This is a genomic window from Paenibacillus rhizoryzae, assembly GCF_059686995.1.
The window spans coordinates 115,344-173,014 of record NZ_JCAALT010000010.1; the positions used below are offsets into that span (position 1 = coordinate 115,344).

Below are 57,671 nucleotides of genomic sequence, written 5' to 3' on the forward strand. Positions count from 1 at the left end.
GAAATGCACAACGCGGAGCGTTCCTCCCGCTGAACGATTTGCTGGAGAAATACGCACCGCAAACCTTCTCTGAAATTCCGCAAGAGGATTGGGATCAAAGTAAACTGAAGGATGATATCATCCTAATTCCGGAAGATCACTACACGCAATGGGTTAACCATGGTATGTTCTACCGCGGCGACTGGGCCAAAGAATTTGGCATCACGGAGCCGATTAAAGACTTCGAAACACTCGGCAAGTACTTCCAAGGCGTGAAAGACAAGAAAGAAGGCGTTGTCCCTTACGATGTAAACGGCGGCACAAGCACGTTCTATAACGGTTTTGCTACAACATACACAGATAATATTGAGCTGCCGATTTCCACCGGTTATGCGAACGTTTACTATGCGAAATCCTACGACGATCGCTACACAGTTGACAGCCCGATCTTCAACGATGATTTCATTACATTCGCAGGCATGATGAAAGACTGGGCAGATAAAGGCTACTGGCGTGAAGATGTTCTTAACTATAAAGGGGATACTCGTGCAGCGCTCAAGGCTGGTCTGAGCGGCGCTGATTCCCACCATACGAATACGTACAAAGGTCTTCGTGTTGAAATGGATAAAGCACAGCCGGGCTCGGAACTGCAAATGTTCTCGTACTCCGATACGCGCAATAACTTGATCTCCATGCCAATTACGCATGGCGGTACGTCGGTTGGCGCGCACAGCAAACACCCAGAGCGTGCGCTGATGGCGTATGAACTGATCCGTCAAGACAAAGAAGTGTACCAACTGATCAACTACGGCCTTGAAGGCGTGCAGTATGAAATCAAAGACGGCAAACGCTACCGTCCAGCTGCTTACGACGAAGCGAAAGACGGCTTCTACACAGACTTCTGGGGCGGCCGCGTCGACAAATTCGAAATTCCTTCCGACACAGATTGGAGCGGTATTGGCGATGTGTATGCGAAATACGATGCCATCAAAAAACCATTCCCTTACGGCAAATTCGTATTCGACAAAACAAGCGTAGATCCTGAGATGACTGCGATCTCCCAAGTAATCGGCGAGCAGCTTCCGGCGATTCTGTTCGGTAAAGCAGGCGACCCTGCTGCTGCAGTTAACGCACTTCGCGACAAACTGAAAGCTGCCGGCTATGACAAAGTGAAAGATGAAATCCAAAAACAACTGGATGCTTACAAAACACTAATTGAAGGTTAATGCTTAATGAGAATCAGCCTGCAGAGTTCGCTCTGCTCGGCTGATTTTTTTTCGTTCTCAGCCGTGTTAAGACAGCGTGGAATTACGGTTGTTAGCTTTTTTTATAGGGTGTGCTATATTTGGGCTAATTGCGTCGTCTTAACAGATGAAGGAGGCGAATACATGGTAAACCACAATAGACCGGAACGGTTTCAAGCGTTGTTCCGGGAACATTATCCCGCCGTGCTGCGGAAAATTATTTCTCTAATCGGAGATCGCGCAGCGGCGGAGGATTTGACCCAGGAAGTGTTCCTGCGTCTTTACCGAAATCCACCGGAAGATCTTGACCGCACCGGAGCATGGCTGCACCGGGTGTTAACCCGTATCGTATATGACCATTACCGCAAGTCCGGCAGACAACAGAATCTGACGGAGAAACAAATGAACGAAGCGTTAACGGAGGAGCAGAACCACCCTTCTAATGATGCGGCTGTTATTCAGAACTGGGAACGCGATGTCGTCCGAAATGTGCTGAATAAATTATCCGAGCGGGACCGGCAGGCGCTGCTGCTCAAAGAAAAAGGCTACACGCATGCTGAAATCGCAGAGGCGCTGCAGGTGAATCCCAAGATTGTCGGGACGCTGCTCATGCGCGCTGCCAGTCGGTTTAAGAAGAATATGAGTGCCGAGGAGGTTATGGAGCAATGAAAAATAAGCGATTGAGTCATACAGATACGCAAGAGCTCAGCATTAGCGATGCTGAAATCGAGAACGCGCTCGACCGGTTGTTTGAGGTAGTAAAGGACGAAGAGGTACCTGCGGTCTGGATGCAGGAAGCGCAGGAAACTAAACCGGCGGCGCAAGCCGAACAACAGGCTAGCGAGCAGCAGCCGATTGAGGGGATTGCCCTGGTGTCGGAACAGAAGCCGCAAACACCTCTGCGTTTGGCTGCTATTAATGAAGGAACACGTAAGAAGAAGTCGCTTTGGCTGAAGAAAAGATGGATCTCCGGCGCTACGGCCGCGGTGCTCGCGAGCATGCTGCTGTTCACTTCTTGGGGGCAAGGCGTGATGGCGGCAATGCTCAGCACATTCCGCGTCCAGCACTTTGAAACCATTGAGATCAGCCAATCCGATTTGAATGCTTTCCAGAGAGCGCTGCAGGACGGAACAGTCGGCTCACGGGAGCTGGATTTGAATCGGTATGGTGACATTCAGCAGCAAGGCGGCGGTCAGCAGCGCGAGGTTGATCAGGCAGAAGCAGCCAAGCTGGCGGGGAGCCATTCGCTGAAACAGCTCTCCGGTGAGGGGAATATCGTTATGAGATATATGCCGGAGCAGCAAATCACCTTCAATTTGCATCCGAAGGAGATCAATAAACTACTCGCCATGTTCGGCGGAAAAACCGAATTCCCGGACTCCGTCGAGAACTCCCCGATCGTGCTTAAGATGCCGGGTACTTTTATGACGAAACAGGTCACGCAGGAGGGGCAGACGGCCAAACAGCTGATTCAGATGCCGGCACCTTCCCTTGAGGTATCCGATGATATCGATGTGGAGCAAATTCGGCAGGCTGTGCTTGATTTGCCTGTCATTCCCGAAGACATGCGGGCGAAGCTGGCTGGTATCGGAGATTGGCGTCATACGCTTCCAATCCCGTCGACCTCTACAGACAACATCCATACGACAAAGGTGGATGGCAATGATGCGATTGTATCGGTATCGGTCAACGGGCGTTCGATCATTTGGCTGCAGAATGACTGGGTTTATCAGCTGAGCGGCTCGATGCAAGAGTTCCCAACGGAAGAGGCCATTTTGGATGAAGCAAGAGGAATTATGAAATGACCATATTGCAAACGAATGGGCTGACTAAGACTTATGCATCCGGTGCGGGCTGTACCGATATTTCCCTGGAAATAGAGCGGGGACAAATATTCGGCCTGCTTGGGCCAAACGGAGCAGGCAAGAGCACTTTTGTGAAGATGGTTGTCGGCTTGCTTCGTCCGGATTCCGGCAGCGGAACCCTCTTCGGCATGCCGATCGGCCATCCGGAGTCGAGGCGCAAGGTTGGTTATTTGCCTGAGCTGTTTCGCTTCCAAGAGTGGTTAACGGGGGAGGAAGTGCTGCGTTATCATGCCGGATTAAGCGGCATTTCTCGCTCGGAGTCGAAGACGGTCGATTTTACGGCACGTATCAAGGAAGTGCTGCGCATCAGCGGTCTCCATGAGCGCGGTTTGAATCGTGTGCGGCACTACTCGAAGGGGATGCAGCAGCGCCTCGGCATTGCATGCGCGCTGTTAATGGACCCGGAATTGATTATTTTGGATGAGCCTTCTTCGGCACTTGATCCCATTGGACGTTATGAGGTTCGAGTGCTGCTGGAGCGGCTTCGTTCGGAAGGAAAGACCGTGTTCCTGAATACGCATTTACTTGAAGATGTCGAAGCCGTGTGTGATGAGGTAGCTTTCCTTCATCATGGGAAGCTGCGTGCGGTTGGGCCGATGCGTGAGCTTCTTCGGAGCGGTTTGAGCTGGCGGATTATCGTTTCCGGCTGGCTGCCGGAGCTTCAGCAGGTACTCACGGGACAACTGCTGCCAGGGATGTCCTTTGCAATTGCAAAACAAGAAAACGATGGAAGTGCTGTTCTTCAGGTGACTGCAAGGGGCCATGAGCAGATTGGCTACATGAACCGTTTGTTGATGGAAGAGGGCGTAACCGTCTATGAGATCCGGCCTGTTCAAGAGAAGCTGGAGGATTGGTTTCTCGCGATGTCGGGAGAGAATCGCGGCAGCGGCACTGGCACCGGTGAAGGAGGCGCACGTCTATGATTTGGGTCTCTTATGCGGGTAAGGAACTGTTTCGCAAGAAAATATGGATGGTCAGCTTTGTGCTTACCGCGTTGTTTGTCGGTTTGTTCTGTTATGGGTTATCCCAGATCGCAGCGCATACCCAAGGGGAGCTCGTTCCGGCACAGGCGTTAATGAACGGGTTGTCGTTTCTTACGCTGGGACTGATCTTCTCGCAGATGATTATCGCGTTCCTTGTCTTGTTCTCCACGATGGGGGTCATCTCGGGGGAAGTGGAAAGCGGATTAATGCTGGCCGTCTTAGCACGTCCTATTCCCAGGTGGAAGGTGTATCTCGGCAGATATGCAGGCATTGCAAGCTGGCTCGTTGCGTACAGCGCCATTTTATTTGTAGCCATATTGCTTCCTGTTCATTATTGGCTCGACTATCCGCTTGATCCGCCGTCTGTCATGAAAGCACTGCTGTTCTTCATTTGGGCGCCGCTGCTGCTGCTTGCCGTTACGTTGATCGGCTCGATTTATTTACCGATGCTCGGCAATGGGGTAGCGTGCGCGATGCTGTATGGCCTAGCTTTATTCAGCGGCTTCGCTGAGAACTTGTATGCCATCGGAGGCACCGGCGGCAACGAAACGGCCAGCCAGCTGTCGCTGTTTATCTCGCTGCTGATGCCTTCCAACGCGATGCTGCGGCGAGTGACCTATGAGCTGTTCAATGGACTGGATCTACCGGTGACCACGGATATGATCCAGTCGCTCGGACCTTTCTCTGCCATCAATGTGCCGAGTGCAGCTTTTATCGGCTATACCGTCATTTATTTAATCGTCTTGCTCGGACTGGGCTGTGCGGCTTTCCGGCGCAAGGACATTGCTTAAACAATAAAAGGAGTGTTACTTGAAATGAATCAGCCAATCCTGCAGGTCCGCGGACTCTGCAAACATTATAAAGGGGTTAAAGCCGTGAACGGCATTGATATGACGTTAATGCCCGGCGATATCTACGGCTTCCTCGGACAGAACGGGGCTGGTAAAACGACGGCGATCCGTATGATGATGGGACTCATTCAGCCGACGGCGGGATCTGTAGAGCTGCTTGGGGAACGAATCGGGAAGGGCCGCAATGCTGTACTCCGCAAAGTAGGCTCCGTTATTGAATATCCTGGCTTTTATCCGAACTTAACGGCGATTCAGAACCTGGACATTCATCGCAAAATGATGGGGGTTCGCGGACAAGATTCGATGGAGGACGCGCTCCGTACAACAGGTTTATGGGAAGCCAGAAACCGCAGGGCGGCAGACTTCTCCTTGGGTATGAAGCAGCGTCTGGGCATTGCGAGAGCGATTCTTCACAGCCCGGAGATGCTCATACTGGATGAACCGACCAATGGACTTGATCCGATGGGAATCAAGGAAATTCGGTTGTTGATCCAGGAGCTCGCGCAGAAACGGAAAATTACGATTCTCGTCTCCAGCCATATTCTAAGCGAGGTGGAGCAGCTGGCGACGAAGGTCGGCATCATCCATCGCGGCGTCATGCTGGAAGAAACGACGATGCACGCTCTTAAGGAGCGCAATCGCCACTATATTAGTCTGCAGGTGGATCAACAGGCAAAATCAAGGGAGCTGTTAGTTTCGGAGATGGGCATTCGCGATTGCCGAGTCGATGAGGACGGCTGGCTGCGTGTTTATGATGAAGGATTGATGCCGGGCGAGATGAATCGGCTACTTGTGAAAGAAGGCATTCTTGTGAACAGCCTTTCCGCCATGAAGGATTCGCTCGAAGACTACTTCGTGCGACTTGTGGAAGGAGGTGCCGCCCGTGCTTAATCTCATTGCCTGTGAATGGCTCAAATGGCGTAATTCCCGCATGCTTTGGCTGATTTTGCTTGGCGCGCTGCTTCCCGGGGCTCTTGTGTTCTTCATTCAATTGAACAACTCGGAATCCTTTGATTGGGCGCATTTGTTTGATTATAATTTAGTGATTTTGACGATGCTGATGTGCCCGGCCTTATTTGCTTTGTTAGCTGGTTATTTATTCGCAAGGGAGTTCCAAGAGCGCACCGTGAATAATCTATTGACTGGGCCTCATTCGCGCAATCAAGTGCTTGCCGCGAAATTTATCATTGCCATTCCGGTACTGTTGTCGGTAATCCTGTTAGCTTTCCTGATTACTTTCGGTACAGGCTTCTTGTTTACAAGCGAAATGCCGACTTTAGCTGTATTTGGTAAAGTAGCCGGGAAATATGGACTGCTCTTCATCTTGCAATACGCCCTAGTGCCAATTGCGGCAGCAGTAGCTCTTATGTGGCGCAGTTATATTCCGGCGATGGGCCTTGGCGTGTTTGCCGTCGTTTCGGAGCTCACCATCATGCAGTCCAGATTCATTATGTATTATCCATGGAGCGTACCGCTGAATCTGGTTACCAACATGTCGCCTGCTCATAACACGGCTTCAATCGGAGTGACGACGATGCTGATCGCCTTCTTCGTTCCGCTCCTCTTCATTGGTTTGTATTTCCGTAGAGCGGATGTGCACAGCGGATAGATACGGATCGAAATGTGATTGTTATACCCTTAAGCCTGGCAGTGACTACACTGCCAGGCTATTTGTTGTAGAGTGGAATTTTGTTTGAAGTCTCGTATTCGCGATAAGCCTGGGGAGACATGCCGGCATATTTGCTGAACATTCGGGAGAAGTAGTGAACGGAATTGAAATGGTATTTGTCCGCGATCTGCATAACGCTCAAATTGGAGGAGCGCAGATCTTCCCTGGCTCTGTTGATGCGGAATTGATTGATGTACTGAATCGGTGATAACCCCGTTGTTTTCTTGAACAGCTCGAAGAAATAACCGCGGCTTACGCCAAGCGATTCCGAATAGTTGTCCAAATCAATTTCATGGCCATTGATTAAATCCACCTCAATGCGTTCAAGCAGTCTGCCGATCCGGGGGTCCGGGATATGTCTCTCTTGAAGCGAGTAGGTTAAGAAATGATTGATAAATACAGCAAAATGGCTTTGGGCAGCCATGCTCCGCAGAAAGGTTCGCTCCGTCGTATGCTCGCTCGAAATAAAACTTCTCTGCAGCAGGTCAGTCCAGTTGAGCAGTGAAGTACTGATCGTAGAGATTTCGGGCAACGGGTAAGGAAAAGGTTCACCTACCAGCTCGGTTCGAAGTTGGGCGTAGTCGTAGCATAGCGGGGCGGCGTGATGCTTGAACACTTCGGTTCTGTCTACATAGTACCAATCGAAATAGCAGCACACATGCACCAGAGGGTCGGAGGCGTCAGCGATCCAATCATGCGGCTGTCCGGCCTCCATGTAGACCATCATGCCCGGCAGCGCTTCGTGTTGCTCGCCGCGCAAGCCGAAGATGCCCTTCCCTTCGGTCACGATATAGATGGAGCTTGAATAGACATAACGGTTATAGCTGGTCTGTCCGCGATAGAAGGCATATTTGGTCGCGTAATAGACATAGGGATGGAACTTGGAAAAATCCATGGCAGCAATCTCCTTTAACGCGTTTGGCTGAAAAATACCTGACTATTGTGCAACTGGATGACTGTATGCTAAATACAAAATCCACCTTCTCGTTTACATTAAATATAACACATTAACTGACGAATGAAGGGGCTGCATTTTAGTGCTTAATGAAATGAATTTGCTAAGCGACGAGCAGATGATCTCATTTATAACCAACGGATTCGTGGTTTTACACAATGAATTGCCGTCTGAACTGCATCAAAGCGTCATGAAACAAATTGATTATGTCCTGCAAAATGAAGGCAACCCGGGCAATAATATTTTGCCGCGTGTGCCTGACATCCAGCGTTTCTTCGATACGCCGACGGTTAAAGGGGCTCTGACAAGCGTCCTCGGACCTGACTATTATATGCACCCCCACCGGCACATGCACTACAATCAACCGGGGAATCAAGCGCCGGGCGGAGGGCAGTGGCATAAGGACGGCTTCTGGTCTTCGATGCGCAGCCATCGTCCATGGTGGGTCATGATGTTCTACTACACGCAGGACATTACCGAAGAGATGGGACCGACGGCGATTATGCCGGGTTCCCAGTACAACGAGAAGCTTCCGGGTGAAGGGCTGGTTTTACCTACAGGCAAAGCGGGAACGATTGCCTTAGTCCATTTTGATATCTGGCATAAAGCATCGCTGAACACTTCGAATCTCGATCGTTACATGCTGAAATTCCAATTCGTTCGTCTGCGGGAGCCGGTATCGCCGAGCTGGAATCATACGAATGGTACGCCGGCGTTTCCGGTCGGCACACCGACAGCGCATCTTAACTTGTGGCATGATGCATGGAACTGGCTCCGAGGAGAGAAGACCTTTAAGCCTGTCATCACCGGTAACGAAGACGAGGTACAGGGTCTGATTGAAGAGCTGGCGAGCGAAGATGCGATTAGTCGCGGACGTGCTGCCGACAGGCTCGGCCTAATGGGCGAAGCGGCAGCAGTTGCGGCACCGAAGCTTGCATCGCTGATTCACGATACCGCTGAAGATGTGGCTTTAAACGCAGCCTATGCGCTGGGTCATATCGGATCGGCTGGCATGCAGCAATTGATCAGCACACTAAAGGATGGATCCAAATTAACGGTGCAGCGTGCGGCTTACGGACTTCAAGCAGCAGGGGCTGCGGCTGTGCAGAGTCTGATCGAAGTGCTTGAGCATGCAGAGGAGAACAGCAGAGCGCACGCCTCTTTTGTACTCGGCATGATCGGATTAGAGGCTGAATCGGCAGTGCCGGCATTAATAGCTGCACTCACGGACTCCAGCGAATGGGTTCGCCGTAACGCTGTAGAAGCGCTTGGGATGATTGGCGGTGCGGTTGAACTTACAATTCCGGCACTCGTTCGTGTATTGGAAGAAGCGGTCGAGCAGGAGCAATCGGAGAATGAGGCTGCAGGCAGCAATGGCTCTTATGTCTACAACCAGGAATATATCAAGAACAAAATCGGCTATACGGCAGCACTGTCCTTGCTTCGCATCGGGAAGTTCGGTGATCCGGATCTAGTTGTATCCGGCTTGCAGTCAGGATTGCTTAGTTCGGACCGCTATACACGCGCATATGCCTTCGAGGCGCTGACCGCCATTCGGACGGAGAAAGCCGTCGATGTGCTCATTTCTCAATATCGCGCGGCACGCTGGTGTCCGGATACGCACAAAGCAAGCACGTTTTAAGGAATCGATATTCTAATAATCGTCGCTACCGGGGGAGTGAGGGGCTTGTCTCCTTACCCTTTCAGAGTCGGCCATACAACCGGAGGGAATAATTGTGAAAATTGTTAGCGCGCAAAGCTTTATCCTTCATGTACCGATCACACCACCGATTACCGATGCAATCAACGTGGCGACTCATTGGGGCGTGACGGGCATCAAAATTCAAACGGATGAGGGCATTACGGGGTACGGTTACACGGGAACAACTGCGAAAGGCGACGAGATGATTGCGGACACGATCGATCGCTACTATGCTCCGGTGCTGATCGGTAAGGATCCGACGATGATCAAACAGATCTGGGACGAGCTGCGTTTTGGACCGATGCACTGGATTGGCCGGGCCGGTATTACGAATATGGCGCTGGCTGCCGTTGATATCGCGCTATGGGATATCGTATCCAAAGCAGCGAATCTGCCGCTCTGGAAATATCTCGGCGGTCATAAGCCGGAGAAAATCAAAGCCTACAATACGAACGGCGGCTGGCTCAACTGGAGCAAGGAACGTCTGCTTTCGGATATTGCCGGCATTGTGGATCAAGGATTCACGGCTGTGAAAATGAAGGTTGGCAAGCCGGATCCGCGCGAGGACTTTGATCGCGTGCAAGCGGTACGCAAAGCAATTGGCGATGATATCGGCTTGATGATCGATGTGAATCAACAGTGGAATATTACAACGGCGATGACGTGGGGCAAGAAGCTGGAGCAGTTTGATCTGATGTGGCTGGAAGAGCCGCTCAATCCGGACGATGTGGCCGGACACCGCAAATTGGCGGATGAATTGAATGTGCCGATTGCACTCGGCGAACATGTCTACAATAAATATGCGTTCCGTGACTACATCCACCAAGGCGCGGTTGAATACGTTCAAGTCGATGTGACACGGGTAGCAGGCATTACGGAATGGCTGCAGGTTGCAGGTCTCGCAGCAGCGTATGATTTGCCGATTTGCCCGCATGTTGGGGATATGGGCCAAATCCATCAGCATTTGGTCGCTTCCACGCAAAATGCGATTATGCTGGAGTACATCCCTTGGATTCGTCATATTTTTGAAGAACCGACTACTGTCGTTGACGGTTTCTACACGCTCCCTCAGCAGCCAGGTGCTTCGACGACGATTCTCCCTCGGTATTTTGACGAATATCGTATTCGCTAATTACAAGCTAGTCCGTAAACTGCGCCTTTCTTCGAAGGGGGGCCGGTTTGCGGGCTTTTATTCATTTATGGGAAACGCTCAAAAAAGAACGTTGACCGTCCGTGGAATCGGGGGTTATGCTAACCGATAGAAAAGCGGATTTTCGGTATCTATTTCTATAGGTAGAGGTGAACGGTTCGTGATTGGAACTTGGCGTGACCAATGGACATCGGATGTCAGACTTAATGTGCTTGCCGGCATGACGGCAACACTTGCTTTAATACCGGACTCGTTGGCGTTTTCGTTTATGGCCGGAGTGCCGCCCCAAGTGGGGATTTACGCGACGATCTGTATTTTGCTTGTCATTACGTTCCTGGGTGGCAGGCCCGGCATGATTTCGGCGGCAGCCGGCTCCATGTCAGTATTGATGCTGACGCTGGTGAAGGAGCATGGGATTGCTTACTTGTTCGCCGCGACGGTCTTAACCGGTGTTATTCAATATGTAATGGGTGTCTTCAGGCTTGGCAAAGTGATGCGTTTCGTACCGCAGCCGGTGTTAACGGGCTTTGTGAACGCGCTTGCGATACTGATTTTCCTCTCCCAGCTGCGTTACTTGGTGGATGCGTCTTTCATGATGTACGTGCTGATCGCAGCCGCACTTCTCGTTATTTATATCCTCCCACGATATTTCAAAGCGGTGCCGTCGCCGCTTGTTGCCGTGGCCGTGCTGACAATTCTGGTATGGGCGCTTGGCATCAGCGACGTTACTCGAATCGGGGATATAGCAGCCATCGATGCTTCACTGCCTTCATTCTTACTGCCGGATATCCCGTTTACGTGGGAAACGTTCTTCATTATATTGCCTTACTCGCTGTCTCTGGCCGTTGTCGGTTTCACCGAAACGATGCTGACGCAGAACCTGCTGGATGAGATGACGGGCGAAACGACGGACAAGAACCTAGAGATGCGAGGCCAAGGGATTGCGAATTTCATCGCGGGGTTCTTCGGCGGGATGGCGGGCTGCGCGCTTGTTGCGGAGTCTGTTCTTAATGTGAAGATGGGCGGCCGGAATCGACTTTCGATGCTCGTTGCGGCGTTATTCCTCTTGCTGCTCGTTGTGGTACTTGGCGATCTGCTCGCTCTTATTCCGATGGCGGCCCTTATTGGCATTATGCTAATGGTGTGTATTGCGATTTTCGACTGGAAATCGGTATTCAAAATGCGTTCGGTCCCAGCCGGCGAAACGATCGTCATGGTCGTTACCGTGGCTGCGGTCGTAATGACCCATGACCTTGCGATCGGTGTGATCGTCGGCGTTATTCTCAGCTTCTTGATCGTCCTGCTGCAGAAGTCACTGAGGCGCAGTTCGCTTGAACGATAAGCTAATAAGCCTGTCTGAAGCTGGATGTCTACCACTAATCGATGAACATGGAGGCGGATGTTTGTATGCGATCTTACAGCTTATATGATCCTCATTGGAGAGAAGGTGGAGATTTCCGTCCAAACATCGTGGCTTACTATTATAAGCAGTGGCTCGATTACGATATGGACTTTCATGCTCATGATGCCATTGAATTTATGTATGTCATTTCCGGTACATGTACGGTGGAGACGATGAATGATGTGTTCCAGATGCGCAAAGGTGATCTGATTTTACTGGATGCCCGCGTATCGCATAAGCTTATCGTGCCGAAAGAAAGTCCGTGCCGGATGCTCAATGTGGAGTTTATATTCACGGAATGCGATGGCATTTACCCGTCCATGATGCAGCTTGCCCAAGGACATGAAGCGCTGGCGGAGCTGCTTGACCGCAAGGTTAGTACCATCGTGCTGCGGGATCCCAATGAAATTCATCATACGCTCAAGAGTATCGTCATGGAGATGGATACCGGCGGAGCGCAGCGCCGCAGTATGACGCATTTGCTGCTTGCGCAGCTGCTCGTTCGTGTGGCCCGGCTTGCGGCAGATGAAGCGAAGGATGTGGCTCAAGGGCAGCATCACCGCTATGTAAGGAAGGCAACGGAATACATTCACCAGCATTATGATTGCGATATTCAGGCGAAGGATGTTGCTGCCGCTGTAAGCTTGCACCCGGTCTATTTGCAGCGGATTTTCAAGGCGAATATGAATGTGACGATCACGGAATATCTGGCCGAGCTGCGCGTGGAGAAAGCTAAGATGCTGCTTGCTCGCTCCGATGTGCCGATCATCGATATTGCCGATTATATCGGCTTGAACAGCCGGCAGTATTTCAGCATGCTGTTTAAGAAAGTGACCGGAATGTCTCCCGCAGCTTACCGGAAATCCATCGAAACGATGCAAGGCTTCGATAAGCAGTTGCAATAGTTGACATGCTTGGCGCAATCCGGTTGGATTTGTGGAAACGCATTCTTGGAGCTCCTGCTAGAATGAGGGTAATGAACGCGTATCCAATTCCATTAACCTCAGGAGGGTTTAGCATGTCTTTCAAAGTTACGTTTATCGGAGCGGGCAGTATCGGATTTACGAGAGGATTGCTGCGTGATTTGCTTGCGGTGCCGGAGTTTCGCGACATCGAGCTTGCGTTTACGGATATTAATGCGCACAATCTGGACATGGTGACACAGCTGTGCCAACGAGACATTATCGAGAATGGGCTTCATATCCAAATTCATTCGACGACCGACCGCCGCGAAGCATTAAAGGATGCCAAATACGTACTTACCGTCGTCCGGATCGGCGGCTTGGAAGCCTTCCAGCATGATGTAGACATCCCGCTAAAATATGGCGTAGACCAATGTGTTGGCGATACGCTCTGTGCAGGGGGAATCATGTACGGCCAGCGCGGAATTGCCGCGATGCTGGAGATTTGTAAAGACATCCGAGAGGTAGCCAGACCGGATGTGCTGCTGCTCAACTATGCCAATCCGATGGCGATGCTGACATGGGCCTGCAACAAATACGGCGGCGTGCGTACAATCGGACTTTGCCATGGCGTTCAAGGCGGCCATCATCAAATTGCGACCGCGTTTGGGCTGAAGAAGCAAGAAGTCGATATTATTTGCGCAGGCATTAATCATCAGACTTGGTATATATCCGTTAAGCATAACGGTGTAGATAAGACAGGCGAGGTGCTTGAGGCATTCGAGAACCATCCGGAGTTTCAGAAGACGGAGAAGGTGCGCATCGATATGCTGCGCAGATTCGGCTACTACTCGACGGAATCGAACGGACATCTCAGCGAGTATGTGCCATGGTACCGCAAACGCGCGGATGAAATTCAGGATTGGATCGATATGGGCGTGTGGATCAATGGGGAAACCGGCGGCTATCTGCGCGTATGTACGGAAGGACGGAATTGGTTCGAGACGGATTTCCCGAACTGGATGAAAGGCGATCCTTACGTGTATATCCCGGAGAAACGCTCGGAAGAGCACGGGTCCTACATTATTGAAGGGTTGGAAACAGGCCGGTTGTACCGCGGTCACTTCAACGTCGTGAACAACGGCGTGATTGCGAACCTGCCGAATGATGCCATCATTGAAGCGCCGGGTTATGTCGATGCGAATGGCATCAATATGCCGGTCGTCGGTGACCTTCCTCTTGGCTGCGCGGCCGTGTGCAACGTGAGTATTTCCGTACAACGGCTCGCAGTGGAAGCTGCCGTTCATGGGGATGATAAGCTGCTCCGCCAAGCGATGATGATGGATCCGCTTGTGGGTGCTGTCTGTAATCCGAAGGAGATCTGGCAAATGGTCGATGAAATGCTTGTCGCGCAAGCCAAATGGCTGCCGCAGTATAGCGCATCTATCGAGCAAGCGAAGGAGCGGCTCGCTGCAGGCAATCTCATTCCGACACGCGAGGATTACAAAGGTGCGGCCCGTCTCAAAACCAAATCAATCGAAGAGATGCTGGAAGATCGCGAAGCGGCAACCCGCAACGCGGGCGAAGCGGACAAAGCGAAGGAACGTCCGGCGGCAGCTCATTAAATAAGAAGAAAAGGGATCAGAGCGCCGGTGCGGCACTTTGATCCCTTTTTATTACACACCATTACTATTAACGTTTAGGATAGAGCGGGTAATCTACGTTTGTAGGGACATCAATCAGAATGAGACGCAGCGGTGTATCGCCGCTTGCCGTGATGACGGCTTCTTGGGCTTCGGCGGCTCTGGCTAAGATGAAGTCTTTGTGTTTAAAAGCTGTATCTTTCGCTTCTTCCGATGTATATGTCCAAGAGCCATCTCCGCGAATCGCCAGAGCAGTCAAAGTACGCCCACTCTCGATGGAGTGCGTATACTGAGCGCCTGGCGCAAGCTCTACATCCCACATGAGCGCGTCGGCTGTAATGGAGATTGGAGAGCCTTCTCCCATGACCGTTTTCTTGGTATAACCATCGCCTTGGGTAATTGGGAATTCCTCATGTTCGTATTGGTTGTACGTAGGCTGCTGTTTAAGGGCTTCTTGGATAGAAGGCTCAAACCAGATTTGAAAACCTTCCATGTCCGGGCCGACAAAACGTTCTTCATGGCTGACGCCTGAGCCGGTTTGCATAAGCTGAACCCCGCCTGAGCCGATCTTGCTCTTAGTGCCGAGTGTATCGCCGTGTTCGGCCTGACCTGCTACAACATAGGTCATGATTTCGAACGCTTGGTGAGGATGAAGCGGGATGTAGCCTTCTTGTTTGGAATGAGCCCATGCCCAGTAGAATAAGGTACTCACACGTTTCACGACAGAACCTTCACCGGAGAAGCCAATTGGCTTCTGCTCTGTGATTTTGCCGCCATCAAATGCGCCTGTAGCCTGAAGAGATGGTCCGTATACGAGTGTTTGTATCATAAATATGACCTCCATTGAATGAATTTGTGGTTAGATCAGTCGCCGATTGCATATTCGCCTGCACCAATGAGAGTGATGCCAATTGCGACTGCGATGAGGACAATGTTGTATTCCATGCCGTTAGCCGTAATCCAGAAGCCGTTCCTGCGATGAACCGAAATGATGGCGCCAAGCATAGTCAGTACAAGAAGCGCAGCCGATACCGGCAGCCATAAACCAAGGACGAAGAGCAAGCCCCCGATAAGTTCAGCAAGTCCTGCAGCCAGCGCGATCAGAACGCCTGGTTTTAAACCAATGGAATCCATCCAGCCTCCGGTCGATTTCAGGCCGTACCCGCCAAACCAACCGAACAGCTTCTGCACGCCGTGTCCTGCAAAGGTCAAGCCGACAACCAATCGAATAAGTAATAAACCTAATGCCATGCCCATGCTTGATTTTCCTCCATAAAATAAAAATATAAAGTTTCTTAATATTAAGATATTGGCTCCCGATATTCGCTATGACGAAGCGCTAACCGAAGCTGCTCTGTGCCGCGATCCCCAGTTTCTTCAGTAAATGAATCGCTTGCTCTTGTTCTTCCGGTGTTAAACCACTCACTGCATTGGCAATAACCTCACGATGACTCGGAAACACATCATCGAGAAATTGCTTGCCTTGGTCTGTAATTTCAGCGTAAATGACACGACGATCTGTAGGGCATGCTTTACGATGCGCCAATCCTTTGGAAACAAGCTTGTCGATGACATAAGTAATGTTGCCGCTCGTCATGAGGATCTTCTCGCCGATCTGCTGCAGCGGCTGTTCACCCTTATGATAGAGAAGCTCGAGAACGCCAAATTCCGTTGGGTTGAGGCCGTGCTTGCGAATATCCTGATGAACATGAGCGCTGACCCACTGATGAGCACGAGACAGTATAATGAAGAGATGCAATTGTTGATCGGTCTCGGCAGACATGATTATCACCTCGAATGGTGCAGAATTTTGTCTTAATACTTAATATCTTAATTTAAAGATAAATGTTTTGTGCCGATTTGTCAAGGGACTGCCATACCCATATATTGAGCACACTAATGCTAGTGAATCATGCAGGCGTGAATTTTCCTTCATTATATAGATGCTATTTTTCACTCGCAAAAGAGGACTGAAACGCATGCTGCGCTTCAGTCCGCCAGTCCATATTAACAAAATCATTATTATTTGTTCATGTGAGCTCGGGATCGAAGCTGGCTGTCGATCGGTTCCGGTACTTTGTCCCCGCCGATGAATTGATGCTGTACGAGCGTATTAAATGAAGGGAGCCATGGCGTGAGGGAGTGTCCCGCCCATGCTTCCTGCGCGTATTGAACCATATGGTTGTTGAACTCTTTGTTCGCCGAGATATGAACTTCCTGAACCGCCGGAGCCAGTTTGCGCACGTGAATCGCAATCGTTTGCTTCAGCTCGCCGGAAATTTCATTGTGATCGTTGATGGTGAGTGCTGAGTTGTATGGCGTTGCGACCCTTTGGTTGTTCCAATATGGGCTTCCGTTATCCACATTATAGACGCCTTCGGTTGTCCCGCCATTATTTTGCTCTTTGGGACCGCCAGTTTTGCGCGTGCCTGTTGCAGTCCAGTCTGTTGTAATTGCGACATAGGCATTCTTATCGGTAAGCATGACGATCGCACCGGCAACACCGTTAATATTGGACACGTCATTCGAAATGAGGGAGCTGTATTCAAACCAGGCATTGTCGTGCTGTCCCGGCAATCCGCTCATGGTGCCATACATCCGGCTGCCGAGCATTTTGGGATCGCCTTTCTTCTTGGAGCCGTAATCGAACGTGCTGTTCTGAACGTGGCGTTCGTAATTGCAGCCGCTTAAGGCCATGACGGTTACCATTGCGCTGGCGGCAATCAAAATGAGAAATAAACGATAAGCTGCTCGCTTTTTCATTAAGGGTAGCTCCTTTCATTAACCTAGCTTTAGGATGGGCTAGCGCGAAACAAATATGCATGCTATTTCGATACATAAAGAACCATGGTTTTTGCACACAATGTAGGATAGACATGGTGGTTCAAAACGGTAAAATGGCAAGCGGCAAAACCGTAAAAATCGGCGATTTTACTGGTATGAGAACAATTTGTGAACACGCCTGGGAACATTGACAAATACCACCTTCAACTTTATATTTAATAAAGTGATTAGATTGAAGAAGTTGTCTAAACATCTAGGATTTCACGCAGCACAGCCGCTTTTTGCGCCATCTACGGCAGCTGCGAAAACGTAAAAAGTGGGGTTGATTGATGATGAATCGGTGGCACGTTCTAAAACGGCTAATGCCGCTTCTTGCCGGAATGGTGTTGCTGCTGTCAGCTTGCGGACGAGCTGACTTGTCGACGCTTAGACCGCAAGGGCCGGTTGCCGAAGAACAGTACGGACTAATGAAATTAACGATCTGGATCATGATCGGGGTCGTTCTAGTCGTTTTCGCTATTGCAGTTTATGTAATTATTCGCTTTCGCCGTCGTCCAGGCGACAAATCGATCCCTGTTCAAGTGGAAGGGAACCACAAGCTGGAGATTATTTGGACAGTCATTCCGATTATCCTGCTGATCATCCTCGGCGTTCCAACAGTTAAGTCCGTATTCGGGCTCGCGAAGGACTACACGAAGGATCCTGCTGCAATACAAGTTAAAGTTACGGCTCACCAATACTGGTGGGAGTTCGAGTATCCGAACCTTGGCGTGAAGACAGCACAAGAGCTGCTCATTCCAAACGATGCGGTTATCTCGATCGAAGCGAAAACAGCTGATGTGCTTCACTCTTTCTGGATTCCATCGCTAGCTGGTAAAACAGATACGAATCCAGGCGGTAACGTGAACATCATGTACTTTAAAGCACCGAAGACAGGTGTTTACCTAGGTAAATGTGCCGAGCTCTGCGGACCTTCCCACTCCTTGATGGATTTCAAAGTGAAGGTTGTAGACCACGCTTCGTTTGACCGCTGGGTAGCTGCTATGAAGAATCCGGTCGCGCTTCCTGAGAATCAGGAAATTGCGGAACTGCTTAATAAACAGTGCTTGTCCTGCCACGCAATCGGCGGTAACGGCGGACAAATTTATCCGAACTTGACAGGTGTCGGAAGCCGTCAATCGGTAGCGGGTATTCTGGTCAATACTGACCAAGCCGAGTACGCTAACGAAGGCACGGTTGAAGAGAACCTGAAGAGATGGATCGCCGATCCACAGAAAGTAAAACCGGGCACGTTGATGCCTAAGGTTGACTTGACCCAAGACCAAGTCGATGCCATCGCGAAATACCTGGCAGGCTTGAAGCTAGAATATTAATTACTTACGGAATGAAGGAGGTACCTACTTTGGCTCACGGACATGCGGTTAAACGGTATAGTGGCCTGATGGATTGGCTGACAACCGTTGACCATAAAAAAATCGGCATTCTGTATCTGTTATCGGGCGGATTCTTCTTCCTGGTTGGCGGATTGGAAGCACTCCTGATTCGGATTCAGCTATGGAAGCCGTTAAATGATTTCGTAGCGGCGCATACGTTCAACGAATTACTTACGATGCACGGTACAACAATGATCTTCCTTGCAGCGATGCCGATCATATTCGCCTTGATGAATGCGATCGTGCCGTTGCAAATCGGCGCGCGGGACGTTGCATTCCCGTTCGTTAACGCAATTGGTTTCTGGACATTCTTCGCAGGGGGCGTTCTGCTAAACGTCAGCTGGTTTGCTGGCGGCGCACCTGATGCAGGATGGACAGCATACGCACCACTTTCGACATCGACTTATAGCTCAACGCACGGTCTCGATTATTATGTTATCGGTCTTCAAATCGCCGGTATCGGAACGTTGGTTGGCGGTATTAACTTCTTGGCAACAATTATTAACATGCGTGCACCTGGAATGAGCTTCATGCGTATGCCAATGTTTACATGGACCGCGTTCATTACTTCGGCGCTTATCTTGTTCGCTTTCCCTGCGCTGACAGTTGGCTTGGTAGCGATGATGTTTGACCGCGTATTCAGCGGTAACTTCTTCGAACCGACCAACGGCGGTAATGCAGTACTATGGGAGCATATCTTCTGGATATTCGGACATCCTGAGGTTTACATCTTGATCCTGCCTGCTTTCGGGGTTATCTCCGAAGTCATCAGCGTATTCTCGCGTAAACGGTTGTTCGGTTACAGCTCCATGGTATTTGCAACAGTATTGATCGGTTTCTTGGGCTTCATGGTTTGGGCGCATCATATGTTCACAACGGGTCTTGGCCCGGTTGCGAACGCATTGTTCTCCATTGCAACGATGTTGATCGCGGTTCCGACAGGTATCAAAATCTTCAACTGGTTGTTTACGATGTGGGGCGGCTCGATCCGTTTCACAACGGCTAATCTGTTCGCAGTAGGCTTCGTTCCGACATTCGTAATGGGTGGCGTAACAGGCGTTATGCTTGCAGCTGCACCAGCTGACTTCCAATATCACGATTCGTATTTCGTAGTTGCCCATTTCCACTACGTTATCGTCGGTGGTTTGATCATGGGTCTGTTCTCCGGTCTGTACTACTGGTGGCCTAAAATGTTCGGTCGCATGCTTAACGAAACACTCGGTAAAATCATGTTCTGGACATTCTTCATCGGCTTCCACCTTACATTCTTCGTACAGCATTTCCTTGGTTTGATGGGGATGCCGCGTCGTGTATGGACATACCTGGACGGTTTGGGCTTCAACAACCTGAATATGATCAGTACAGTCGGCGCAATGCTGATGGGTGTTGGTACAATCATGTTCTTGATTAACGTTGTCATTACTTCGATGAAACCACGCAATGCAAGTAATGATCCTTGGGAAGATGGACGTACACTGGAATGGACGATTCCTTCTCCAGCACCGGAGTTCAACTTTGCGCAAACTCCGCTCGTTCGCGGATATGATGCTTACTGGAAAGAAAAAATGGACGGCAAAAAGGAAATGATCCCGGCTGAACCGCTTGGTCCTATCCATATGCCATCACCGTCTATTTTGCCGCTCTTCATGGCCGTTGGCCTCTTCATTGCAGGTCTAGGATTCATGTACGCGAAAGGCGATTACGGTTCAGGCGCTTGGGCGTATATTCTAAATCATCACATTGTCGCTATATTCGGAATGCTCATTACGCTTGCATGCATGTTCTTGCGTTCGGTGTATGACGATCATGGCTTCCATATCGAAGTGGATGAGATTCAAGGTAATAAGGGGGTTAAAGCATGAGCGGACATACACACGTAGACGGCCAACTCCCTCATGAGCCGGAAAAAGCAACCCTCGAGGGACGTAATAAAGTTCTTGGTTTCTGGCTGTTCCTAGGCGGTGAAACGGTATTGTTCGGTACGCTGTTCTCGGCGTACCTGGCACTTCGTCATCAAGTCGGCGACGGCAACCCAACTCCAATGGAGTTGTTCGATCTTAAAACCGTTGCGATCGCAACGTTCATCTTGTTAACATCCTCATTGACTAGCGTGTTCGCGATTCAATCGATGCACACGAACAAAGTGAAGTCGATGGTATGGTGGCTCGTTATCACAGTACTCTTCGGTCTTGCTTTCTTGGGCCTAGAGATTTATGAGTTCACGCATTACGTTCATGAAGGTCATAAATTCTCAACCAGCGCATTCAGTACATCGTTCTATACGCTTGTCGGCTTCCACGGTGCTCACGTATTGTTCGGGGTTCTCTGGATTTCGATTCTGATCGCGCAGATCTTCAAAAAAGGTCTAAATGTCGTAACTGCTCCTAAGATATATGTTGCCGGTATGTACTGGCACTTTATCGACGTTGTGTGGGTATTCATCTTCACCGTCGTGTACTTGATGGGAAAGGTGGGCTAACGAATGGCTGGTCAACATTCTGCTGCCGAAGAGAAGAAACACCATAAACACGAAGGTCCAAAGAAGCATATCATTGCTTTTATCTTCTCGATTCTGCTGACTGTCATTGCATTCGCAATGGTAGCTGCAGGCGAGGTTAACACTTCGTTTATCTACATCACGCTGGTTCTGATGGCGCTTCTGCAAGTCTTCATTCAAATGGGCTTCTGGATGCACATGAAAGACCGCGGTCATGTTTTCGCGATTGTCGGTATTCTAATGGGTGTGTTCGTCGTATTCACGATTGTCATCATGGCCGAATATTGGGCTTGGTGGTAATACGGTTCTAAATTGAAGAGAGGGAGGTCCTAGTTGGCCCCCTCTTTTGTTGTAAATGTAGGTTGGAATGGAAAGGGGTACCATTATGCTCGGATTGCAATATTTCAGCTTTGAAGAGTTATGGAGCCCGTGGTTTTTCTTCTTTATGACAGCAATGGTTATTCTCTATTTCTACTTGGCTGGCCCTTGGAAGGAAAAACATGCGCCCAATGAACCTCGTGTCACGGCGATGCAGAAAACATGGTTCGTGATCGGAATGGTGCTGTATTACTTAGCACAAGGCGGGCCGCTCGACTTGCTCGGACATCTCATGTTCACGTTCCATATGGTGAATATGTCACTATCGTATTTAATTGCTCCGCCGCTACTGCTGCTCGGCATTCCAGGATATATATGGCGTTACGTATTCGAGAGACCGTTCTGGTCGAAGTATCGGTCATTGATGAATCCCATCTTCACACTCGTTGTGTTTAACATGTTGTTCTCGGTTTATCATGTACCGGCTGTACATGATTACGTGATGACGCATTTTCTGATCCACCGAATCTATTACTTGGTATTACTTGTTACTTCGTTTATGATGTGGTGGCAAATCACTTGCCCGATTCCGGAGTGGAACCGACTGACGGACGTACGCAAGATGGCGTATATCTTCGCAAGCGGTATGCTGCTTACGCCGGCGTGTGCTCTTATTATTTTCGCGAGCCATACGATGTATGCCACCTACAACGATCCGGAAGTATGGGCACAAGCGATGGGGTACTGCGTTTCCGGGGATCCAAGCGCTTTGCTTGCGAGCTTCAAGGGACCGACGTTCTTCAATTTAATGGGTCAAACCGAGGATCAACAGCTCGGTGGAATCGTCATGAAGCTCGTGCAGGAAATCATGTACGGCGCGATTCTGGCCTATGTCTTCTTCCATTGGTATAAGAAAGAGCATGCTGATTCGGATGACGAATTGCCGGACAGCGGTGCACTCAGCTAATAGATTTGTTTGATATTTCATGAATGGACGGGATGCTCCTTGTCACTTTACACGATATTACCTACGATCAGTACTTCCTTTATCGCACTTAGCGCGATTCTTGTTGCGATTGGATGGAACTTAGCCATCAAGAGAAAGCTTGAGTCTCACAAGAAAGTGATGATTGCAGGCGCTATATCTGCGTTGCTCTTCTTTATCATCTATGTATCGCGTACGATCTTCGTCGGCAATACAGACTGGGGCGGCTCCGATGAGCTGAAGCCCTACTACCTGACATTCCTATTCTTCCACATCGTGCTGGCAACAGTAGGTGCGGTATTCGGACTGACTACGCTGACGCTAGCCTTCAAGAGCCGTTTCGCGAAACATCGCAAATGGGGACGGGTTACATCCGTCATTTGGTTCTTCACGGCCATTACCGGTATTGCGGTTTATGTACTGCTCTATCTCTTGTATCCAGGCGGTCATACGAAGCCTGTACTGGATGTTCTATTCGGCGGCTAAGCTGCCATAAGCAAGGCGGTAAATCCTATCACGGGATTTACCGCTTTTTTTGTGCTGCGAACATATAGGCTTAAGTTTACAGACCGGTAGTGAACCAGTAGAATATGTGAATAAGGAACAAATGATGTTTGATTCGAACAGGAGAGTGTAATCGATGCAGCTGCATGGACGACGATATACACGCAGGGAAATAGAAGCAAGAGTTGGACGAATCGAGCAAATAGGCGGGATTCGCAAACTTACGCTGACAGAAGGCAATGAAGCAGGTTCGACGGTGCTGTCTGTTCGAACAGGAGCAGGCTTATCGTTTGGTGTTATGCCTGACAAGGGACTGGATATCTCATCCGCTTCATTTGGCGGCGGATCGTTATCTTGGCAGTCGGCGAACGGTGATGTACATCCTTCTCACTATGATGATCAGGGATTAGGCTGGCTGCGTACCGCTTCAGGTGGATTGCTAATGACCTGCGGACTCATAAGCGCCGGTTCTCCAAGCCAAGTAGATGGCCAATCCTATGGTTTGCATGGCCGAGCGCATCATACGGCGGCAAGGCAGGTGGTTGCCGAAGGCTGGTGGGAAGGCGACGAGTACGAGATGCGAATTGCAGGAACGCTGGAGGAAACGTCCATGTTCGGCGGACATCTGAGGCTAAGACGCGAGATCAGGTGCAGGTTGGGCGAGAATCGGGTTACGATTCGTGACGTCGTTGAGAATGCGGGTTTCAAGCCTTGTCCGCATATGATGCTGTATCATGTGAATTTTGGTTATCCGCTGCTCACGGAGCAGTCGCGGATTGATTTTCCGGATGGGGGAAAGGTTGTGCCGCGTGAAGCCGAAGTTCCGGTAGAGGGCTATGACAGCTGGCATGCGCCGGATCCGGACTATGCGGAGCGTGTGTATTATCATGAACTGGCTGAGCGTGCGGGTGATAGGGCTGCAGTAACCATCCATCAGCCGGCGTTTCCTATTGCATCGGGACATCATGCACCAATTGCCGTAAAACTGAGCTGGACTACCGACACCCTTCCGAAGCTGGTGCAGTGGAAGATGCCGGGGGCCGGCGTACATGCTCTTGGCATAGAGCCTTCGAACTGTGATGTGGAAGGGATGGAGATAGAACGACAACGAGGAAGCTTAATCATGCTGGAGCCTGGGGCATCGCTAGTCTATGAATTGGAATTAACCGTAAGCTAAAAGCGGCGCGGAAAGGAGTGAACGAGATGTCGATGAGCATGAATGAGAGACAGCAGCAGCTGCTCGGGATGCTGGAGAGCAGCGGCGAGGTGAAGGTCGCCGGTCTTAAAGAAACGTTTGGTGTGACGGAGATGACGATTCGTCGTGATCTCGAGAAGCTGGAGCTGGCGGGTTACGTGAAGCGGACTTTCGGCGGTGCCATATTGGCATCGAAGGATGTGGCGCTGCAGGATCGGTCCGTCGTCATGACCGAGGAGAAGAATCGAATCGGCAGAGCAGCGGCTGCTCTGGTGAGTGAGAATGACTCGATATTTATTGACGGGGGTACAACTACCCTTTATGTCGCGCGGCATTTGAAGGCTGGCATGAACATAACGGTAGTGACAAATGCACTGAATATCGCACTGGAGCTGCTAGAACGCGGGATTACCACAGTCGTCACAGGCGGTATGGCGCTGGAAACGACGTCAACATTAGTGGGGCCAGGAACGGTGGAGGCTATTGGGAAGATGGCATTTGACCGTGTATTTCTCGGCGCTACAGGGATAACGGCAAAACATGGCTTTAGCAACTCCAATATGTACGAGGCTGAAATCAAACGTATGGCTATCGTGCAAGCGACAGAGGTTAATGTCGTTGTCGATCATACGAAATATGGGGCGAAGGAGCTGTTCTCATTCGCTCCGCTGTCGGCAATCCATCGCATCATTTGCGATCAGCTTCCGGAGCAATCGCTGATTGAGGCATGTAGCGAGAACGGGGTACAGCTGCTGGAAGCTTAATTTAGACGGCAGTAAAGTTGTTTGTTTTAAACATTTTGATAGACAGGTGGAAGGAGCTCATATAGAATAATGTTATAAACGAACATTGTTTGTTCTAACAGAACAGAGGGGAATGGTAGATATGGCATCGGCAGCACCACGTCTCAATCGGATGTTTAGCGAGCAAGGAAAGTGTTTTGATGTAGCGGTAGATCACGGCTTTTTCAACGAGTTTTCCTTCCTTTCGGGCATTGAGAATATGAAGCAGGCCATTGAAACGATCGTGCAGGCGAATCCGGACTGCATTCAGCTTAGCATCGGGCAAGCGAAGTGGCTGCAGGCCGTTCCGGGCAAGAAGAAGCCCGGTCTTGTACTGCGTACGGATGCGGCGAATATCTATGGTACTGAGCTGCCGCGCTTCTTGTTCAGTGAACTTGTTGATCGTGCGATTGAGAAGGCAGTTGCGCTCGATGCCGTTGCGGTATGCGTGAACCTGCTGCTGCTGCCGGGTCAGCCGGAGCTGCACCATCAGTGCGTACGGAACATCTCGCTGCTGAAGAGCGAGTGTGAGAAATATGGGATGCCGCTTATGGTAGAACCGCTGGTCATGCTGCCGAATGAGGCGAAAGGCGGTTATATGGTTGACGGGGATATTAACAAAATCATGCCGCTTGTCCGCCAAGGCGTGGAGCTTGGCGCGGATGTCATTAAGGCCGATCCATGCGATGATGTAACGGAATATCACCGCGTTATTGAGGTAGCCTCCGGAATTCCTGTACTGGTTCGCGGCGGCGGCCGGGCAAGCGACGAAGAAATCGTGAACCGTACGGTGGAGCTCATGAATCAAGGTGCATCCGGCATCGTTTACGGACGCAATGTGATCCAGCATCCGAATCCTGCAGGGATGACCAATGCCCTGATGTCCATCGTGCATCACGGTGCCACGGCATCCGAAGCGTTAGCCATTCTAGGCGGAGAGGGTGCGAAGTAGGATGAGCAGACGGATCGTTCGTTTCGGCGTCATCGGCTGTGGGTTGATGGGCAAGGAGTTCGCAAGTGCGGCGGCAAGATGGCTGCACCTGGAGGGAGTCGAATTCGAACCTCGCATTGTTGCGGTATGCGATGCGAATCCGGCTGCGGCAGAGTGGTTTCAGCGCCAAGTGCCAAGCGTAGAGCGCGTGTACTCCGACTACAAGAATCTACTGTCCGATCCTGATGTGGAAGCTGTATACTGCGCGGTTCCGCATAATTTGCATGCGCAGATCTATGTGGATATTATTGCCGCGGGCAAACATTTGCTTGGGGAGAAGCCTTTCGGTATCGACAAAGAAGCGAATTCACGCATTAATGCCGCGCTGGTGGCACATCCCGAGGTGATTGTCCGCTGTTCATCGGAGTTCCCTTTCTATCCCGGGGCACATCAAATCATCCAGTGGGTGAATGAAGGCAAATTCGGCCGAATCATTGAAGTGGAGGCAGGCTTCTGGCATTCGAGTGACCTCGATCCAACGAAGCCGATCAATTGGAAACGCCGCATTGCGACCAATGGCGAGTATGGATGTATGGGCGATCTGGGGATGCACGTGCTGCACCTGCCGATGCGATTCGGTTGGCAGCCGAGGAGCGTTCGCGCTTTGCTGAGCAAAATTGTTTCCGAACGCCCGGATGGCAAAGGCGATAAAGTCCCTTGCGAAACCTGGGATAATGCCATCTTAGCCTGCGACGTTGAGACGGCTGATCAAGAATTCCCGATGGTGCTGTCTACGAAGCGCATTGCGCCGGGGCACGCAAATACATGGTTCATTCGTATCCAAGGAACAGAGATGTCCGCGGAATTCAGCACGAAAAATCCGAAGCAGGTAGCATCGCTCCCTTATTCACCGGGCAAGCAGCAGGCTTGGCATACGGTGGATGTTCCGTATAAGTCGGCGTATGGGACGATTACGGGCGGGATTTTCGAGTTTGGGTTTTCGGATTCGATTTTGCAAATGTGGGCGGCCTTCTGCGATGAACTTGTCAGCGGCAAAGCTGGGATGAAGCAGCCATTTTACTGCGCAACCCCGGAAGAGGCGCGCGGCAGCCACCTCTTGTTTACGGCGGCACTGGAATCGCAGCGCACCGGAGAAACCGTAACGATCGACTGGAGGGATTAACCTTGAGCGCAGCACGCGCAAACACGAATGTCGTCGAGGTCGTAGTGGCAGGACATATTTGTTTGGATGTTATCCCTGCTATGCAGGCGAAGAAGGACGGGATGGGGGCGATACTCGTTCCGGGCAAGCTGGTCGATATTGGCGCTGCCGTGATTTCAACGGGCGGAGCCGTGTCAAACACGGGACTTGCGCTGCACCGGCTTGGTTTAGGAACCAAGCTGATGGGGAAGATCGGCGATGATTTGTTCGGCGGAGCCATTATGGATGTGCTGCGCGGGTACGGGAAAGAGCTTGCAGATGGGATGATTGTCGCCGCGGGTGAGCACACTTCCTACTCGCTCGTTATCAGTCCCCCGAATATCGACCGGATCTTCCTCCATTGCACGGGGGCGAACGATACGTATTCAGCCGATGATTTACCTATCGAAGCGCTGCGAGGCGCGCGTTTGTTTCATTTTGGCTACCCGCCGCTCATGCGGAACATGTACGAGGATGGCGGAACGGAGCTGGCGAAGCTGTTGTCGCGCGTGAAGGAAGCAGGGCTCACGGTATCGCTGGACTTGGCGAAACCGGATCCGGAGTCGCCTGCAGGATTGGTGGACTGGCGAAGCGTATTTGTGAAAGCGCTGCCGAACGTTGATGTGTTCCTGCCCAGCTTCGAGGAGATTCTGTATATGCTTAGGCGTGAAGAATATGATTGGCTGTTATCCGTTCATGATACGAATGATTTGCTGCCTTTTGCAGATGGTCCGCTACTACGGGAACTGTCGCAAGAGCTGCTGGACCTTGGTGTCAGCGTAGTTGTGCTGAAGCTGGGCGAGCACGGTCTCTATCTGCGGACAACGGACAATCGCGAGAAGCTGGCGGCAGTGGGGGCTGGCGCACCAACGGATGTAGATGCATGGCTGGACCGCGAGCTGCTTGTGCCATGCTTCGAGGTCGAAGTAGCGGGGACAACCGGTGCGGGGGATTGCACGATTGCGGGATTCATAGCCGGATTGCTGAAGGGGTTGAGCCCTGAAGCGGTCTTGAATGGCGCGGTTGCGGTTGGTGCCAGCAACGTGGAGCATGCGGATGCGACGAGCGGCGTACCGGCATGGGAAACCGTACAGCAGCGCATGGCGGCAGGTTGGCAAAGAAAAGCAGTGACGCTGGCATTGCCGGGCTGGAGTAGTGCAAGCGCAACGGTGACTGCGGAGGCGGAGGGACAAACTGCAGAAGGCGTTTGGTATGGTCCAAGGGAGCAACGGTGAACGAAAGCGAATGGCTGAATCATAAGGAGGCGGATGAGTGTGAAGAGAAGCGAAGTGCGGGCCGCGCAGCAGCGGACGGCGGAATTGTTTGGTCAAGTCGGTATTGTGCTGACAGCGGAGGAACGTGACAACATAGAGGTCGCAACGTTCGGACTAGAGGATTTGGAAACGCAAGGACTCGAACTCATTACGTATATTAACAATGATCGCTATTGCGCGAAGGAGCTTGTCTTGTTCGCCGGCCAAACCTGTCCTGAGCATCTGCATCCACCGGTTGGTGCGGATCCCGGCAAGCTGGAAACGTTCCGCTGCCGTTTCGGCAAAGTGTGGCTCTATGTCGAAGGAGAGCCAGCTGCCGCAATACAAGCGAAAGTTCCGGCAGGCAGCGAGCCGTATTACACGGTGTTCCATGAGATTGAGCTGAATCCGGGCGAGCAATATACCATCTCCCCTGGCACGAAGCATTGGTTCCAGGCGGGCAGCGAAGGCGCGATCGTGTCGGAGTTTTCCAGCACGAGCCGCGATGAATGTGATATTTTCACCGATCCGAATGTGCTGCGTATTCCTGTTATTGAAGAAGATCTATAGGGTGTGCAGAGCGAAAACCGGTATCTCCGCTATGGGGTACCGGTTTTGTTGTTGACCGCTGCCCTGCTTGCTAGAGGATACCGGTTTTGTCGCGCAGCACCTGCTCGACTTTGGCGAGATGAATCTCCATGCGCGAGGAGGCGAGTGCTTCATCCTGCTGTTCGATCGCATCAACGAGGGCGCTATGCTCTTCGAGCAGCCTGCGCGCGGACTGACGTTCGGCATAGAACCAGAGGGAACGCGTATCGCGCATGCTCTCATGCAGCCGCATCGAGAGTGACTTCATGAGCTCGATGAGCATCGGGTTATGGGTCGCGGCCGCGATTTGCTCATGCAAGCGGACGTCGGCCTGCTCGCTGAAGGCTTCATCCGGCAGCCGCTGCTCCATCTGCTGCAGCGTCTCGTGCAGGGCAGCAAGATCGTCAGCGCTGCGGTGTTTAGCGGCTAGTGCGGCGCAGCCGGTTTCGAGCACTTTGCGCACCTCCAGCAGTTGAAGCAGGGAATCGGCGCGATCCAGCCAGTCTTCCTTGAGGGCGGCAGGTGAGTTGTCCTCGAGCTGTCCGGGATCAGGCGATTTGACGAAGGTACCGCCGCCTTGACGAATATCGAGCAGCCCTTTCGCTTTGAGCGCGCTTAGCGCTTCGCGAATGGTAGAGCGACCGACGCCGTATTCGGCGGCGAGGTCAACAACGGACGGAAGCTTGTCGCCGGGAAGAATAGCGCCGGATGTAATCCGATTATAAAGCTCGCGAGACACCCATTCATTACTCTTGAGCGGACGTTCATTCATATTCATATAGGGAGAATCCTCCTGAGCGGGTGGCATCGTCATAATGACGGCTAATTATCGATGTTCCATTTCTCCATCTTATGATATACTTTTTTCAAAGCAAAGTCATCAGACGACCTGATCTATTTCGCTGAGGGGGAACTCTTATATGCTTCATGACACGGTCAAAATCAAGCTGCGCGCTATCGTTGGCGAGCAGTGGTTCAAAGACGATCCGGAATCGTTAATTACGCATTCCTACGACGGAACGCCAATGCTGCAATCGCTGCCGGATGGCGTCATTTATCCCGAGAATACGGCGCAGGTATCAGCCATATTGAAGCTGCTTCAGGAGCACCGCATCCCGGTTGTCAGCCGCGGCTCCGGCACGAATCTATGCGGCGGAACCGTACCGGTTCAAGGCGGAATCGTCATGGTGATGCACCGGATGAATCGCATTCTGGAGGTCGATCTCGAAAATCTCACAGCTACCGTCCAGCCCGGCTTAAATACGAAGCAGTTTATTACGCATGTGGAGCAGCTTGGCCTGTTCTACCCGCCGGACCCGAGCAGCATGGCGATTTCGACGATCGGCGGCAATATTGCCGAGTGCTCGGGCGGGCTTCGCGGCCTGAAATACGGAACGACGAAGGATTACGTCATCGGCCTTGAAGCTGTGCTGGCAAACGGAGAGATCCTGCGCACCGGCGGCAAGCTGATGAAAGACGTTGCCGGTTACGATCTGACGAAGCTGCTGGTCGGCTCGGAAGGAACGCTTGCCGTGATTACGGAAGCTACGCTGAAGCTGATTCCTCCGCCGAAGACGAAGAAAACGATGCTGGCGATGTATAAGGATTTGTATGGCGCGGCTCGGACCGTTTCGAAGATTATCGAGAACCGCATTATTCCGGCGACGCTGGAGTTTCTGGATAATCCGACGATTCGCGTCGTGGATGATTTCGCGAAGCTGGGGCTTCCGCTGGATATGGATGCGATCCTGCTCATCGAGCAGGATGGCGATCCGGAGATGGTGGAGCGGGACATCGCGCGGATCGCGGATATTTGCCGCAGCGAAAATGCGGAGCGCGTCTCCATTGCGGAGAACGAGGCGGAGGCGCTGAAGCTGCTGACCGCGCGGCGAAGCGCGTTTACGGCGCTGGCGAGACTGCGGCCGACGACGATTCTCGAGGATGCGACGGTGCCGCGCTCGAAGATCGCCGAGATGGTGCTCGCGATCAACGAGATTGCGGAGCGGCATAACGTGACGATCTGTACGTTCGGCCATGCCGGGGACGGCAATTTGCATCCGACAGCTACGACGGACGCGCGCGATCAGGATGAAATTCATCGCGTGGAGCTGGCTTTCGAGGAAATCTTCGAGGCCGCAATCGCGCTTGGCGGCACGATTACGGGTGAGCATGGCGTTGGCCTTGTGAAAGCACCTTACTTGGAGTGGAAGGTAGGCGCGGCCGGCATGGAAGTTATGCGGGCGATCAAGACGGCTTTCGACCCGAACAACATCTTGAATCCGGGCAAAATGTTCGCCAAATCAACGCGCAAAAGGGTGGTGCTCGGCCATGGCTAACTCCCTTGTCTCCCTGCTTGAATCCAAGGAAGGCGGCAAGTGCAGCGAGCTCGCGACAACGCTGAAGAGCACGCTCGACTATGATCAACTTACCAATTGCATGCGCTGCGGCTTCTGTTTGCCGGCGTGCCCAACCTTCCGCGAAACGGGCATTGAAGCGGAATCGCCGCGTGGACGGATTGCGTTGATGAAGGCAGTGGCGGACGGCATTATGAATCCGGATTATGCATTCGAGACGCAGATGAATCACTGTTTGGGCTGCCGTGCTTGCGAGCCGGCATGTCCTGCGGACGTGAAATACGGACAGCTGCTGGAGCAGGCGCGCGATTCCATCGAGCAGCATACGACTAGCCACCGGTGGTGGGTAAAGCTGGCACGGAAGACCGCATTCGATGGCATGTTTCCCCATCAGAAACGGATGCGGCTGCTCGGGGGAGCGCTGCAAATCTATCAGCAGTCCGGATTGCGCAAGCTCGTCCGCGGCGTTGGCCTCATGAAGCTGTTTCCGGCTCATATGGGACAGATGGAGAGCATCTTGCCGGACGCTTCGTATCGCGGCGTGGTTGAGCAGATCGGCTCCCACCATCCGGCGAAAGGCGAGCGTGTGGGAACGGTCGGCTTGTTCCGGGGCTGCATTATGGATGTGCTGTTCACGGAAACGAATAAGCACACGGTTGAATTACTGAATGAAGCGGGCTTCGACGTCGTCATTCCGGAGACGCAAAATTGCTGCGGCGCGCTGCATGCGCACAGCGGCGAGCAAGCAGGAGCGAAGGAGCTGGCCAAACGCAATATCAAGGCATTCCAATCCGCAGGCGTCGATTGGATTGCTTCCAATGCCGGCGGCTGCGGCGCGCTGCTGGTGGAATACGACCACCTGCTGCACGACGATCCGCAGTGGGCGGAAGGCGCGGCTTGGTTTGCGAAGCGCACGCTTGATGTGAGCAAGCTGCTCGTGGAGCACGGCCGCTTGCAGGACGCGGCGACGCTGGCCGTGGCGGCGAGCAAGGCTGCCGCTGCACCGAGCTGCGGCGGTGGCAGAGCGAAGCCGGGCTCGGGCTCGGCCGGCACCGCCAGCGCGGCAGCGGCCGAAACCGCCGCCGCCGGATGCGGCGGCTCCTGCGGAGGCGGCGTTAGCTTCGCCTCCACGGACAAGGTCCGCATCACGTACCAGGATTCCTGCCATCTGCGCAACGCGATGCGCTCCTCCGAAGCGCCGCGCAAGCTGATGCGCAGCGTGGCGAATGCGGAGTTCATCGAGCTTAACGAGGCGGATCGCTGCTGCGGCTCGGCGGGCATCTATAACTTGACGCAGCCGGAGATGGCCGGCCACATTCTCGACCATAAGATGGACCATGTGAAACGAACAGATGCCCATTACTTGCTCACAAGCAACCCCGGTTGTTTGCTGCAGATGAAGCTTGGCATCGAGAAGCATGGCATGAGCGGCAAGATGGAAGCCGTGCATCTGGTTGATTTTCTGCATGAGCGGATATGTAAGTCGGAATAGTCACATAAAGAAACAGTCCGGGGATGTCGACCCACGGACTGTTTTTTCATGCAGCAAAACGGTCACTCGCATCTGCCAATGAGGAAGTAATCCTCGACGTGAACATGGTCCCAAGTGACGCCAACGGTAAAAGCAACGTTACTGCCCCCAATTCCGCTTGTCTCAATTCGAACGCCGAAGACATTGACACCGGCATATACATTCTCCAGCGTATAGCTGGAGTTGGGCTCTCCGATCGGATTAAGCGATACCAGCTTCATGACATAGGGGATTTTCTCACCGGATCCGGTGCCGGACGGCACGATTTGATAGACTTCGATGGCTGCGGCGGCAGGCTGTCGGTCGGTCGTGAAGACACAAATCGCAAGGCTTGTGATCTGCGGAACTTGGCCGTTCCAAATCGGACCGGAATCATAGATGGGCATAACTCGTCCTCCTTTATATGATGCGACTATTACTAGTTACTATATGGTAGTGAGACAAGTTTGGTTATAGATAGCTGGCTAACTAATAGAGAACAAGCCCCTGATCAGGATCAGGGGCTTGCGTTTTTAATTGCGGCTATATCCACCAGCCGTTATCCTTCTCATCCAGCAGCTCTGCGGAAACCTCGTTCCATTGGAACGAAGTCTCTTCACCGCCCAGCACCCATCGGCTTGGACATGTCGTGCGCAGCCAATCCAGCGGCTCGCCAACCGGCAGCGGCTGAGCTGCCAGTTCAAAAGCGGCGCGCAATGCGAGCTCCTGCTCCTTCGAAACGATGGCCGGATCGGCCGAGACGAACAGCGGAGTGCCGCTGCCCGCAAGCAGGCGCAGCCATTCCCGGTTGTACGCCCATGGCACGTCCTTCGTTAAGCCCAGGCAATCCGCATCGTGGCTATAGAAGGTGCCATGCTGCGCCATGCGAAAAGCCATCGTATTCACGCCCATGTAACGTGTCCGCTCCCACCAGCGTCCGCTTGTATCATCGCCGGTCCGCTGAATCTCGAACAGTCCTGCGGAAAGATGGCTGAAGGTGTTGCAGCCAATAATGTCCGCCTGCCCGGAAGCTTTGGCAATTGTCCGGTACAGCTCGAGCGTAATTTCGGCGGTCGTCTTGGAACGATCATGGAACGTATAAGGCAGTGCATGAGGCTTCGATTTCATCGTAAAACCCCACTGACCGAGCAGATCGTACGTCGTAAAATCATGCTTCAGCATATCGAATCCGTAGCCGACCATTCGTTCTACCGATTCGCGGATATGGGACAGTACGCCCGGAATGCTAGGATCGAGCACACTGCTGCCGGTGGTTGCTTCCTTGTAACGAATCCACTCTGCAGGTACCTGCTCTGTCGTCAGGAGCGGACGGAACCAGAGGCCGGGCTTCACGCCGATCTCTTTCATTTCACCGGCGAGCCGTTCCATGTCAGGGAACTTGCTGTTCCCTATCCACGGTCCGCCATTGCAGGTACCGCCGTCGTCTTTGGCTGACTGCCAGCCATCGTCAATGACCATATATGGACGATTGAGCGTATTCGAAGATAACGAAGAAATAAACCGCGAATCCTCTAAAATCTCCCTGTGAGAGCTTTCCCCGTAGGCATAGTACCAGTTATTGCCGCCATATACGGGCTGCTTCGGCATTAAAGGCTTGTCACACATCAGGGCGCAGAATCGCCTTGCAGCTGCGAAAGGCGTTTCGCCAAGCGTGCCCGGATCATAAATGAGATCGGCAACCGCAAGTGTACGCGCACCAAGACAGACGCCGCCGCTGCCGCTCGTAACATCAGCGGTGAACGTTATGCCATCTGAATCCAGCTGCCAGTAGCAGAGCGAATTCGCGCCTGTCTTCACACCGTAGCCTGCTGTGCGCAGCCCATCGTGAGCTAGAAAATACCAAGGCATTACGCGCTCCGGCACGATACCTCGCCATTCCAAGTCTCCGTAACCGCGCTCCCAGTGATCGCCGAGAAGGAGCAGATTTCCTGCCGGCGCTTCATTCCAGCGCAGTTTGATTGTGCGCACGGGCAGAATTGGCGCTTCCAGCTCAAGCGAGATGACATTCCCTCTGCGTTTCATCGTAAGTGCCAGCCCCGCCGCTTCCCATCTATCCGCTCCGGCGCGGGCAAGTGTTTGCCAACTGTCCTCCGTTCGGATGAAGATAGCGCTCGGTTCACCTGACAAAATCATTGCTGTCAAAGTAATGCCTCCTTGTATACTCGTTTTATAGTTCTATTTTAATATGGATAACCCCTCGCGGCATACACATAAGTAACAACTGGGGCAGGGGTGGTACGTATGGAGGTTTTCAAATCATTCCTGACAAAACTTCTAATCCTGCTTTTTACGCTGCTGTTTATTTATCCGGCGATTCTATTCGCAATTTTGGTGCTGGGATTTACGGACTCTTGGAAGTCGGGAACTACGATGCTTGTATCTGCACTGCTGCTTCGCTTTATCTTGAAACGTGAGATCGCTAGGCTTCCACCCCTTCGCAGCTCTAAGCAGGAGCGGTTGGGGAGCTTCCCGGGTGTTTATAAGGATGAGGAGTCTCCGCCGCCGCAGCTCAGCGACATCTACTATGATATTGCTGCAAAAATGAAAGAGCAGGAAGAGATTATCCGTATCGTAAATCAAGCGAACGAGAAACCCGGCACCAAGCGAGAGCAGGTATGATGCTCTGGTAAGGTGTTTTTTTTGTTTCCAATTGTTTACAAGAACGGAACTGGTTTTTTATAATGGAGTAACCTGACCAGCAGTGAGGAGAGAAGCCTGTTGAAGCGATACGTGTTCGTCATTGTCGCGGCGTCTATTATGATTTGTTTGGCCATATTGGCCTATTGGGATGCGTACAGGCCACGGGTTGGTCCCGTCGGCAATGGGCCGGATGATGCCGCCGTTCTAAGAGCATTTATCCTTCGGCTCATTTCTTCCGTGAGCATACTGGTCGTTGGCATTACTGGTTTATATAAGCACAGGAAGAAAGTGGGGCAGCGTGCACATGGAGCATTTGGCCAATTACCGCCTAGTCCAATCGATTGCGAGAGAAACGATAAATGACTTACAACCTTTATTCGTGAAGGAGTAACAGAGCGTGACATCGTTCACAGAGCCGAAAGTTTCATGCGCAATAAGGGAATTGACTCTTTCTGGTATTATGGGATTGGGGCCTTTGTTCATGTCGGTAAGCGAACGCTGATCTCCGAGTCTGGGAGAAGCTACGAGCCGTCTGAGCAAGCTGTTGGTCGCGATGGCATTGTAACTGTCGATCTCAGCCCGGAACTTCGTACCTATTGGGGCGATCATGCTCGAACGTTCGTTGTTTGTAATGGCGAGGCGGCAGGGGAACAAGCGCTGCAAAGCTCTGGCTCTGATTTTGCGGACGGTGTTCAAATGGGGAAAACGCTCCATGCAGCGTTTATGGACTATGCCAAACCGGAGATGACGTTTGAGCACATTTATTTGTACATCAATAAATTTATACAACACCATGGCTATGTAAATCTCGATTTTGCCGGTAATATCGGTCATACAATTGAGTTTCATAGGGACGATCGACTATATTTCGAGCTGGGAAACACAACGATGCTCAGCGAGGCGTCGCTATTTACCTTTGAGCCGCATATTAGCTTGAAGAATGGCAAGTATGGATTTAAGAGAGAAGATATTTATTATTTTCAAGAGAGTCGGCTCGTTTGTTTATGAGGATGGCAATTCATGCTACCATTGCGGAAGGAAACACGTATAAAGGGATGGCGGAGCGAGCTCGATGAGAATTTGCAGCATCATATCGAACATGCGAGGGGAGTTTTATAGAAGATGAATGCGTTGTCGATTGAACAAGTTTATAAGCAATATGGAGATAAGACGGCAGTAAATGGCATCAGCCTCGAGGTTGCGCCGGGGGAAATTTATGGACTGCTTGGTGCCAACGGCGCCGGGAAAACAACGACGATGCGTATGGTACTTGGTCTGATCTATCCGGATTCCGGCAGCATTCGATATGATGGCAAAGCGTATGGGAAAGAGCAGTTGAAGGGACTCGGCTACTTGCCCGAGGAACGAGGGCTGTACCCGAAAGTAAAGGTATCCGATCAGATCATTTATCTCGCCCAGCTGCGCGGCATGTCCAAGCGGGATGCCGATCAGAACCTGAAACGCTGGCTGGATCGGTTCGGCGTACCGGAGTACTACGGCAAGAAGGTAGAGGAACTGTCCAAGGGGAATCAGCAGAAGATCCAGTTCATCGCTGCCGTCATCCACCAGCCGCGCATCGTTATCATGGATGAAGCGTTCAGCGGATTGGATCCGGTCAACGTGGAGCTGCTGAAGTCGACGGTTAAGGAATTGCGCGATGCCGGTTCATGTATCTTGTTCTCGACCCACCGGATGGAGCATGTGGAGGAGCTGTGCCGCAACATCACGATTTTGCATAAATCGAACACGGTTCTGCAAGGTAATCTGAAAGCCATTAAGAAGAAGTTTCCGCGGGAGCGCATTATTCTGGCAACGGACGGCGACGTTGCCGGCCTTGAATCGGTTGGCGGTGTCATGAACGTGAAACGGCAGGAGTATGGTTATGAGCTGCTGATCAATGACGAGGCGGCGGGTCGCCCCGTGCTGGAGCTGGCCATGGCGCAAACCGGCGTGCAGCGCTTTGAAATCTTGGAACCAACGCTCAATGAAATCTTTATTAAGACAGTAGGTGAGAGCCATGAATAGCGGTTTCTGGACAGTTGTAGGCTTTACGGCGAAGAACAAGCTGAGAGGGAAAGCTTTTCTCGTTACGACGCTTATCATTGCGGTCATCATGAGTATTGTTATCAATTTGCCGTATTTAATCTCTCAATTTAGCGGCGAAGGGAAGCCGACTGCGGTTGGCTACTTGGACAGCACGAGTGAGAAAGCCAAATCAGAGCTGTTCACCTCCACGCGAATTGCCGATATGCTGAATTCTTACTATGGGAAGCAGGAGAAGCCAGAACTGAAACTGGTTCCCATTGCAGACGCCGGTTCGGCAGATGCAAACGAGAAGGCACTGAAGAAAGCCATTGCCGATGATGTCATTCACGGCTATATCGAATTCTCGCCAGGCAAGGAGAGCGATTTCCCTGCCATTACGTATAAGTCCGAGAGCTTGATGGAATCGAAGGTGTCGTCGTCGTTGTCCGCTGCACTTCAGGTGGTTAAGATGGAGGCGGTCATTGGCGGAGGCGGATTGAGCGACGATGTGAAGGCGCTCCTGACGAAGCCGATTGAGCTGGATTCCGTGCAAATTTCCACTGTGGAAGGTGCAGGATCAATTGGACAAGGGAAGACGAAGGCCCAGCAAGGCATGGACTTCGGAACGGTATACGTGATCATTATCATGCTGTTCATGGCGATTATGATCAGCGGTCAAATGATCGCAAGCGAGATTACAGCGGAGAAGAGCTCCCGCGTCATGGAGATTCTCATCACAAGCGTCTCGCCCCTGAAAGCGATGTTCGGCAAAATCTTCGGGATGTTTCTCGTCGTGCTGCTGCAGCTGGCGTTATATATCGTGGTCATTGTAATCAACATGACCTTGCCGCAGAATAGTGATAAGCTCGGCGATCTGGGTATATCGCTGAACGATATCGATCCGGTTCTGGTCACCTATGCGCTGGTGTTCTTCCTGACGGGCTACTTCTTGTTCGCTACGCTCTTCGCGGCAGTCGGCTCCATCGTCAGCCGCACGGAGGATCTGGGCCAGGCGGTGCTGCCCATTACGATGCTGTCGCTCGCAGGTTTCTACATCTGCATCTTCGGCGGAATGAACAATCCGGGCTCGCTGCTCATGAAGGTGTGCTCGTTTATTCCCTTCTTCGCTCCCTACGCCATGGTCTCCCGGCTCGGCCTGTCCGATCCGCCGCTATGGCAAGTATGGCTGTCCATTGCAACGCTGCTGGCTTCCATTCTGGCAGCAGGCTGGTTGTCCGCGAAGATTTATCGCGCAGGCGTGCTGATGTATGGGAAGAAGCCTTCGATGAAAGAGCTGTTCAAAGCGATGCGTGCTTATAAGTAAGCTATCGACAATGGAGGTTTTGTTCTAAACACAAAGTACAGTCTGAATACAAAATATACATCAATATATAAAGACAAGACCACTCCTGATAATGGAGTGGTTTCTTTGGATAGAACTTCTCTTTTATTGAATTTCGTAGCCTTTATCTTTATTTATTCTTGATTAAATCAGAAATCAAGATACCGTTTATATTTAATGCAGTAATGTCGCAATCAGTTATATCAACATTTGATAAATCACAATTTCTTAATTGCCCATTGGAGAGGTTACAGTTATGAAAACTTACTGGTTTATAATGCCCATCGGGATGGTAATTTCCTTCCCCTTCCATTGGGAGAACCACATTATGAAATTCCGTTCCAAATAAATGGATGTGGTCAATAACAGCGTTGCTAAAATTAGCATCCCTAATGCTTAATCTCGACAGATTAACATCATTCAAAGTCATTCCACTCATGTTTACGTTATTTATTTTTGTCTTTGCCAAGCTGACATTATCAATGACAAGTTCCTCAGCTCTAACCTCCTGCCACTTAGAACCTGATATATCCACCTTTTGCAAATCCAACGGTTCTTAGTTATAATACCGGTCACCAGGTTAGGATCCGAAAATGCTATGAATGCTAACAGACAGATAACAAAAAAATTATCGATAAATTTTCGATAATTTTTGACAGTATTATAGACTCTTGTTATAATGGCGGCAGGGGAGAAATCGCTATAGGGTAATATTCATGAAGTTTTGGTGTATTCCTCCATATGATATAATAAGAATTATAGGCCTAAGAACATGCTGAAAGTCCTTAGTTTAGCAACTGAGAGTAGCTTTTGGCATAATGATATTGATAATTCTGTTTAATTTAGTGAAATCATGACTTCAAGGAGAAAGAGAAGTGCTGCTATTGTGGCTAAAATCAAAGAAATTGCAGAGAAAATGAACATATCAGTAAGCACGGTATATAAAGCTTTAAGCGACGCAGAGGACGTAAATCCGGAAACGAAAAAGAAAATATTGAAAACGGCGATTAACATGGGCTATGTTGCCAAGCGGAAAGGAGATAATCACAAACGGATTTGCGTCTTCATCGACCAGCCGGAGGATAATCATGTGCAGTATTTCGATTATGAGGTCATGATGGCTTTCAAGCGTAATGCGATTCATAGCGGGCATGAAGTATCTATAATGTCACTGGATTATACGCTGAATCATTCGAAATCCTTCGATGAATTGATGAATGAATATCAATTCGACGGTGCCGTCATATTAGGTTTAAGCAATTTCAATCCTTATTTCGAACAGTTGAAAACGACAAGCCATCCTGTGGTCATTCTAGATAACTTCCTGGAAAACCAAATGGTTGCCAGCGTATGCTGCGACAACATGAAAGGGATGAAACTGGCGATCGATCATCTGGTTGATCTGGGCCACACTCGCATCGGTTTTATTAACGGTCAGAATGACGCCTATGTATGCAAGGAAAGGTTGGGTGGTTATATCAGCAGTATTGCGTTACGCGGAATTGCATTTGACCCTGAACTTGTATGCAACGGTAACTTTACGGAGGAATCGGCGGCTCCCTTAGCACGTAATTTAGTCAGCATGGGTGTGACAGCGATTATGTGCTGCAACGACATGCTCGCTATTGGTGCGATTAAGGAATTAAAGGGGATGGGGCTTAACGTTCCGCGAGACATCAGCGTAGTCGGATTTGATGATATCAAATTATCAAGCTACATCACGCCGAAATTGACCACGATTCATACGGATCTCGGTAATATGGGAGAGAAGCTCTTTATTGTTTTGGAGCTGCTAATGAAAGACAACCGACTGGATATGTCGTTGCAGCCTTCGTACCTGGTGGTTAGGGAATCTACGGCAACCGTTAATAGCAAAGCTGAATAGCTGGATAGCCGGAGCGGCTAGCTATTCCCTTATGATGACAGAAACGGACATGATATCGCGCCAACTTTTCTGCCGAACGGGTTCGGCGGATTTTTTTCCATGTGAATATTGATGGAATTTACAGCAGCACAATGAAGGATGAGACACCTGAAAGTCCAGGCGTCTCATCCTTTTATTGTGCTTTTTTTTCGCAATGGATGCGAACATAAAACTCAATTATTTATCGATAATTTATCGATAAATAATTGACAATATTATAGAGGGTTGTTATGATGGACCAAGATTCAAATCGATCACTGCGATGATCAATTTTATGGACAAGGAGGTGAGCAGAGTTAGCCGGTATCCGTTGTTTTCGTGAAAAATGATCAGGTGGGTTGAATGAAAAAAATCGATATTGGGAGGTTAACATGAAAAAGATATCAAGTCTCATTCTTGCGATGATTGTTATGCTTACTTTGGCGGCTTGTGGCAATGGCAATAATGAAAGTGCTTCCAAAAACAACGGCGGCACATCTGCCAGCGAGCCGGCATCGGCCGCCGGTCAGTCGGCGGAGAATGAAAAAAGCTTGAAACCAGAGGAAGGGGCAACGATTCGGTGGTGGGGAAATAAAGAAGATTTGGAATGGATGAAATTCGTAGGGGATGCATTTACAAAACAATATGGCGTGGCAATTGAATATACAGATCAATCTACGGTTGATGCGTTTCAAAAACTTCAGACTGATGGGCCAGCCGGGTTGGGACCAGATTTATTTACCTCCGCCCATAACAACACAGGAACGCTAGCAGCATCAGGTGTACTTATGGAAAATTATTTTACTGATGAGTATAAAGAAATGTTTGTTAAGGAAGCGATAGACGGCACTTCCTATAAGGACATTCTTTATGGCTATCCGTTAAGTATTGAGACTTATGCGCTGTTATACAATAAAGACTTGGTCAAGGAAGTTCCTACGACGATGGATGAATTGATTGAACAATCAAAGTCTTTCACGGATGCGAAGCAAAATAAATTCGGTTTTATGATGCAGGCTGATGACTTCTATTATGTCCATGCCTTCCTTGCGGGTTATGGTGGTTATGTGTTTGGCAGTAACAATACAGACCCAACCGACCTATCGGGATTGAATGGTGATGGTGCGATAAAGGCCGGCAACTTGCTGCAACGCATACACAAAGAAATATTGCCATTAAGCGTAGAGGATATGACGTTTGATATTATCAGTTCCATGTTCAATGAAGGTAAGCTGATGTTTCGGATTGGTGCTCCACCGGACTTAAAGAGCATTCGAGAAGCGGGTGTGAATTTCGGCATCGTACCGTTCCCTCTGCTTGAAACGGGTGAGCATCCGAAAAGCTTCTCCAATGTAAAATCCATTTATCAGAGTTCCTATAGCAAATACCCGGATGCTGCTTCTCTTCTGGCGCAGTATGCCACTTCGGAGGAGATGCTGCTTAAGCGTTTTGAAATGGTTGGTCAGATTCCCGCTATAAAGAGCCTTTGGGAAAGCGATGCAATCAAAAACGATCCTAACGTAGCGCCATTCATGGAGCAGGTGAAATATTCCGTTCCGATGCCGAACATTCCTGCAAACAATTCGATGTGGGTGCCGATGCAGCAAGCGTATAATCTCATTTGGAATAAGAATGCAGATCCCAAGACGGCATTGGATCAGGCGGTTGCCAATCTTAAGGACTCCCTTGCAGCCGCAAAATAAAGGAAGCGTGCGCGAACTACTGTATGTACTTTTACAGTAGTTCGTAATATACACGGGAAGGTGATTTACGAACTTGCAACCAATGGAGGCTATAGAAAGAGGAACAGGAAAACATCGTGTACATGTAGTTTGGGGGACAATTCTTTCAACCCTTTTCATGGGTATGGGTCAAATTTATAATCGTCAATATGTAAAGGGAATCGGCTTTTTTCTACTTGAGATTTATTTCATCCTAATAATGAGTCACCCCATCATGAAAGGCATTATAGGCGTGATAACGCTTGGAGATCAGCCGCAGGTTAGAAGCAGAGGGCGTATTGTTACAATCGGGGATCATTCCATCTTTCTTCTCATTACCGGGATCATTTGTATCATTACACTTGCTCTGTTCTTATTCGTGTACTATTTGAATATTCGGGACGCGCATGCAGTTGGTAAACGGCGAGAGGCTGGCTTGCACGTCAATTCTTTCAAAGAGATGGTTCAGAACATCAGGGAAAAAGGGTTTCCATACATGTTGCTGATTCCTTCCATTGTTTTCACGGCATTTTTAACAATATTGCCATTACTGTTCGGAGTTCTGATCGCGTTTACGAATTATTCCGGTCCCGATCATCTTCCTCCCAAAAACCTTGTGAGCTGGACTGGGCTGGATACCTTTAAAGATCTGATTACGTTGAAATCATGGAGCCAAACCTTTTATGGTGTATTTGCATGGACGATTGTATGGGCGGTCATTTCAACCGTGACAACGTTCGGTGTTGGATTGCTATATGCTCTAATGATTAACTATCGGAAAGTAAGATTCAAAAAACTTTGGCGGGGCATTCTGATTCTTCCGTGGGCAATTCCAACGTTCATCTCGTTGCTTATTTTCCGTAATATCTTCAACGGAGCATTCGGTCCATTGAACCAATATCTTAAGATGTTGTCTATCAGCCCAATTCCTTGGCTTTCCGACCCCATGTGGACGAAGACGGCAATTATCATTACTAATATATGGATTGGTTTTCCGTTCTGGCTCATTCTCATGTCGGGCGTGTTGACGGGAATTGACAAGGAACTCTATGAAGCTGCGGAAATAGATGGAGCATCTACGCTAAACAAGTTTAAGTCAATTACGTTGCCGCTTGTCATGTTTTCAACGCTGCCTCTGCTCATCATGTCTTTCGCTGGAAATATTAATAATTTCAATATCATTTACCTGCTTAATATGGGTGGTCCGGTAGACAGCAAGTACAGCTATGCAGGCTCAACTGACATTTTGATCAGTTGGATCTACAAATTGACCTTAGACAATAGCAAGTTTAATGTAGCTTCAGCTGTTTCTATTATTGTTTTCATAATAATTGCAGCACTCTCAATTTGGAATTTCCGAAGAACGAAAGTCTTTAAGGAAGAGGATATGCTGTCATGATGACGAGAAAAACGTCGCTTATGGAAGTCGTAACACTGTCGGCCATTTACATTGTTTTATCCATTACCGTCATACTGGTTGTTTACCCTGTCGCTTGGATTATATCTGGTTCCTTGAATCCCGGTGATAGCTTATATGCTAGCACGTTCATTCCAAAGCGGATTACATTGGAGCACTTTAGACACCTGTTTACGGAAACGCCGTATTGGCTCTGGTTCAAGAACACATTGATGATTGCCTTCTTCAATATGATTTTGTCTACGGTGCTGATTGTGACAGCCGCCTACGCATTTTCGAGGTTTCGGTTTCCCGGCCGCCGTTACGGCTTAATGACGATGCTTGTGCTTCAAATATTTCCTAGTTTTATGGGCATGATCGCCATCTACATTCTGCTGCTGCAGATCAATTTATTGGACAATCTGTGGGGATTGATTCTCGTGTATGCCGGCGGCTCTATTCCGTTCAACGCCTGGCTGGTAAAAGGGTATTTTGACGGCTTGCCCCGCAGTTTGGAGGAAGCAGCCAAGATAGACGGAGCATCAAACACGAAAGTGTTTACTAAAATCATGCTGCCGATGTCGGTGCCGATTCTCGTATTCGTTGCGGTCAGTAATTTCATTGGTCCTTGGATGGATTTTATATTTGCAAGACTTGTCATACGCTCGCCCGAGAACAAGACACTCGCAATTGGTCTGTTTGAATTGATTAGCGATCGCTCGAATACTGAGTTTACTACATTTGCTGCCGGCGCCGTGCTAGTTGCCGTTCCCATCACCATCATTTTCTTGCTTCTTCAGAAGTACATGGTGGAAGGCTTAAAGGCAGGAGCTAATAAAGGGTAAATAATAACTTAGCAAAGGAAGTTGTATACGATGAAGGCTATGATTACAGGAAATAACGGAGCTGTGGCGCCGTATGTGAACAGAGAATTGAAGTCTAGAAATATTGATGTCACGGTCTGGAACCGTGAGTTAGTAGACATCGATAACGAAGAAGAGGTATATCGGTTCATTGAAGAAACGAAACCGGATATTTTCTTCCACATTGCAACCGGTCCTATTGAATGGTTGGAGTATATTGCAAAATCAACAAAGAAACTCGGAATAAAACTTGTGTTCACAAGCACGGTTTCGGTGTACTCGGAGGACAAAACGGGGCCATATACGCCTGAGAGCATTCCTGACGCGGAAAATAGCTACGGCGTTTATAAGATTCAATGCGAGAAACTGCTGAAGGAGTTATATCCTGAAGCTTATATTCTTCGGCTAGGCTGGCAAATCGGTTCCGAAACAGGATCCAACAATATGTTTGATTTCCTATGCAGGGGCCATCGGGACAATGGATGCATCGAGGCTAGCTCGCAATGGTATCCTTCCTGCAGCTTTCTAGAGGACACCGCGGCAGCGATCGTGGACATCGCCCTGAATTACCAAAGCAGCACGTACCTGCTGAACTCGAATCGCAAATACTCGTTCTATGACATTGTTCTCTATTTGAAACGACTGCACCAGCAGGACTGGAAGGTTGTCGAGACGAATGCTTTGGTCCGAGATGACCGGATGTATGATGACCGTATTAATATGAAGCCGTTTGATTTCTCTTAGAAAGTGCTCTGCAAGATAGCGGAAAGGCGTAAAAATGCTGAAATGCCATTCGCGCGAATGGTATTTCAGCATTTTGTGCATGTTGTTAGTTTCTTCATTACAATAAGTTGCACTGGAAGGTTCTGGGGCGGAGGACACGAAAGACGAGGAGCTTGCTATGGCGGCTCCTTCTCGTTTGTTGAAGTAACGGGCAGTTTAGTTTAATTTCCAATCGAAGTGGAAGATCCAATTGGTTGTTTAATACCATTTTTAAGCAGCCATGTAGATAGCCGCTGGAACACTACCTGTTCCCTGTTTACCATTTTGTATTTCTTCTTATCGCTTACAACAAAGCCCTTTTCGTTGATATCTAAATCATAATTGTGTAGTTTACCGTCATGGTCTCGATAGAAAATAATCATCATAAACGATTTACCATCATTTCTTATGTTTTTGCTACCAAACGATCTCGTATATGAAACAGATTCTAATATATTTGTCATTTGGTGAAGCTCTGTTTGATTTTTGTTGTTGAATTCGATCAAGTAGAAATTCAGTTCACCTTCATCGAGGTAACTAAAATAGACTTTTTCTATTTGAGTAGAATAAGGAATGACGCTTTTAGCCGATACGCGAACAGAATAATACGCAATCGTTACAGAAATGGCTAAGAGAACTTCCTAATTGATCCCATTTCCACTCGAAGCTATAAAGAATTTGTTTGCTTAAAGCAGGCAATTAACTAACTGAATACAGAATATTATAGTAACAATTTCTTAAGCTAACGGAGACCGATAGTCGAGGAGAGATATTTCGGAGTTTAATGGAATAACAAGAATCAGGTGTTTTTGAAACTGTAGCTGGAACCTCCAATGCATGTAAACGGAACAGCAATAATAACTAATGTAAGGGTGGTGGGTTTCGAATAATGGCGAAGGTTAATAGTATTGAATTAAAAGATAGCTCTTTAACTTGTAAAACCAGCATTATGAATTTGCAATCATGGGTGGATCGATTAAACCATTTTTCATATACATTTATGCCTGGTAATGTTTATGCAATAGTTAGTGAACCGGGTGAAGGGGGATGGGCTTTATCTTATCTTTTATCAGGAAAAGCAACGGGTTATTCTGGTGATATTTATATAAATGGAGAGCTAATAAAACCCGATGTACTAACTTCATACGGGTGGTATGTTGGAGAAGGGTTACCCAGAAAAAAGAACTTTCTAGGATTACTATCTGGAAAGGAGCTAACAATTCAGGAGCAGCTTGAAAGTGCTTCAACAAGTAAGTTTACGGTGAATGATATGATTGAAAAGTTCGATCTTGCTCCCACTAGACTGGAGAGAAAAATGAAGTATATCAGTAACGAGCGCTGGAATGCTTCGACTGCCATTGGTTTACTCCAAGACCAGTCTATATTTTGTTTCCCCTGGCTGGAAGATTCCGTGAAGGAAATTATTAAAGGGAGATTAAAGTTTTGTTCTGAGTTCTTGAAACAACATGATTGCATAACACTGATACCAGTTCGGAGCAAATCTATTGTTGAAGATTTTGCTGACGAATTACTATCAATGTAATCTCGATCTATTGAGCCCTACATTGTTATCGATGAAGATTAAATTTGCATTACACTAACAGGAAACGTTAGTTCAATACGATTTTAAACAACTTTATTTCTTATCCGGCCCGCCACTTAGGCCGGTTTTATTGCTTTTATCGCGGATGTTTTAAACAACTTTATTATAAGACAACAAAAGTGATTCGCTACACCGAGCCAACGTCAGAAATGCTGGATAAGCAGGCACAAAGGTACAAAGAATATTTGAATTTCTTCTAAAATAATACACCGGGATTTAATTTCGGGTGTCACATTCTGGGGAGTTACTGACAAGACAAGTTGGTTGAACTATCCCTCGTAAAAGGAAGAATAAACTGGCCGTTGTTGTTTAACGAAGTGGGAGAACCGAAAAAGGCGTTTTGGACAGTCATATTCTCCATCGAAAAGCCCCGTTGAAGCCGATATTGTCGGACAGGGTTCAAACCCCTCAACTCCCCAAATCTCTTACCCAATATATGGAACTCTTTCAAGGGTACTTAAAAATTTCGCTTCAAACATGATATGAAGAACCGTATCATAAATATTTTCAAGTTTTCTTATTGCAAAATTGAAGCCGACTACAAACAGCAGTCGGCTCTAACTTATTTTTTCTTGCGAATTAACGTATCACCTGCTTATTGGGCAAGGGAATTCTATTGTGTGCTTTCCAAGAACAGGTGTTTAAACAAAATTCTCTAGAACAACCTTGCCAATCGTCCTGTTGCTCTCCAATAGCTTGTGGGCTTGGCGAAGATGCTCTGCTGAGATCGGTCCAAGTACTTCGGCGAGCGTTGTCTTCAATTTTTGATGATCCACAGCATCAGCTATCAGATTGAGCAGCAAGTGTTGCTCGATCATATCATCCGTTTCATAAAGCGAGCGCGTAAACATAAACTCCCACACGAAGGTGGCGCTTTTTTGCTTAAGCAATTTGAGGTTGAGCGGAGAGGTAGGATCATCAATTGCGCAAACGACTCCTTGGGGAGAAACGGCTTCGCTGATGCCGGCCCAGTGTTTTTCCAAAGCATTCAGGCAGAAAATATACGGAACGCTTGAAAACCCAATTGCTTCAAGCTGCGGAAGGAGCGGGTCATGGTGATTAATGGTATAGTCGGCGCCCATTGATTTAACCCAATCGACGGTTTCCGGCCGGGAAGCAGTCCCGATTACAATGAGCCCCGCTTGTTTTGCAAGCTGGATGGCAATGGACCCTACACCCCCAGCTGCCCCGATGATCAGCAGGGATTTTTCTTCGTTGGCGCCCGAATCTTGAGAAATCGACATTCGGGTAAATAATGCTTCCCAAGCTGTGATAGAGGTTAAAGGAAGAGCTGCCGCTTCCGCGAAATTCAAGGAAGTTGGCTTGCGCCCTACAATCCGTTCATCAACCAGATGGTATTCACTGTTTCCGCCTTGTCGTGCAATGCTGCCCGCATAAAAAACTTCATCCCCCGGACGGAACAACGAGCAGTCCAGTCCCGCCTCTTCAACAATTCCTGCAACATCCCAACCTAAAATTTTAGGAACTTCTTCAACTCTGTCTTTAGGCGCACGTACCTTAGTGTCAACCGGATTGACCGATATGGCGATAACTTTGACCAAAATGTCACGACCCGTCGCACTTGGTTTCTCCACAACTACATCTACTAAGCTTTCTGGATTTTCAATTGGAAGGTATCGGGTTAGTCCTACCGCCTTCATTGTAGCTATAATAAACCACATCCTTTCCTTACTAGTATACCCTTTGTAAGATAATGATTAAAATACTGTTAGCCGTTACAAACAGCGCGGGGAACCATACGGAGAAGAGGGAATATCACATACTTATTTCTAACCATTTAATATGGTAGTAATTACTTGCGCTAACGGATAACGATAGCATCATGACGAACAGGTAGCCAGAATGCCGGCAACCTGTTCAACTATCTGGCAGGATAATGGAGAATATCTATGGAAATATGATGGTGAATTAACAGAATCTAATTTAAGAAAATATGGATGTGAGAGGTACCTTGTTCGATCTTGAGGTAAGCGAACATGCGAAAGCATCGTTCTTTGCTTGAGGATTATTCCCTATTGGCAAGCTTGCCCGCGGGGGCGTTCAACAGAAGGAAAAATCCGTACATACATAAACCAAGATATATCGATAATCCCTGGAATAAAGAATAGCCGATGCTCCTCCGCTCATCGTGCCGCATGTACTACAAGAGAGAACATGGAGAGATGTGCTACAGTTGTCGAAACTGACGGAAAAGCAGCGGGTTTGAAATTCGGAAATCCATCAAACAAGTCTAACCTGCGGGAACTTTCATGTGAAGGCTTTCTTAAATAATGTCGAGCGGAACCTTTCTTGTCGGTTTGGGGAACGCCTCATCCAACATCCCCAAGTCTTCCTCGGTAAGCTTAATCCGTTCTGCCTCCGCATTCTCTTCGACATGAGCTGCTGTCGACGCCTTAGGAATGGCAATCACGTCACCGCTTCTAATGCACCAAGCCAAGAGAATCTGAAGCGGCTTCACGCCATGTCGATCGGCAATCTCCTTAACCGCTGGATGCTCAACCAACCCTCTTCGTAAAGTGCCCGCTTGGGCGAGCGGACTGTAGGCCATCATCGGGATTTTTCGCTCTCGCAACCAAGGAAGCAGGTCGTATTCTACGCCGCGGGAACCGAGATGATACAGCACCTGATCGACCATGCAATGCGTCCCTCGTGCCGCGTCGAACAGTTCTTTCATATCGTCCGTGTCCAGGTTCGAGACGCCCCATCGCAAAATTTTCCCTTCTTCGACCAACTGCTCCATCGCTTCTACCGTTTCGCTTAGAGGAATGCTTCCTCTCCAGTGAAGAAGATAAAGGTCAAGGCGGTCCGTCTTTAACCGCTTCAAGCTTTGTTCGCAGCTGCCGGCGATGCGATTCAGTCCCGCGTTGTGCGGGTACACTTTAGATACCAGAAACACTTGATCTCGTATCCCTTCGATCGCTTCTCCAACCAAGGACTCGGATCTGCCGTCGCCATACATTTCAGCCGAATCGATCAGGTTCAATCCAAGCTCCACACCGCGTCTTAACGTGCGAAGCTCTTCATTTTTCTTGGACGGCTCATCCCCCATATACCACGTACCTTGACCGATTCTGGGCAAAGACGTCCCATCAGGAAGGGTTACCACGCGCCCACCCCCTTATTTTTTTACAATATTTTTCCCGCAGCGCCACGTCCTATTCACTCTGGCATATCACGCAGGGTCATATACCTGAGGTGCTTAACGGGCACATTAGTTCAAAAAACAGCAGCAGTCTAGGACTTTATGTTCATGTCCATGACTGCTGCTGTTCCATTTCTAGGGGCAGTCAAATACTTTATTTTCTCAGAACAGAACACTTATTCGCACGAGATCTGTAGATGTAATAAAGACCGCTCGCAACAGGCGTCCACACCACTTTGAACGTGATATTCATATCTAAAGCTTTGGGAAATTCACTTTACATGTAGGCCACCAAATCAAAGTGAACGAGCAGCATTTCTACGGTCCATACCACAGTCTGACATGCAAGAAAGCACAACATAAATTCATGAGCTGTTGCTCTTGAAACAAGAAAATAGATGGTGGTTATACACACAAACCAGACTAGCAGCAATAAATTTCGTTCGATGTCCAGACCGTAGCTTGTATAAGGAAGAAGGTTCCTTTGTATAGTGTACTTCTTTTTATTTATACTTTCGTGGGCAGTGATACTTGGCAAAAACACAACATCGTTTACTAGCTGTCCGTCAAAGATACGAACTTGCGGGGTTCCCGTAATATAATTTTATTATCCAGGCAATTGAACCACATTCAGTCATATAAATAGGTGATAGCAGTTCGAACCTGTTGAGGAGGATTTTATACAAGTGATGTTACCGAGTGAAAAGTATTTCGGTAAGTTTGAGGCCGTTTTTTTATTTTACGGAGCCATGCCTACAGGCGTAGCTGTTTCTGAAACCGGGCGTATTTTCATTTGCTTTCCGAAATGGGGAGACGACGTTAAATTTACGGTGGCTGAAATCGTTCACGATACATTACAGCCTTATCCTAGTTTAGACGCTAATGTGGTAAGCCCATCGAATATCACAACGTCCCTCATTAGTGTCCAAAGTGTCGTTGCTGATGGAAATGGTACGCTTTGGATATTGGATACGGGAGCTCCTAATTTCTCAGAACCCATCAAAGGGGGGGCGAAGTTGGTCGCTGTAGATTTAAATTCAAATACTATAAGAAGGGTATATACATTTACGGAAGATGTTGTCCTGCCAACCACTTATCTGAATGATGTCCGAGTTGACTTCCGTGTTGGTAAAGCAGGTTATGCTTATATAACGGATTCGTCTTCCCGAGGACCAGGAGCCATTATTGTCGTTGATTTAGAAACCGGTTATGCCTGGAGACGGTTAAACGGAGCAAATTCAACTTCGCCCGATCTCTATCTCTTACCGAAAGTTGAAGGTAAAGTTCTGATGAATCGAAACAAAGACGGATCTACTTCACCTTTTAGATTGGCATCCGATGGCATAGCGATTTCCCCGGATGGCAAGATGTTGTATTTTTGTCCTCTCTCCAGTCGTCATCTGTACTCTATTTCAACGGAAGCCCTAAGAGATCGAACGATACCGGATATGAATTTACATTATCACGTGAAGTATTGGGGAGAAAAAGGTGCTTCAGATGGAATGATCACCGATGCAAAAGGAAACGTTTACGCTGGAGACTATGAAAACAATAGTATTCGAAAGATATTGTCGGATGGAATTATGGAAACCATCGCACATGATCCGAGAATTTTATGGCCGGATACTTTTTCTATTGGTCCAGATCAATACTTGTATTTCATCGTCAATCAATTACATCGGCAGTCAAGATTTCATTATGGAAATGACCTGCGGCAGAAGCCTTACAGTTTACTCCGTATGAAAATAGACGAACCACCTGCTTCTACCTTTTAGTAAATATCTCGCTTTCAAAGTTGACTCTATTTGCATAGAAAATGTATTTTTTGACTTTAGGGTTATTAAGAATTTGGAGGCTGCCGCTCGGCAGCCTGTTCTTCGGGGAGCGTTAGCTGAAGAGTGGAGCTAAATATAGAAACACCTCCCGAGCGGTTCATAATAAATGTCCAAGGAAGCAGCTTAGAAATCGTCGTTGGTGAAAGCTACAAGAGATGCTGGAGGGGAAACGCTGTTTTTCATCCGGGTCCCTAAACACCACGAGGAATACTTAATCCGCTGATAAAGAAATCAAAAGTATTAGAATACTGAATTAACGGGCACGATAGTTCAGCGACGCCATACCGGCAACCAGTCACACGATCCGAAAGAGCCCAACTTTGCTATATAGCAAGGTTGGGCTCTTTTGTTGTTTTAAACCACACGATAATCTGTGCTTTTGCTACCGATAAACAACTCTATTTTTCAATATGAACTTATTATTGATACTAATTTAATTACTTTATTTTCACGATTTCTGAAGACAGCTTTTTCTTTTTAAGGTTTTTTATGGGTGAAGTGGGGAGAGTATGGAAAGTCTGGAGAATGTTTGGGGAATAGTATTTCATTATGAACAGTAATGGAGCGTAGAGGAATGAAAGTATTATCCATGATTCAACCGTGGGCGACTCTGCTTGTCCAAGACGAGACTCTCTATGAAACAAGATCCTGGAAGACCCGGTATCGCGGTCCGTTGGCCATTCATGCAAGCCAGAAAGTCGATAAGCAGGCCTGCAAATATGAACCCATCCGTTCTTTACTCGCCAAGAATGGCTATACGGAACAAAACCTCCCTACGGGGGTTATCCTTGCAACTTGCGAGCTTACGAATTGTTATCAAGTCATCGAAGCTAATCATACGTCAGCCATTCTGGATTGCGGGAAGGTCGTGACGGGGGATGACTTCCTGTTAGGCGATTACAGTCCAGGTTATTTTGCGTGGGAAATAACGGGTTTCCGTCTGCTGAAGCCCTATATTCCAGTGAAGGGAAAACTGGGACTATGGGAATATCCGATAGGCGAAGAGTTAATGATTTGACCTATGTAAACAATCAATTAATGGAGGTTCTGACTTGACCACTCACTTACTCTGCAGTCTCCTTAAGGTAAGCCAGCAGGGCTACTACGACTGGCTAAAGCGTCGTCGTAAAAGCAACCGCGTCATCGATAGCGAAATTCTTATCGACGATATCCGCCGCAAAATTTTCACCGAGTTCATCGACACCGACGACTACGTGACGACCATTACCCGGAAGCAAAAAAGCAAGTGTCATTTAGTTGCCGCTTGCTTTTTTTCATGTCTCTCACTCTCACCGATTCCTTACATTTGCTTCGTCTTAAACAGTTTATTTATCGATCCGCCATTATTAATAATTTGAAGCGCAGTTGCGAGAAGCTCAGCCATTGGAAGTACAACGAACTTATCCGAATAGTTTGGATCAATTGCGATGGTATCCGTAATAACGACCTTTTTAATGTAGGGATGCGACAGCTTCTCGAGCGCATTATCCGAGAACAACCCATGTGTTGCGCAAATATAGGCGTCATTCGCTCCTCTTTTATGCAGCGCCTCAACAACATTCACAATCGTACCACCTGTATCGATTAAATCCTCTATAATAATCGGAGTCATGCCTTCGACTTCACCGATAATATGAGTGATCTTCGTCTTATTGTGAGCAGGGCGGTTCTTAATCATAATGGCAAACGGACAGTCCATATAGTTGGCGAGCTTCTCAGCGGTTGTTGCCCGACCAGCGTCAGGTGAAACAACTACCGGATTCTTAATGTTCATTGACTTCAAATAGTCCGTGATGAGATCCAAAGCGGTAATATGATCAACAGGGATATCGAAAAAGCCTTGAATCGGATCGGCATGAAGATCAACCGTAATTATGCGGTCAGCGCCTACAGTTGTCAGCACATCGGCTACGAGCTTCGCAGAAATTGGTTCGCGCGGGGCAGCTTTCCGTTCCTGACGAGCATAGCCGTAATACGGCATAACGATATTAATCGTTTTGGCTGAAGCCCGTTTTGCAGCATCAATCATAATCATGAGTTCGACTAAATGCTCATTTACGGGATGAGATAAGGATTGAACGATATAGACATGAGCAGAGCGAATCGATTCGATATAACGTAAGCTGATTTCTCCGCTTTGCAGCCTGGAAATCTCAATATCTCCAAGCGGAACATTAAGCTGCCGGCATAGCTCTTCCGCGAGCGGGCGGTTCGATGAACCGGAAAATATTTTTACATTTTGCATCCGCTTGACCCCTCCTATAAGAATTGATGTGCAATTCCTGCAGATTGTTAGAAAGTCCTCCGAACTCCTCGGCTCTTTAGTTAGTCCCATTATATCCTTTACCTTTATAAATTCAAAATTACCCGTACCCGCAAATTAAGAACAGTCTTGAGAAGTCTGTGTAGACTTTACTTCCAACAGAACCTTGTATTATATGTGTCAGGTCTGCACGAATTGGTAGAAGAAGCCGGATGCGAAAAACAGGCTAGCTGCGCAGGTTATTACGTGAGCGAGAAGCCCCAAAAACCAGTCAATAAATTTGTTGTGAATGATTTGTTTGGGGAATTAATACAGCGAAATGTTGAAGTGCGAATAATTAATAATTTATGGCAATTATGTGAGAGGGTCAAAAAAACATGTTTCAATTGGTCCATGTGTAGAATGGGTTTTGCTGAACAAAGAGTCAACTAAATTCTTCTCCACTATCGGAGAACTATAGCTCAATACAAACCATGATCGACAGCTGAAATTAATCAGCTGTCTTTTTCATATTAACAGCCGTACTTGATATTGGGACCAGATAATACATTTATTTTTTAAAAGGACTGTAACAAACGTCCTTTCCAGATCGTGGTAATATTGTATGAAGCAATGTATGAGGAGGAGTGAAGGACATGAGCAATGAACGTGACGATGAGGAATGGGATCGTAACCTAATCATGCGCTTAAAAGCAGATAAACTAGAGCAAGATTCTCCGATTTACTTACCGGAAGATGTACAAACACGCATTTTGAAAAAAGGAAAACGGAGGAGCAGACTATTTGTTTTTCTTATATCGTTATTAACGATATTTTTGGTTGGGCTCATTCTTACAGGGTATATGTATTCTAACTCACTTTTCGTTACCCGGTGGTTCGAGCCTAATACCCAGTCGGCATTACGGATAACGGCTGATGTTATTCAGTTCAACAAACCGGGTATTACGGTTTCATCCTCTACCGGAAAAAACAGTTATTTTTCATGGACCTTTATGTTCAGGTTGAATGAACAAGTTGGACGTGAGCAACGTACAGTTGGCACTTTTCAAGACAACTTTGTTTTTTCAAAGCTCACTGGAAAATTTAATTGGAACAATGGTCAACACAGTACACCTTTTAACTTCAATTATCCCGTAGGGAATGACACTAAAGGGTCCAAAACATCCCTAAATCCGAATGGTTGGAAAACGCTTCAGAAATTGCCTGAAGGAACAGTCGCCCAACTTGCAATTTCATTAGATCATCCAATGACTCATGATGAATATTTTGATCTCATCAAGAAATATGATGTGATGACAGTGTGGTTGGCAATCGATACTGGCATAGAAAAAGAATTGTCGATACAACACCAACGCCTTGGAAATGGAACTGTGTTCGGCTATGCGCCGAATGCTTTAAGCTATGGAGAAAACGGTGGTGGGAATTTCACAATTGAAGTGAACGGGGAAGGTCAGCGTAGAGCCAATGCCTATATGAACGAGATACAATACTTAATTGAACATCCCAAATGGACGAATATATTACTCTCTACCCTTCACCTCGATACTCACGTGACCCTCCAACAGAGATATGCTTATCTACAAAAGAACGGGGTTAAGATTTATGGCGCTGTACTTACTGGTCCAACGAAGGAACTTCTGAAGCTGAAAGAAGAGAATAAAGTGAATTCACCATTCGTAGGAGCCGTAGATTGGTGGAACTGGGATCAGCAAGATGCAATCGGAACTGAATTCAGTTATTAGTGCTCATCGAATTGAACTAACGGGGAACGATAGTTACAGTTAGTGATAGGGAAGAGTTGGCATGGTCTTTTGAATTGTTCGTTTAATACGAAGGACAACTACGGTACGAGTTAGGCAGACACAAAAAAAACCGCCTTCGCGGCTTTTCTATTTGAGTAATGAATACGTAACACGCTTACATGCTGCTGACGTCGACGCCTGTTTGCCCGTTGTAGCCATGAGAATGCGGGTTGCGGCCATCGACCGTCGTAAAGCCTTCAAACTGATGGTAGTGTCCTCCGCTAGGAAGGGGGACCGCTGGACCTGTAGTTCCTTGTATCGTATGGGTGTGGCCTTGGCTCACAAACGTGACCGTATTATAGCTGTGAACATGAGGGACACCGGTAGGGGAGGGAGCGGTCCAATTCACGTATTGGTGCGAGTGTCCGTCGTTCACAGTGGTCATCCCGGACAACGAATGAATATGAACTTGACGAGGGCTGCCGTCCCATGAAGTGATAAAGAGCTTGTGGGCGTGGAGAGAATCATCTTCACCGGATTCTAAAATGAAACCGCTAATCGGAATTTTCATGGATGATCTCCTTTCATGAAGTTTGATTTCTCGGGATAGTGTATGGTCTTTTCCTTGAGGAGTGAAACGGCATTCGCCTAGTGCTTGAAGGGCCAGCTAAAAGCCATTAGAAATAGTAGAACTATCTAAATAATAAGCTACAACGTATTACCAAAGCAGCTCTGCTAGCGGGAGCTGCTTTTTGCGATGACGAATTGGTTTCCATCATAAGGTTTAGATTATACGAATACATATGTTTAAAGTAGTGCATGTCCGAACACTATCGAAATACGCGAGGGGATGAACTAGGAAATGAAACAAGCGGATCCAGGTATTGCGATTCTGGGAATAGGCACAGCCGTGCCGGATTTCCGTCTCGATCAAGCTGATACGTCACAAAGATTAGCTCAGGCATTGAGTGAGGTTCCCGACTCTGCACGCTGGGTAAAAAGAATATTCAAGCATTGCGGGGTGGAAGCCCGCTACACCTGTGAACCAAACCTGCTGGAATCCGCTGAAGATTGCCGCTACTTCTCACAAGAATCAAATCGAAGTATTCCCTCAACCGCCGAGCGAATGCAAACGTATAAGCGAGAATCCGTACCATTAGGACTGCGCGCTGCGAGAAAAGCGCTAGAAGATGGGAAGGTGGATTTGTCTGACATCACTCATCTGATCACGGTAAGCTGCACAGGGCAGTTTCTCCCAGGTCTGGATGCCGCTTTGGTCCAACAGTTAGGGCTATCGACCACTGTCAATCGGATTCCGCTAAACTTTCTAGGCTGCGCTGCTGGATTGAAGGCCGTTTGCCTATCACGGCAGATCGTATCAGGAAATCCCTCCGCCAAAGTATTGATTGTTTGCGTTGAGTTATGCACACTCCACATTCAGCCATCCAGTGAACGAGAGGCTTTATTCGGCGCTTCTTTTTTCGGCGACGGCGCTTCAGCATGCATTGTAGGTTCCACTAGACCTAACTGTAACGGTATTTATCAATTAGGAAACGAACATTCCATTTTATTGCCTGACTGTGCGGAAGAGATGGTGTGGGAGGTTGGCAATTATGGCTTTGATCTTTATCTCTCGACGAACATCCCTAAATTGATAAGCAGATTTATACCGGAACAAGTCGAGCATCTGATCAACGGCGGGCAATTACCGG

At 48.9% G+C, this 57,671-nt stretch carries 56 protein-coding genes (2 of these 56 cut by a window edge); 42 read left to right on the top strand and 14 right to left on the bottom strand.

Annotated elements, in window-relative coordinates; all coding sequences use genetic code 11:
• From AC6ESO_RS25500 to AC6ESO_RS25530, 7 genes are all read left to right on the top strand, one after another.
• Window positions 1-1,205 carry the 3' portion of an ABC transporter substrate-binding protein gene (locus AC6ESO_RS25500; RefSeq protein WP_497093842.1) on the top strand. It extends 418 nt beyond the left edge of the window, so only the last 1,205 of its 1,623 coding nucleotides appear in the window; the start codon falls outside the window, past its left edge; the stop codon is at window positions 1,203-1,205.
• 162 nt (window positions 1,206-1,367) lie between these two features.
• Entirely contained in the window at window positions 1,368-1,892 is a 525-nt protein-coding gene (locus AC6ESO_RS25505; protein ID WP_497093843.1) for a sigma-70 family RNA polymerase sigma factor, read from the top strand.
• Window positions 1,889-3,028, top strand: coding sequence for a hypothetical protein (locus AC6ESO_RS25510; protein WP_497093844.1), 1,140 nt, complete (start codon window positions 1,889-1,891; stop codon window positions 3,026-3,028). Before AC6ESO_RS25505 ends, AC6ESO_RS25510 begins: the two co-directional genes overlap by 4 nt.
• A complete protein-coding gene (locus AC6ESO_RS25515) occupies window positions 3,025-4,011 on the top strand; it encodes an ABC transporter ATP-binding protein (RefSeq protein WP_497093845.1) in 987 nt (328 codons plus the stop codon). The genes AC6ESO_RS25510 and AC6ESO_RS25515 overlap by 4 nt, the downstream gene beginning before the upstream one ends.
• A complete protein-coding gene (locus AC6ESO_RS25520) occupies window positions 4,008-4,862 on the top strand; it encodes an ABC transporter permease (RefSeq protein WP_497093846.1) in 855 nt (284 codons plus the stop codon). The genes AC6ESO_RS25515 and AC6ESO_RS25520 overlap by 4 nt, the downstream gene beginning before the upstream one ends.
• A 24-nt stretch (window positions 4,863-4,886) precedes the next feature.
• Window positions 4,887-5,813: an ABC transporter ATP-binding protein gene (locus tag AC6ESO_RS25525; protein WP_497093847.1), complete on the top strand. Its 927-nt coding sequence runs from the start codon at window positions 4,887-4,889 to the stop codon at window positions 5,811-5,813.
• Window positions 5,806-6,531 carry an ABC transporter permease gene (locus AC6ESO_RS25530; protein WP_497093848.1) on the top strand — a complete coding sequence of 242 codons (726 nt, stop codon included), beginning with the start codon at window positions 5,806-5,808 and terminating at the stop codon, window positions 6,529-6,531. The genes AC6ESO_RS25525 and AC6ESO_RS25530 overlap by 8 nt, the downstream gene beginning before the upstream one ends.
• A 58-nt stretch (window positions 6,532-6,589) precedes the next feature.
• On the opposite strand, the gene AC6ESO_RS25535 is transcribed toward AC6ESO_RS25530, so the two are convergent.
• On the bottom strand, window positions 6,590-7,486 hold the full coding sequence (locus tag AC6ESO_RS25535) for a helix-turn-helix transcriptional regulator (RefSeq protein WP_497093849.1): 897 nt from the start codon (window positions 7,484-7,486) through the stop codon (window positions 6,590-6,592).
• 142 nt (window positions 7,487-7,628) lie between these two features.
• Here AC6ESO_RS25535 and AC6ESO_RS25540 point away from each other — a divergent pair, with 142 nt between their 5' ends.
• From AC6ESO_RS25540 to AC6ESO_RS25560, 5 genes are all read left to right on the top strand, one after another.
• Entirely contained in the window at window positions 7,629-9,188 is a 1,560-nt protein-coding gene (locus tag AC6ESO_RS25540) for a HEAT repeat domain-containing protein (RefSeq protein ID WP_497093850.1), read from the top strand.
• Between the two features lie 94 nt (window positions 9,189-9,282).
• Window positions 9,283-10,380 (top strand): mandelate racemase/muconate lactonizing enzyme family protein, encoded by a 1,098-nt coding sequence (locus tag AC6ESO_RS25545; RefSeq protein ID WP_497093851.1) that lies wholly within the window; start codon window positions 9,283-9,285, stop codon window positions 10,378-10,380.
• A gap of 178 nt (window positions 10,381-10,558) precedes the next feature.
• Window positions 10,559-11,740, top strand: coding sequence for a SulP family inorganic anion transporter (locus AC6ESO_RS25550; RefSeq protein WP_497093852.1), 1,182 nt, complete (start codon window positions 10,559-10,561; stop codon window positions 11,738-11,740).
• A 65-nt stretch (window positions 11,741-11,805) separates the two neighbouring features.
• Window positions 11,806-12,705: a helix-turn-helix domain-containing protein gene (locus AC6ESO_RS25555; protein ID WP_497093853.1), complete on the top strand. Its 900-nt coding sequence runs from the start codon at window positions 11,806-11,808 to the stop codon at window positions 12,703-12,705.
• A 113-nt stretch (window positions 12,706-12,818) separates the two neighbouring features.
• The gene (locus AC6ESO_RS25560) at window positions 12,819-14,327 is read left to right on the top strand and encodes an alpha-glucosidase/alpha-galactosidase (protein WP_497093854.1); all 1,509 of its coding nucleotides are present in this window, start codon (window positions 12,819-12,821) and stop codon (window positions 14,325-14,327) included.
• 67 nt (window positions 14,328-14,394) lie between these two features.
• On the opposite strand, the gene AC6ESO_RS25565 is transcribed toward AC6ESO_RS25560, so the two are convergent.
• The 4 genes from AC6ESO_RS25565 to AC6ESO_RS25580 form a co-directional block, all read right to left on the bottom strand.
• Window positions 14,395-15,171 (bottom strand): pirin family protein, encoded by a 777-nt coding sequence (locus AC6ESO_RS25565; protein ID WP_497093895.1) that lies wholly within the window; start codon window positions 15,169-15,171, stop codon window positions 14,395-14,397.
• A gap of 38 nt (window positions 15,172-15,209) precedes the next feature.
• Entirely contained in the window at window positions 15,210-15,602 is a 393-nt protein-coding gene (locus AC6ESO_RS25570; RefSeq protein ID WP_497093855.1) for a DoxX family protein, read from the bottom strand.
• Window positions 15,603-15,684: 82 nt separating this feature from the next.
• Complete coding sequence (locus AC6ESO_RS25575) at window positions 15,685-16,128, bottom strand: MarR family winged helix-turn-helix transcriptional regulator (RefSeq protein ID WP_497093856.1); 444 nt, start codon at window positions 16,126-16,128, stop codon at window positions 15,685-15,687.
• 239 nt (window positions 16,129-16,367) lie between these two features.
• Complete coding sequence (locus tag AC6ESO_RS25580; RefSeq protein ID WP_497093857.1) at window positions 16,368-17,108, bottom strand: hypothetical protein; 741 nt, start codon at window positions 17,106-17,108, stop codon at window positions 16,368-16,370.
• Between the two features lie 350 nt (window positions 17,109-17,458).
• Between AC6ESO_RS25580 and coxB the strand changes: the two genes are divergently transcribed.
• The 12 genes from coxB to AC6ESO_RS25640 all read left to right on the top strand — a co-directional run bounded on the left by coxB (window position 17,459) and on the right by AC6ESO_RS25640 (window position 28,798).
• Window positions 17,459-18,502, top strand: coding sequence for a cytochrome c oxidase subunit II (coxB, locus tag AC6ESO_RS25585; RefSeq protein WP_497093858.1), 1,044 nt, complete (start codon window positions 17,459-17,461; stop codon window positions 18,500-18,502).
• An 11-nt stretch (window positions 18,503-18,513) separates the two neighbouring features.
• Window positions 18,514-20,424 (top strand): cytochrome c oxidase subunit I, encoded by a 1,911-nt coding sequence (gene ctaD, locus AC6ESO_RS25590; protein WP_497093859.1) that lies wholly within the window; start codon window positions 18,514-18,516, stop codon window positions 20,422-20,424.
• Window positions 20,421-21,041, top strand: coding sequence for a cytochrome c oxidase subunit 3 (locus AC6ESO_RS25595; protein WP_494822054.1), 621 nt, complete (start codon window positions 20,421-20,423; stop codon window positions 21,039-21,041). The genes ctaD and AC6ESO_RS25595 overlap by 4 nt, the downstream gene beginning before the upstream one ends.
• Window positions 21,042-21,044: 3 nt before the next feature.
• Window positions 21,045-21,359: a cytochrome C oxidase subunit IV family protein gene (locus tag AC6ESO_RS25600; RefSeq protein WP_494822055.1), complete on the top strand. Its 315-nt coding sequence runs from the start codon at window positions 21,045-21,047 to the stop codon at window positions 21,357-21,359.
• 85 nt (window positions 21,360-21,444) lie between these two features.
• Window positions 21,445-22,344: a cytochrome c oxidase assembly factor CtaG gene (ctaG, locus tag AC6ESO_RS25605; RefSeq protein WP_497093860.1), complete on the top strand. Its 900-nt coding sequence runs from the start codon at window positions 21,445-21,447 to the stop codon at window positions 22,342-22,344.
• 39 nt (window positions 22,345-22,383) lie between these two features.
• Entirely contained in the window at window positions 22,384-22,848 is a 465-nt protein-coding gene (locus AC6ESO_RS25610) for a DUF420 domain-containing protein (RefSeq protein WP_497093861.1), read from the top strand.
• 154 nt (window positions 22,849-23,002) lie between these two features.
• Window positions 23,003-24,043, top strand: a complete 1,041-nt coding sequence (locus AC6ESO_RS25615) for an aldose 1-epimerase family protein (protein WP_497093862.1) — start codon at window positions 23,003-23,005, stop codon at window positions 24,041-24,043.
• Window positions 24,044-24,069: 26 nt separating this feature from the next.
• Window positions 24,070-24,825: a DeoR/GlpR family DNA-binding transcription regulator gene (locus AC6ESO_RS25620; RefSeq protein WP_497093863.1), complete on the top strand. Its 756-nt coding sequence runs from the start codon at window positions 24,070-24,072 to the stop codon at window positions 24,823-24,825.
• Between the two features lie 121 nt (window positions 24,826-24,946).
• Window positions 24,947-25,795: a class I fructose-bisphosphate aldolase gene (locus AC6ESO_RS25625; protein ID WP_497093864.1), complete on the top strand. Its 849-nt coding sequence runs from the start codon at window positions 24,947-24,949 to the stop codon at window positions 25,793-25,795.
• 1 nt (window position 25,796) lies between these two features.
• Window positions 25,797-26,957, top strand: a complete 1,161-nt coding sequence (locus AC6ESO_RS25630; protein WP_497093865.1) for a Gfo/Idh/MocA family protein — start codon at window positions 25,797-25,799, stop codon at window positions 26,955-26,957.
• 2 nt (window positions 26,958-26,959) lie between these two features.
• Window positions 26,960-28,210, top strand: coding sequence for a carbohydrate kinase family protein (locus AC6ESO_RS25635; protein WP_497093866.1), 1,251 nt, complete (start codon window positions 26,960-26,962; stop codon window positions 28,208-28,210).
• A gap of 33 nt (window positions 28,211-28,243) precedes the next feature.
• Window positions 28,244-28,798: a D-lyxose/D-mannose family sugar isomerase gene (locus tag AC6ESO_RS25640; protein WP_494822089.1), complete on the top strand. Its 555-nt coding sequence runs from the start codon at window positions 28,244-28,246 to the stop codon at window positions 28,796-28,798.
• 70 nt (window positions 28,799-28,868) lie between these two features.
• On the opposite strand, the gene AC6ESO_RS25645 is transcribed toward AC6ESO_RS25640, so the two are convergent.
• A complete protein-coding gene (locus tag AC6ESO_RS25645; protein WP_497093867.1) occupies window positions 28,869-29,594 on the bottom strand; it encodes a FadR/GntR family transcriptional regulator in 726 nt (241 codons plus the stop codon).
• A gap of 142 nt (window positions 29,595-29,736) precedes the next feature.
• Between AC6ESO_RS25645 and glcD the strand changes: the two genes are divergently transcribed.
• Together glcD and AC6ESO_RS25655 are read left to right on the top strand one after the other, a co-directional pair.
• Complete coding sequence (gene glcD, locus AC6ESO_RS25650; protein ID WP_497093868.1) at window positions 29,737-31,152, top strand: glycolate oxidase subunit GlcD; 1,416 nt, start codon at window positions 29,737-29,739, stop codon at window positions 31,150-31,152.
• Window positions 31,145-32,662, top strand: a complete 1,518-nt coding sequence (locus AC6ESO_RS25655; RefSeq protein ID WP_497093869.1) for a (Fe-S)-binding protein — start codon at window positions 31,145-31,147, stop codon at window positions 32,660-32,662. The genes glcD and AC6ESO_RS25655 overlap by 8 nt, the downstream gene beginning before the upstream one ends.
• A 62-nt stretch (window positions 32,663-32,724) precedes the next feature.
• Here AC6ESO_RS25655 and AC6ESO_RS25660 read toward each other — a convergent pair whose 3' ends face one another.
• The gene (locus AC6ESO_RS25660) at window positions 32,725-33,087 is read right to left on the bottom strand and encodes a hypothetical protein (RefSeq protein WP_497093870.1); all 363 of its coding nucleotides are present in this window, start codon (window positions 33,085-33,087) and stop codon (window positions 32,725-32,727) included.
• Window positions 33,088-33,223: 136 nt separating this feature from the next.
• Window positions 33,224-34,834, bottom strand: coding sequence for an alpha-amylase family protein (locus AC6ESO_RS25665; protein ID WP_497093896.1), 1,611 nt, complete (start codon window positions 34,832-34,834; stop codon window positions 33,224-33,226).
• 108 nt (window positions 34,835-34,942) lie between these two features.
• Between AC6ESO_RS25665 and AC6ESO_RS25670 the strand changes: the two genes are divergently transcribed.
• From AC6ESO_RS25670 to AC6ESO_RS25690, 5 genes are all read left to right on the top strand, one after another.
• Complete coding sequence (locus AC6ESO_RS25670; protein ID WP_497093871.1) at window positions 34,943-35,320, top strand: hypothetical protein; 378 nt, start codon at window positions 34,943-34,945, stop codon at window positions 35,318-35,320.
• 99 nt (window positions 35,321-35,419) lie between these two features.
• Window positions 35,420-35,704, top strand: a complete 285-nt coding sequence (locus tag AC6ESO_RS25675) for a hypothetical protein (protein WP_497093872.1) — start codon at window positions 35,420-35,422, stop codon at window positions 35,702-35,704.
• Between the two features lie 12 nt (window positions 35,705-35,716).
• Window positions 35,717-36,349 carry a M24 family metallopeptidase gene (locus tag AC6ESO_RS25680; protein WP_497093897.1) on the top strand — a complete coding sequence of 211 codons (633 nt, stop codon included), beginning with the start codon at window positions 35,717-35,719 and terminating at the stop codon, window positions 36,347-36,349.
• 114 nt (window positions 36,350-36,463) lie between these two features.
• A complete protein-coding gene (locus tag AC6ESO_RS25685; protein WP_497093873.1) occupies window positions 36,464-37,366 on the top strand; it encodes an ABC transporter ATP-binding protein in 903 nt (300 codons plus the stop codon).
• The gene (locus AC6ESO_RS25690) at window positions 37,359-38,690 is read left to right on the top strand and encodes an ABC transporter permease (RefSeq protein ID WP_497093874.1); all 1,332 of its coding nucleotides are present in this window, start codon (window positions 37,359-37,361) and stop codon (window positions 38,688-38,690) included. The genes AC6ESO_RS25685 and AC6ESO_RS25690 overlap by 8 nt, the downstream gene beginning before the upstream one ends.
• A gap of 148 nt (window positions 38,691-38,838) precedes the next feature.
• Here the strand turns inward: AC6ESO_RS25690 and AC6ESO_RS25695 are convergent, their stop codons facing one another.
• On the bottom strand, window positions 38,839-39,243 hold the full coding sequence (locus AC6ESO_RS25695) for a pentapeptide repeat-containing protein (RefSeq protein WP_497093875.1): 405 nt from the start codon (window positions 39,241-39,243) through the stop codon (window positions 38,839-38,841).
• A gap of 351 nt (window positions 39,244-39,594) precedes the next feature.
• Here AC6ESO_RS25695 and AC6ESO_RS25700 point away from each other — a divergent pair, with 351 nt between their 5' ends.
• The 6 genes from AC6ESO_RS25700 to AC6ESO_RS25725 all read left to right on the top strand — a co-directional run bounded on the left by AC6ESO_RS25700 (window position 39,595) and on the right by AC6ESO_RS25725 (window position 46,896).
• On the top strand, window positions 39,595-40,593 hold the full coding sequence (locus tag AC6ESO_RS25700) for a LacI family DNA-binding transcriptional regulator (RefSeq protein ID WP_497093876.1): 999 nt from the start codon (window positions 39,595-39,597) through the stop codon (window positions 40,591-40,593).
• A gap of 410 nt (window positions 40,594-41,003) precedes the next feature.
• Entirely contained in the window at window positions 41,004-42,314 is a 1,311-nt protein-coding gene (locus AC6ESO_RS25705) for a sugar ABC transporter substrate-binding protein (RefSeq protein WP_497093877.1), read from the top strand.
• Window positions 42,315-42,396: 82 nt separating this feature from the next.
• Window positions 42,397-43,731, top strand: a complete 1,335-nt coding sequence (locus AC6ESO_RS25710; protein WP_497093898.1) for a carbohydrate ABC transporter permease — start codon at window positions 42,397-42,399, stop codon at window positions 43,729-43,731.
• Window positions 43,731-44,573, top strand: a complete 843-nt coding sequence (locus AC6ESO_RS25715) for a sugar ABC transporter permease (RefSeq protein ID WP_091220364.1) — start codon at window positions 43,731-43,733, stop codon at window positions 44,571-44,573. Before AC6ESO_RS25710 ends, AC6ESO_RS25715 begins: the two co-directional genes overlap by 1 nt.
• A gap of 30 nt (window positions 44,574-44,603) precedes the next feature.
• The gene (locus tag AC6ESO_RS25720; protein ID WP_497093878.1) at window positions 44,604-45,335 is read left to right on the top strand and encodes a sugar nucleotide-binding protein; all 732 of its coding nucleotides are present in this window, start codon (window positions 44,604-44,606) and stop codon (window positions 45,333-45,335) included.
• 907 nt (window positions 45,336-46,242) lie between these two features.
• Entirely contained in the window at window positions 46,243-46,896 is a 654-nt protein-coding gene (locus AC6ESO_RS25725) for a P-loop NTPase family protein (RefSeq protein WP_497093879.1), read from the top strand.
• Between the two features lie 701 nt (window positions 46,897-47,597).
• Here the strand turns inward: AC6ESO_RS25725 and AC6ESO_RS25730 are convergent.
• The gene (locus AC6ESO_RS25730; RefSeq protein WP_497093899.1) at window positions 47,598-48,617 is read right to left on the bottom strand and encodes a zinc-binding alcohol dehydrogenase family protein; all 1,020 of its coding nucleotides are present in this window, start codon (window positions 48,615-48,617) and stop codon (window positions 47,598-47,600) included.
• Between the two features lie 623 nt (window positions 48,618-49,240).
• Window positions 49,241-50,083, bottom strand: a complete 843-nt coding sequence (locus AC6ESO_RS25735) for an aldo/keto reductase (protein WP_497093880.1) — start codon at window positions 50,081-50,083, stop codon at window positions 49,241-49,243.
• 716 nt (window positions 50,084-50,799) lie between these two features.
• On the opposite strand from AC6ESO_RS25735, the gene AC6ESO_RS25740 reads away from it, so the two are divergent.
• Both AC6ESO_RS25740 and AC6ESO_RS25745 read left to right on the top strand, forming a co-directional pair.
• A complete protein-coding gene (locus tag AC6ESO_RS25740; RefSeq protein WP_497093900.1) occupies window positions 50,800-51,894 on the top strand; it encodes an L-dopachrome tautomerase-related protein in 1,095 nt (364 codons plus the stop codon).
• Between the two features lie 634 nt (window positions 51,895-52,528).
• On the top strand, window positions 52,529-52,972 hold the full coding sequence (locus tag AC6ESO_RS25745) for an ASCH domain-containing protein (RefSeq protein WP_497093881.1): 444 nt from the start codon (window positions 52,529-52,531) through the stop codon (window positions 52,970-52,972).
• A gap of 94 nt (window positions 52,973-53,066) precedes the next feature.
• Here the strand turns inward: AC6ESO_RS25745 and AC6ESO_RS25750 are convergent, their stop codons facing one another.
• Together AC6ESO_RS25750 and AC6ESO_RS25755 are read right to left on the bottom strand one after the other, a co-directional pair.
• Complete coding sequence (locus tag AC6ESO_RS25750; RefSeq protein ID WP_497093882.1) at window positions 53,067-53,207, bottom strand: hypothetical protein; 141 nt, start codon at window positions 53,205-53,207, stop codon at window positions 53,067-53,069.
• A gap of 47 nt (window positions 53,208-53,254) precedes the next feature.
• On the bottom strand, window positions 53,255-54,199 hold the full coding sequence (locus AC6ESO_RS25755; protein WP_497093883.1) for a ribose-phosphate diphosphokinase: 945 nt from the start codon (window positions 54,197-54,199) through the stop codon (window positions 53,255-53,257).
• Window positions 54,200-54,394: 195 nt separating this feature from the next.
• Here AC6ESO_RS25755 and AC6ESO_RS25760 point away from each other — a divergent pair, with 195 nt between their 5' ends.
• Window positions 54,395-54,649: a DUF6886 family protein gene (locus AC6ESO_RS25760; protein WP_497093884.1), complete on the top strand. Its 255-nt coding sequence runs from the start codon at window positions 54,395-54,397 to the stop codon at window positions 54,647-54,649.
• A gap of 203 nt (window positions 54,650-54,852) precedes the next feature.
• Entirely contained in the window at window positions 54,853-55,959 is a 1,107-nt protein-coding gene (locus AC6ESO_RS25765; protein ID WP_497093885.1) for an anti-sigma factor, read from the top strand.
• Window positions 55,960-56,134: 175 nt separating this feature from the next.
• Here the strand turns inward: AC6ESO_RS25765 and AC6ESO_RS25770 are convergent, their stop codons facing one another.
• Complete coding sequence (locus tag AC6ESO_RS25770; protein WP_497093886.1) at window positions 56,135-56,530, bottom strand: YmaF family protein; 396 nt, start codon at window positions 56,528-56,530, stop codon at window positions 56,135-56,137.
• 291 nt (window positions 56,531-56,821) lie between these two features.
• Between AC6ESO_RS25770 and AC6ESO_RS25775 the strand changes: the two genes are divergently transcribed.
• On the top strand, window positions 56,822-57,671 hold the 5' portion of the coding sequence (locus AC6ESO_RS25775; RefSeq protein ID WP_497093887.1) for a type III polyketide synthase. It continues 302 nt past the right edge of the window; 850 of the gene's 1,152 nt are visible here — the first part of the coding sequence; it begins with the start codon at window positions 56,822-56,824; the stop codon falls past the right edge of the window.

Excerpts from the sequence above, each read along its gene's own strand:
- AC6ESO_RS25505 (WP_497093843.1), top strand. The coding sequence starts at position 1,368 with ATGGTAAACCACAATAGACCGGAACGGTTTCAAGCGTTGTTCCGGGAA.
- AC6ESO_RS25510 (WP_497093844.1), top strand. The coding sequence starts at position 1,889 with ATGAAAAATAAGCGATTGAGTCATACAGATACGCAAGAGCTCAGCATT.
- AC6ESO_RS25515 (WP_497093845.1), top strand. The coding sequence starts at position 3,025 with ATGACCATATTGCAAACGAATGGGCTGACTAAGACTTATGCATCCGGT.
- AC6ESO_RS25520 (WP_497093846.1), top strand. The coding sequence starts at position 4,008 with ATGATTTGGGTCTCTTATGCGGGTAAGGAACTGTTTCGCAAGAAAATA.
- AC6ESO_RS25525 (WP_497093847.1), top strand. The coding sequence starts at position 4,887 with ATGAATCAGCCAATCCTGCAGGTCCGCGGACTCTGCAAACATTATAAA.
- AC6ESO_RS25535 (WP_497093849.1), bottom strand. The coding sequence starts at position 7,486 with ATGGATTTTTCCAAGTTCCATCCCTATGTCTATTACGCGACCAAATAT.
- AC6ESO_RS25555 (WP_497093853.1), top strand. The coding sequence starts at position 11,806 with ATGCGATCTTACAGCTTATATGATCCTCATTGGAGAGAAGGTGGAGAT.
- AC6ESO_RS25560 (WP_497093854.1), top strand. The coding sequence starts at position 12,819 with ATGTCTTTCAAAGTTACGTTTATCGGAGCGGGCAGTATCGGATTTACG.
- AC6ESO_RS25570 (WP_497093855.1), bottom strand. The coding sequence starts at position 15,602 with ATGGGCATGGCATTAGGTTTATTACTTATTCGATTGGTTGTCGGCTTG.
- AC6ESO_RS25575 (WP_497093856.1), bottom strand. The coding sequence starts at position 16,128 with ATGTCTGCCGAGACCGATCAACAATTGCATCTCTTCATTATACTGTCT.
- AC6ESO_RS25580 (WP_497093857.1), bottom strand. The coding sequence starts at position 17,108 with ATGAAAAAGCGAGCAGCTTATCGTTTATTTCTCATTTTGATTGCCGCC.
- coxB (WP_497093858.1), top strand. The coding sequence starts at position 17,459 with ATGATGAATCGGTGGCACGTTCTAAAACGGCTAATGCCGCTTCTTGCC.
- ctaD (WP_497093859.1), top strand. The coding sequence starts at position 18,514 with ATGAAGGAGGTACCTACTTTGGCTCACGGACATGCGGTTAAACGGTAT.
- AC6ESO_RS25595 (WP_494822054.1), top strand. The coding sequence starts at position 20,421 with ATGAGCGGACATACACACGTAGACGGCCAACTCCCTCATGAGCCGGAA.
- AC6ESO_RS25600 (WP_494822055.1), top strand. The coding sequence starts at position 21,045 with ATGGCTGGTCAACATTCTGCTGCCGAAGAGAAGAAACACCATAAACAC.
- ctaG (WP_497093860.1), top strand. The coding sequence starts at position 21,445 with ATGCTCGGATTGCAATATTTCAGCTTTGAAGAGTTATGGAGCCCGTGG.
- AC6ESO_RS25615 (WP_497093862.1), top strand. The coding sequence starts at position 23,003 with ATGCAGCTGCATGGACGACGATATACACGCAGGGAAATAGAAGCAAGA.
- AC6ESO_RS25620 (WP_497093863.1), top strand. The coding sequence starts at position 24,070 with ATGTCGATGAGCATGAATGAGAGACAGCAGCAGCTGCTCGGGATGCTG.
- AC6ESO_RS25625 (WP_497093864.1), top strand. The coding sequence starts at position 24,947 with ATGGCATCGGCAGCACCACGTCTCAATCGGATGTTTAGCGAGCAAGGA.
- AC6ESO_RS25630 (WP_497093865.1), top strand. The coding sequence starts at position 25,797 with ATGAGCAGACGGATCGTTCGTTTCGGCGTCATCGGCTGTGGGTTGATG.
- AC6ESO_RS25640 (WP_494822089.1), top strand. The coding sequence starts at position 28,244 with ATGAGTGTGAAGAGAAGCGAAGTGCGGGCCGCGCAGCAGCGGACGGCG.
- AC6ESO_RS25645 (WP_497093867.1), bottom strand. The coding sequence starts at position 29,594 with ATGAATATGAATGAACGTCCGCTCAAGAGTAATGAATGGGTGTCTCGC.
- glcD (WP_497093868.1), top strand. The coding sequence starts at position 29,737 with ATGCTTCATGACACGGTCAAAATCAAGCTGCGCGCTATCGTTGGCGAG.
- AC6ESO_RS25655 (WP_497093869.1), top strand. The coding sequence starts at position 31,145 with ATGGCTAACTCCCTTGTCTCCCTGCTTGAATCCAAGGAAGGCGGCAAG.
- AC6ESO_RS25660 (WP_497093870.1), bottom strand. The coding sequence starts at position 33,087 with ATGCCCATCTATGATTCCGGTCCGATTTGGAACGGCCAAGTTCCGCAG.
- AC6ESO_RS25665 (WP_497093896.1), bottom strand. The coding sequence starts at position 34,834 with ATGATTTTGTCAGGTGAACCGAGCGCTATCTTCATCCGAACGGAGGAC.
- AC6ESO_RS25670 (WP_497093871.1), top strand. The coding sequence starts at position 34,943 with ATGGAGGTTTTCAAATCATTCCTGACAAAACTTCTAATCCTGCTTTTT.
- AC6ESO_RS25685 (WP_497093873.1), top strand. The coding sequence starts at position 36,464 with ATGAATGCGTTGTCGATTGAACAAGTTTATAAGCAATATGGAGATAAG.
- AC6ESO_RS25690 (WP_497093874.1), top strand. The coding sequence starts at position 37,359 with ATGAATAGCGGTTTCTGGACAGTTGTAGGCTTTACGGCGAAGAACAAG.
- AC6ESO_RS25705 (WP_497093877.1), top strand. The coding sequence starts at position 41,004 with ATGAAAAAGATATCAAGTCTCATTCTTGCGATGATTGTTATGCTTACT.
- AC6ESO_RS25710 (WP_497093898.1), top strand. The coding sequence starts at position 42,397 with ATGGAGGCTATAGAAAGAGGAACAGGAAAACATCGTGTACATGTAGTT.
- AC6ESO_RS25715 (WP_091220364.1), top strand. The coding sequence starts at position 43,731 with ATGACGAGAAAAACGTCGCTTATGGAAGTCGTAACACTGTCGGCCATT.
- AC6ESO_RS25720 (WP_497093878.1), top strand. The coding sequence starts at position 44,604 with ATGAAGGCTATGATTACAGGAAATAACGGAGCTGTGGCGCCGTATGTG.
- AC6ESO_RS25725 (WP_497093879.1), top strand. The coding sequence starts at position 46,243 with ATGGCGAAGGTTAATAGTATTGAATTAAAAGATAGCTCTTTAACTTGT.
- AC6ESO_RS25730 (WP_497093899.1), bottom strand. The coding sequence starts at position 48,617 with ATGAAGGCGGTAGGACTAACCCGATACCTTCCAATTGAAAATCCAGAA.
- AC6ESO_RS25745 (WP_497093881.1), top strand. The coding sequence starts at position 52,529 with ATGAAAGTATTATCCATGATTCAACCGTGGGCGACTCTGCTTGTCCAA.
- AC6ESO_RS25750 (WP_497093882.1), bottom strand. The coding sequence starts at position 53,207 with ATGACACTTGCTTTTTTGCTTCCGGGTAATGGTCGTCACGTAGTCGTC.
- AC6ESO_RS25755 (WP_497093883.1), bottom strand. The coding sequence starts at position 54,199 with ATGCAAAATGTAAAAATATTTTCCGGTTCATCGAACCGCCCGCTCGCG.
- AC6ESO_RS25765 (WP_497093885.1), top strand. The coding sequence starts at position 54,853 with ATGAGCAATGAACGTGACGATGAGGAATGGGATCGTAACCTAATCATG.
- AC6ESO_RS25770 (WP_497093886.1), bottom strand. The coding sequence starts at position 56,530 with ATGAAAATTCCGATTAGCGGTTTCATTTTAGAATCCGGTGAAGATGAT.